Genomic DNA, 57,671 nt, shown 5'->3' on the forward strand with positions numbered 1-57,671 from the left:
GCCAATAATCGCAACACGTTCAAAACTGGTTTTAATCTTGCTGCCAACCCATTCGAACCCTTGAATCCTTGTGTCGAACTCATTTTTAATGTTGCCGATTGCTCGTTTCTTTTCCAATACAACCATGCTCCCGCCATTGGAATCAAAAGAAACAACCAAAAAAACTCTGGGTTTAAAAAAGATAATTTTCCCATTATTGTTGTGCGTTTTGAAGTTCAACGGAGCTTAATATTTTATCTGAAATTTCGTTGGCATATTTATCGCCTTCTTCGTGAACGATGATAATTTGCTGTAATCCACCATCTTGACTAAAAATCAATGTTTCATAGTAAAATTTGGCACTGCTTTGACTCTCGCCATCAATTTTCGAAAACGTTCCATATCCTTTGATTCCTTTAACCCCTCCTTCATTAGTCTCGAAATCTTCTTGCTTGACAATCATGTTTTGCGCACCTTGGGCTTCGAGCGATTGCAAAGCGCCATCCAATGATTTTGCCAAATCAATTTTTGTTTCTTTTGCCTGTCCGTCAGCGCTCGGTTCTTGCTTGTATTGCAAGGTTGAAACCATAATGTAGAAATTATCGTTAAAACTTCCATAAGCAAAAGATTGCATGTCCTTGATCAATGCCGTTCCGTTTTTGGGAAGTATCTTCTTTAAATCGGTTCTTACCAGAACTTTCGGCGTATTGATTCTTACAATAGGACTTCCGTATTCGCTTGTTATCCATTCGCCTTCCAACAATTCTTTGGATGAATTCCCAAAGACATTATCAACAACATAATCAAAACCCTTGGTGACAACAAAAAATGCGGTTACCGTGAAAACCAACAGCAATACCGAAACCACCGCAGTGACAATACGTTTTTTTCTTTGTTTTTCTAATTCTCTTTTCAGTCGTTCCTGGCGTTGCATTTCGTTGAGCAACATTTCGTCTTGTGTTTCAACAATTACCGGAATGGCTTTATCCAAAGTGACTATGGCTCTTTCTATTTTCTTGCGGTCTTCGGTAATTTCAAAATCCATTGGTTTTGATTTGGCAAATTTTACTAAATCGGCTTGTTTCAAAACACTCAACAAATTATCAAAAGTGTCCTTTGAAAGCTTCATTTTCTTTTTGAGAGAAGCACCTTTAAGCCCTTCAATCAATTCTGTAGTCGTGCTTTCCATTGCAGGAATTTCAATGGCTTCCTCGATGTAATTTCGAACAATATCCGTCAATTCACTGTAATATTCTTTGACTTCACCATGTTGCCAAAGTTCTTTCTTTTCGAGATTATTCAGCAAATTGGTCGCTTTCTCTATCGGTGTTTTATAAACTTCTTCTTCTATTTTAACGCTTTGACGTTTTTTGTAATACCAATATGCCAATGCTCCAATACAGGCAAGCAACACTAAAGCCAAAAGATATTTCCACCAATCGCCGATAGTATCTTCAACGGCAACAATATTCTTGATGTCGTACATCTTTTGCTTCAAAGTATCCACTGGCACATCGGCAACCTCAACTTTTATTGAATCCGACAAATAGGCTTTTTTATCAATCAAAATCTTTACGCTCGGAATGGTGTATCTCCCGGAATCGAATTGGGTCAGACCGTATTTTTTTATTAATTCGTAACGGTCATTTTTTCGAATGGTGTCTATGGGATACGACTGGATTACTTCAAGGGCACCAAAGTTTTTCAGATTCGGGAAAACCACTTTAGCAGAAGTGTCCACCGAAGTTTTAAACGTTAGTTTGAACTCGGCTCCAATCTTGTTTTTAGTAGTATCAATACTGGTTAACACTTGTTTTTGTTGAGCAAAAACAGTGGCGGTAAACAAAAAGTATAGTATTAATTTTCTCATTCTTTAATTTGGGGAACAATTGATTTGTGATTCAATCTAAAATCTTTATCTCGATTTAAAATAGCCTAATAATTTGGTTACATAACTTTCGTCAACTCTAGTATTTACAACACCTGCACCCGATTTGCTAAAAGTTTCCTTGAAATATTTCAGCTTCTCTTGATAGTATCTCTCGTAATTGATTCGTACCGATTTTGAACCCGTGTTTATCAATTGTGTTTCGCCAGTTTCGGCATCCAGCATGGAAACCATTCCTAGATTCGGCATTTTTTCTTCGCGAATGTCATACACTCGAATGCCCGTAATATCGTGTTTTTTGGAGGCTATTTTCAAAGTATGTTCGTAATCTTCGGAAATAAAATCAGAAATCACGAACACGATGGCTTTCTTTTTTTGAGTGCTTGACAAGAATTTCAAGGCCTGGGCGATATCCGTTTTATGGCTTTTAGGTTGAAATTCTATCAATTCGCGAATAATTCTTAAAACGTGTGAACGTCCTTTTTTCGGTGGAATGTACAATTCGATTTGGTCAGAAAACAAAATCAAGCCAATCTTGTCATTGTTGTTTGTGGCCGAAAATGCCATAGTTGCCGCAATTTCGGTAACGATGTCTTTCTTGAATTGATTTTTGGAACCAAAACTTTCCGAACCCGAAATATCCACCATCAGCATCATCGTCAATTCGCGTTCTTCCTCGAAAACCTTTACGTGTGCTTCATTATAACGAGCCGTCACGTTCCAATCAATAGCACGAATATCATCGCCATATTGGTACGGACGCACCTCGCTAAAAGTCATTCCACGACCTTTGAACGATGTATGGTATTCTCCCGAAAAGATATGATCACTCAGTCTTCGGGTTTTGATTTCTATTTTTCGTACTTTTTTTAAGAGGTCTTTTGTTTCCATTGCTTCAGATTGCAGATTTTAGATTTCAGATTTCAGATTATTGCAATTTACTGCCTACTGAAATCTGCCAACTGTTAACTGATTTAAGGTACTTCAATCTCGTTTACGATTTTGTTGATGATGTCAACAGAAGTGATGTTTTCCGCTTCGGCTTCATAAGTAATTCCAATTCTGTGACGCAACACATCGTGAACCACGGCGCGAACGTCTTCTGGAATTACATATCCACGACGTTTGATAAAAGCATAACATTTGGCCGCATTCGCCAAATTGATGCTTCCACGTGGAGAAGATCCAAAACTGATTAATGGTTTCAAATCAGCCAATTTGTATTTCTCGGGATAACGAGTGGCGAAGATGATGTCAAGAATATATTTTTCGATTTTTTCATCCATATAAACTTCGCGAACGGCTTCCTGCGCACGCAAAATTTGTTCGATGGAAACTACTGCATTTACTTTTTCGTAATTTCCTTTCAGGTTTTGACGAACAACCAATCTCTCGTCTTCCATTTTTGGATAATCGATAACCGTTTTCAACATAAAACGATCGACTTGTGCTTCCGGCAAAGGATAAGTTCCTTCCTGCTCAATTGGATTTTGGGTAGCCAAAACCAAGAATGGTTTGTCAAGTTTGAAAGTGGTGTCACCAATGGTAACTTGTTTTTCCTGCATCGCTTCCAACAATGCCGATTGCACTTTGGCCGGTGCACGGTTAATCTCGTCGGCAAGAACGAAATTGGCGAAAATAGGTCCTTTTTTTATGGAAAATTCATTGGCTTTAATATTGTAAATCATCGTTCCCACAACATCCGCAGGCAATAAATCGGGAGTAAACTGGATTCGGCTAAACGACCCTTGAACAGCTTGTGACAAAGTATTAATGGCCAATGTTTTTGCCAATCCGGGAACTCCTTCCAGCAATATGTGTCCTTGTCCCAAAAGTCCGATTAACAATCGCTCGATCATGTGTTTTTGACCCACGATTACTTTATTCATCTCCATGGTAAGCAAATCGATAAAAGCACTTTCTCTTTCTATTTTTTCATTGATTGCCCTAATGTCCAAAGTCGTTGTATTTTCTTCCATTTCCTTATTTTGATTACTGTAAATTGTGTAACTTGTTTTTGATGGTGCAAATTGAATTTTTTTTTAGAAGTAGGATGTTAAAAAATGGTTAAAACTTCTCACAACTCCCCAATTTTAAGGATGTTTTGTGATTGTATTTCCATAAATTTAAAGTTTCAAAAAAATAAGGGTCGAAATGGAAGATTCTTGAAAATTAATTAATGGAAACACCCTTGTAAACAAAACCGATTTACCTAAATTTATTACTGGTCCAATGAATTTGGATTTGGAACAAAAATCTAGATAAATTAAGTGCACTTTAACCTTTTTTCAAATAAAAAACAACCCATGAATAAAACAGCTTTGGTGACTGGAGCCACCAGCGGAATTGGTAGGGCAACGGCTCGAATATTGGCAAAAAACAACTACAAAATTATTCTCTGCGGCAGACGGGAAGATCGATTGGCATCGCTCGAAAAAGAACTTTCAGAATATACTGAAATCCATACTTTGGCTTTTGACGTAAGGGATAAAAAGGCGGTTTTTGAAAAAATAAATGCTTTGCCTGCCTCCTTTTCGAACATTGATCTTTTGATAAACAATGCCGGAAATGCCCATGGTCTAGACCCAATCCAAAATGGAAATATCGACGATTGGGACGCCATGATTGACATCAACGTAAAAGGTCTTTTGTATGTTTCGAAAGCCGTCATTCCGCAAATGATGGAACGAAAATCGGGTCACATCATCAACATTGGTTCCACTGCCGGAAAAGAAGTGTATCCGAACGGCAATGTGTATTGCGCGACAAAACATGCCGTGGATGCCTTGAACAAAAGCATGAAAATGGACTTAAATCCATACGGAATAAGGGTTGGCGCCATCCATCCCGGATTGGTACAAACCGAGTTTAGCGAAGTTCGTTTCAAAGGCGACAAAGACAAAGCGGCCAATGTTTACAAAGGCTTCAAACCCTTGCAACCGGAAGACATTGCCGACATCATCCATTTTGTGGTTTCCAGACCCTATCATGTAAACATTTCCGATTTGGTCGTAATGGCCTCCGCACAGGCTTCTGCCACTATTGTCAATCGTTCTTCCGATATTTAATTTTCATGCTCTCCAAAAAGAGGAAGCCGTCACAAATTATGTTTTGAGACGGCTTTTTTTTGATAATTTAGTTCTTTTTTCTACATAGAAATACTGCCCGTATCGGTAACTTCCCCGTTGACGACAACTACACCCGTAATCATTTTTATCAACAATCCAGATGTAGGATCTGGACTTAAAGTTACGGTATAAGTTCCTGGTGGAACACCATTTAACTGGAATACGCCGGCATCATTTGTGTAGGTTGAAACAGTTTCGGTTCCCACCTCAACTGTTGCCAATACTTTTTTTGCATCCATTATATTGGTTATAGTTCCCCTAATCGCTCCTGAATTTGCAACTGTTGTAACCCGAAGTACTGGATGCAAGTTATAGTTGCCCGAATTTCCGGCTTTAACAACAGACTGATCCACATCAAAATCCAACAAGAAATCATACGATATTCCTCCAAGCAAGGTTTGATCAACTTTTACTTTTAAACCTGATTGCTGTGCACTTGGTGTATTCAAAGGAATAGTTGTAGACTCATCATCATTAAGAACTATCGTATTGTTGTCACCAAGAATTAATCTCACTTGTCCCAAATAAATTGAAGGAATTATTGTGTCTGCCAACATAACCGTAACTCCACCTGTTAAATCCAACAAATTATATACCATGCCTCCTGCGGGTGTGTTACCAATGCTTATCCATCCTTCATCGCCAGAATCAGTATTTCCCTTTATCATGATGTCCCTTACATCTATGTTTACTTCTTTATAATCCCCTGGGGCATCGGAGAGTCTTATTTTAATTGCTGAAGTTTCTGAAGGAACACTATCTGGCGGAGAATAATCATTGTTAATGTCGCATCTTGCAAAAAACAAACCTACAAATGTTGATGCAAGAAAACTTAACGCGTAAAATTTAATATTTTTCATGGCTTGAATAATTTTAAATTAATACTTTAACAGCATAAAGTTAATAAATTAACATATTGACAATCTGTACTTTAATACATTTTTAACACCTATTTATAGTGTTAAATAAAAAAACCTCGGGGCAAAGCCACCGAGGTTTTTTGGGAACTATTTTCTGTTTTCGAAGCAGTGCTTCGGGGAGTTATACACCAAGTGATTAAAACCCTTTCTTACTACAAAGAAACACTGGCTAAAGTCGTAATTTCTCCATTTACAACAACTACGCCCGGAATCGTTTTTACCAACAATCCTGAAGTAGGGTCTGGAGTTAATGTAACCGTATAAGTTCCTGCAGGAACTCCATTTAACTCAAATACACCTTCTGCATTTGCAAATGCCGAAATCGTTTCGGTTCCTATTACAACTGATGCCTCTACTTGTTTTGCTACGGTTATATTGGTAACGGAACCTTTTATGATACCGGATGTTACCTTCGTTGACACTTTGACAACCGGATGTAAATTATAATTTCCGGAACTTCCCGCTTGCACGACAATAGAACGTGCCACATTAAAATCAAGCATAAAATCATAAGTGACACCTGCCATCAATGTTTGATTAACGTTTAATTTCAAACCTGACTGTTGGGCACTTGGAGTTTTCAAAGGGAGCAATGTCCCGTCTTTAAGGACTACCGTATTTTTGTCGCCAAGCAGCAATCTAATTTGTCCTAAATATCCTGAAGGAACCACTTCGTCTGCCAATAAAGCACTGACTCCTCCTGTCAATGTCAGCAAATCATAAATTTTGCCTTCGGGTGGAAGATTGCCAATACTTACCCATCCTTGATCATCTGGAGTTGAGTTGTCTTTGATCAAAATGTCTCTCACGTCTATATTTACTTCTTTATAGTCGCCGGGAGCATCCGTCAATCTAACGGTCATTGCTGAAGTTTGTGGAGAATCACTACCTTCATTGTTACAGGCTGTAAAAAACAGACTTACGAATGTAATTACAAAAAAACTTAACACATAAACTTTAATAATTTTCATAGTTTTGGGGGAATTAAAAATTAATACTATAAAGAAAACGTGTAAAAAAATAAAATAGTATCTTGTCCAAACATCTACATTGCTATTTAACAAATGATCAATAAACGCCTTTTAATCAAAAACCTTTTGGCTCACAATGACGAGAGCAGTTTTTATGACAAAAAACGCCAGTTAAATTTGCACACTCGCGAGGGAAAAGCCAAGTTCTTGAAACACATTTGTGCACTGTCCAATTCCAATCCTGCCAATAATTCCTATATTGTCGTGGGGGTTGAAGATCATGACAACGAAATTGTGGGTGACGACTTTTTTGACGACAGTCGCATCCAAAATTTGGTGAATGCCTATCTCGAAAATCCACCAAAAATTCAATACGAAAACGTGCCTTTTCCGAATTTGCCCAAAGACAAAGTCATAGGACTCGTAACCATAAAAGCCAAGAGCAAGACCTCGCATTTCAAAAAAGGAATCCACACGATTCCTGCCAACAGCGTTTTTATTCGACGCGGCAGCAATACCGTTCCCGTGGAAGAAGAAGTCGAAAAAAATTATCAAAACACGGAAACCGTCATCGGCATTGAAAACAGTTCCCGAAACAGCATTGAATACACACTCGACGGCGTAATTGATTTCATGAATTTTCGCCACAAGGATATGGCTCCCAAATACAAGGTTTTCAAGGAATTATTTGTTATTTGCTGGGCTGGAGTTCCCAAAAAATCACGAGAAACAACCTTCCTTTCAAGAGTTGACATCGAACTCATCAACGAGCAAATCAAGCTGTTTTATTCTGCCCAGGACGTGGTGACCATTACTTTTGACGAGGATTCTTTCACCATTATGGAATATGTGCCTTTGGGTTTGAACGACAAAACGAGTTATTATCCATTGGAGAAACAAACCCTGCATTTTCACGACAATGGCTATTATAAAATTGACCGGGAATTCCTGTTCCAACCACCGGAATTCAACAAAAAAATGTTGTTCCATATTTATAATTCCAATATTTCCCTGCTCAACAAACTCCAAAAAGGGATTGCTCTAAGCGAGCGTGAACACAAGGATTTGGAAAATTTACCCTCCACTTTCATGATTTGTCACCTCAACGGATTTGATGATGCCAAGCAAAAATTGATTGATGCCAAATTGCTTTTGAAACCTTTCACTTCTGTATATTTGTCTTTCAAGGAAGCCTTGCGAATTTTGAGAAAGATGAAATATGATGTGCAGTAAAATAAAAGTTCAACCGCAAATTTGCGAATTTAACACTTTGAATTAACTAAATAATTTGCGAATTTGCGGTAAACAAACTAAGATAGTATGAGAACACTAGTTATAGGAGACATTCACGGCGGTTTGCGTGCATTGCACCAAATTATGGAAAGAGCCAACGTTACCCCAAAAGACACCTTGATTTTCCTGGGAGATTATGTGGATGGCTGGAGCCAATCGCCCCAAGTCATCGACTATTTAATCGAACTGAAAACCACGCACAATTGCATTTGCATCTTGGGCAATCATGACGAATTAGTTTTGGAATGGTTGGAAAAAAGCAAGGAAAACTTAACTTGGTACAATCATGGAGGCGAATCAACGGTTTTGGCCTATTCGAAAGTGGATAGAAAAACCATCAAAAGACACATCGAATTCCTGAAAACTTTAAAAAACTATCATCTCGACGAACAAAATAGATTGTTTATTCACGCCGGGTTTACAAACATGAACGGCGTTGATTTTGAATATTTTCCAAAACTGTTTTATTGGGATCGATCCTTGTGGGAAACCGCACTGGCATTAGACAAAACCATAAAAACAGATCACGTTTTTTATCCAAAACGTTTCACCTTGTACAAGGAAATTTATATTGGGCACACGCCTGTTTCCAGGATAAACAAAACCGTTCCGGTGCAAATGGCCAATGTTTGGAACGTGGACACCGGAGCCGCCTTCAAGGGGCCATTGACCATGATGGATGTGGACACCAAAGAGTTTTGGCAAAGCGAGCCCTTGCCAAGATTATACCCAAATGAAAAAGGAAGAAATTAAATACTATATTTGCAAAAAAATTAAATAAAATGAAGAGAATTTTTACAATTGTATTATTAGGCGCATTTTGTATGGTAAATGCACAAGCTTTTAAAGGAAAAGGAGACACTAAATTAAACATCGGGATGACCGTTCAAAATGGTGGAACAGGAGTTTTGGCGTCTACCGACTTTGGTTTGGGGGAAAATTTCTCCATTGGAATCCTTGGCTCTTATTTGTTGGGAGGAAGCCACATTGAAAATGTTTCTAGTGATTATCGCTTTGATGCCAAAGCAAGATTCAATGCCAATTTGGGAAGCGTGTTAAACATTTCTCCAAAATTTGACGTGTATCCTGGGTTGAATTTGGGGTTGAAAAACTTTGGAGGTCATCTTGGCGCTCGTTATTTCTTCACTGAAGGATTTGGCGTTTTTTCTGAAGTTTCTGCTCCTTTTGCCAAATACGACAAAGATGCCATTTCAAAATACAACAATGGAACTTCGTTTAATGTTGGGGTTTCTTTCAATTTGAACTAGTCCATTTCAAACAAACAAAAAGCGGCAAGATGAAAATTAAGCCGCTTTTTTTGTGGAAATATTTTTTACAAACCTAAGTTCAATTAATGCATAGTGGATATTAGTTGGCTGTGAATGGGACGCAGATAACACGGATTAAACTGATTATCGCTGTTTTTCAATGAACACTCCATAATCTAAAGTTACACGGCTTAATCCGTGTCATCCGTGTGGCAATTTAGCATTAATCGAGGAGGTTACAAATCAAATTTTATTCCTTGTGCCAAGGGCAAACTCGTGGTATAATTAATAGTGTTGGTTTGACGACGCATATAGATTTTCCAGGCATCGGAACCGGATTCTCGCCCGCCGCCCGTTTCTTTTTCACCTCCAAAAGCACCTCCAATTTCGGCTCCTGAAGTTCCAATGTTGACATTGGCAATACCACAATCAGAACCCGTAACCGACAAGAACAATTCGGCTTCGCGCAAATTATTGGTCATAATCGCAGATGAAAGTCCTTGAACCACGCCGTTTTGTATCTCGATGGCATTTTCTACCGAACCCGAATATTTCAACAAGTATAAAACTGGTGCAAAGGTTTCGTGCTGTACAATTTCGAAAGAATTCTCCGCTTCGACAATCGCCGGTTTTACATAACAACCACTTTCGTAACCTTCGCCAGAAAGTACTCCCCCTTTCACGACAATATTTCCTCCTTCTGCAACTACTTTTTCCAACGCTTTTGCATACATTTCAACAGCTTGTGTATCAATCAATGGGCCAACGTGATTTTTTTCGTCCAATGGATTTCCGATTTTTAATTGGCCGTAAGCCGAAACCAAAGCATCTTTTACTTTGTCATAAATACTTTCGTGAATAATCAAACGACGTGTCGAAGTACAACGTTGTCCTGCCGTACCCACAGCGCCAAAAACGGCTCCAATTATGGTCATTTTGATATCGGCATCCGGCGTCACGATTATCGAATTGTTTCCTCCCAATTCCAACAATGATTTTCCCAAACGCGCGGCAACAGCTTGCGCCACTATTTTCCCCATTCGAGTGGAACCTGTTGCGGAAATCAATGGAATTCGTTTGTCGTTTGCCATTAATTGCCCCACTTTATAATCCCCATTGATTAGACAGGAAATACCTTCCGGGAGATTGTTTTCCCTGATTACTTCGGCAATGATGTTTTGACAGGCAATGCCGCAAAGTGGCGTTTTTTCGGAAGGTTTCCAAACACAAACATCGCCGCATATCCAGGCCAAAGCCGTGTTCCAAGACCAAACCGCCACGGGAAAATTAAAGGCCGAAATGATGCCGACAATTCCCAAAGGATGGTATTGTTCATACATTCGGTGTCCTGGACGTTCCGAATGCATGGTGAGTCCGTGCAATTGGCGGGAAAGTCCCACGGCAAAATCGCAGATGTCTATCATTTCCTGGACTTCGCCATACCCTTCCTGCAATGATTTTCCCATTTCATAGGAAACGAGTTTACCCAAAGCTTCTTTATTTTTGCGTAATTTGTCTCCAAACTGCCGCACGATTTCGCCTCGTTGTGGTGCCGGAATTAATCTGAATATTTTGAAAGCTTCGGAAGCAGTTTGCATTACTTTTTCGTAATCGGCTTCTGAAGTTGTTTTTACTGATGCAATTAATTGTCCGTCAACCGGCGAATAACTTTCCAAAATTTCTCCGTTTGAAAAACTGTTAATTCCTGTTGAAGTTCCTTCGTTTATAGTTTTTATGCCAAGCTGGGCCAGAGCTTCTTTCATTCCGAATTGTTCTGCTATTGTTGTCATTGTAACTTTTTTTAGTACTAGTTATGGATTGATAAAGATATTACTTAAACACGAAACAGGATACAAATGGGTGAAATTTTAAATGACCTTGGAAAGGTCAAATGTTTATAGAAAAAGATGACGAGTCATGGTATTCGACCCCTACAAAGTCGCAGAAATTTCGACAATACATTCATTTCTATAAACATTAAAATCCTTTAGTCTAATGTCATTAAATTAAGACTTAGCCGTCACTTCGAGTGGTTTTTAATAGTAATGCGACAGCTTTACTATTAAAAAATGTATCGAGAAGCATGTTAATAGTAGCGTTCTCGATACATTTTATTAAAAAAAGCTATCGCATTTTTTAATAAAACACTCGAACAGACGAAGACGATTCCTTAACTTAAAGACATTGGATTAAATTCAACGGCAATTGAATCAGAACATATTCTTTTTCTTGAACAAAAACACTCCAAATATTGAGACTACTAAAGAAATTAATAGCACTATCCAAAATCCAAAATGATTGTCTTGCAAGTTGTTGGGCACGTTCATACCGTATAAACTGGCGATCAATGTGGGAATCATCAAAATGATGGAAATGGAAGTCAGCCTTTTCATGATGACGTTCAAATTGTTTGAAATTACCGAGGCATAAGCGTCCATCATTCCCGTCAAAATGTTGCTGTAGATGTTCGTGGTTTCTTCTGCCTGGCGCAATTCGATTTCCACATCTTCCAGCAATTCCGGGTCAAAAGTGTCTTTGTAATTTTTTAGATTCTTGATTCTGCGAAACAAAACATCATTGCCTTTTAAAGAAGTGATGAAAAACACCATACATTTTTCTATTTGAAGCAAGGCTTGCAGTTCTTCGTTTTTGATTGATTTTTCCAGGTTGTCTTCGGCCAGTTTGATTCGCTGGTTGATTTGTTTTAGGTGTTTCAGGAACCAAACGCTGGAGGACAAAAGCAATTTCAGGACTAAATCGAAATGGTCGTTTACGGTGATTTTTTTGCGTCTTGTATAAGCCACAAAGTCGGGAAGAATGTCGGTTTGGTGAAAACACAGCGAGACAAAGGTGTCGTCTTTGAACATCAAGCCCAATGGTGCCGTGTTGAAAGGCAGTTTGGCATCATTGCTCCTGAAAGGGATTCGGATGATAATCAGCGTCCAACCGTTTTCAATTTCGATACGTGGACGTTCGTCAATATCTTCGATGTCATTATAGAAATCTTCGGGAATTTGTAATTCTTTGAAAAGGAATTTGGTTTCTTCTTTTGTGGGACAAACTACGTTAATCCAGTCGTTTTCCTCAATTTTTTCGGTTTGAACAAACCCTTTGTTGTTTTTGTAATAAGTAATCATAATGTAAAGCGTTTTTTTAGAGAATAACGTTTACATTATGCAACGACTATTCCTGATTTTCTTTATTTTCCTTCGAATAATAATCGTCCATGGTGGATTTTTAATTTTTTGGCAAAAGTATGGTTTTAAATAGTAAAGAAATCTTAATTCTTTCTTAATTAAAAATTCAAAAGCACCATTTGTGATTATTTCGCATTTATAGGCGTTCCGAATTCTTTTAAATTACGGAGTTCCTTGTTTGAGAAATCAAGGTATCAGGATTTTTTTATGGTAATGCTTATGGGATTGTATATTTGCGGGATTTGTTTCGGGTCGTTTTTATAGGTGGTGATTTTCCCTTTTATATAAATTTCTTTATCCTTTAAATCTTCGATTTTTATGTTCAGTTTTTCGAGATAAAAGTTCGAAATCACGACGGTAAAAACACTTTCTGGATACGGTTTGTCTATGTTGATGTAATTGGTGTTTTTGCCTTCGGAGGCCAGTTTGAAGGAAACCACTTTTCCAAGAACACAGACTTCTTTGTCCATATATTCCTTGACCTTGGCAGTGGTGATGGTGTCTTGTGCCAAACAATTTAAAGAAAACGCCAGAACAAATACCAGTATTAAATTTTTCATTTTTTGTTGGAATTAGAAATTATTTGACCTCCTTGATTAAATAAATATAAACCGGAAAGTGGTCGCTGTAGCCTATTTCATTTTCGGAATGGCGCAAGGGATAACCGGCATAACGTCCAAATTTTTCTATCAGGAACGGCTTGTTGTAAATTCCGGCTTTCCAATATTGAAAAGTGGAAAAGTCGCTCTTGATCAAGGTTTCAGAAACCAGGATTTGGTCGAAAATATCTCCGGAATCCCTGTAAAACAAGGTTGCGTTTCCATCTTTGGCCATTTGTTCGAAAGGATTGTAAATACCAAATGGTTTGACTTCCGATTTTTTCAGTTTGGCTCCCAAGCCTTCTTTTACGCTTTTGTTGTAGGTTCCATCATTCAAATCGCCCATCAAAATAATTTTGGCATTTGGATTTACTTTATAAACAGAATCCATCACTTTTCGGGCCAATCTTCCTGCCGCTTCCCGAAACGGACTGCTTTTTTTCTCACCACCAGAACGGGACGGCCAGTGATTGACCATTATATTCACTTCTTCCCCGTCCAGAAATCCTGTTACCAATAGAATATCCCTTGTATAAACTCTGTTGTCCTTGCTAACTTCGATTTTGTCTTTGTCGGATTTGTCTTCTTCGGTTTCTTTTTCTTTTTCGTCATTGTTTCCTCTATAAATTATCAAGGGAATGTTGATGAAACTGGTCGGTTTAAAATATTTTTTTTGGTACAACAATCCCACATCAATGCCTCTTTTGTCGGGAGAATCAAAATGCACGATTCCATAATCGCTTTTAACAATATTGGGCTGTTTTACCAAGTCTTCGAGAACGCCACGGTTTTCGATTTCGGAGCATCCAATAAAAGTTGGCCCTTCTTTTTGTTGGTCGTTTGTCCCTATTTGCATCAAGACTCTGGAAAGGTTTTCCAGTTTTTGCTTGTATTTTTCAGAAGTCCAACGCTGCAATCCTTTTGGCAACCATTCTTCGTCAAAATTTGGATTGTTGATGGTGTCAAACAAGTTTTCGAAATTATAGAAGGCAACCGTATGCACGATGTATTTTTTCTGTTGTGCATTGACCGTAATTAATGAAGAAAAAACAAAGAAAACGACAATTAGACATTTTATTCTCATAGTTACATGTTATTTAAGTGTAAAGTTTAACAAAAACTTCAGAACAAATGTAGATAATAATAATTATAAATGTAAATTTGTCTTAGTCAAGAAATCATTATTTTTTGGCAAAATCTAAATCCCTTCTTATTTATGAAAAAAATTTTACTCAGTACATTATTTGTAATGCAAGTAGTCTTTGCTTTTGCGCAATCAGAAACGGGTGTCTCCGGAAAAGTGGTCGATTCTAAAACACAAAAACCAATGCAAAGCGTCATTGTTTCTGTACAAAACACCAATTTAATGCAGCTTACGGATGCAAGCGGAAAATTCTCTTTAGACAAAGTAGAACTTGGAAATCAATTGTTGCGTCTAAGAACCAATGGCTACAAAGACCAATTACTCCAGATTGAAATTATTGAAGGCAAAATATTGGATATGGGAACCATAGCTTTGGAAGAAGACTTGACCCAAGAAAAACAAATGACCTTGATTGCCATTACCGACAATGATTTGAGCGATGACAACAGTGGTTCAGAAAGTACTGCAGGATTGCTTCAGGCCTCAAAAGACGTTTTCCAACAAGCGGCGGCCTACAATTTTGGACAAGCCAGATTTAGTGTTCGTGGAATTGACAATGAATATTCGAATATTTTAATAAACGGGGTTTCGATGAATCGTGTCTCCGACGGAAGACCCCAATACAGCAACTGGGGCGGGCTGAATGATGCCACCAGAAATCAAGAGTTTACGGATGGTTCCAAACCTTCCGACTATTCTTTTGGAGGAATAGCGGGAACACAATATATCACGACAAGAGCTTCGGTTTACAGACCGGGAGCACGAATTTCGTTTTTGGGGACCAATACCAATTACAGCTACAGAGCTATGGCAACATATGCTTCGGGCATGGACAAAAACGGTTGGGCTTTTGTTATTTCTGGAGGAAGAAGGTGGGCTCAAGAAGGCTTTTTTGACGGAACCGATTATGCTGCCAATTCTTTGTTTGCCAGTATCGAAAAGAAAATCAACGACAATCACAGCATTAACTTCACCTCTATTTATGCACAAAACAGACGAGGAAAGAATTCGCCAAATACTCAAGAAGTTACCGATTTAACCAACTTTAAATACAATTCGTATTGGGGATATCAAGAAGGCGAGAAAAGAAATTCCAGAGTGAAAGATGTGGAAGAACCTATATTTACTTTAAGCCACTATTGGAAATTCAATTCTAAAACAAGGCTTCACACCAACCTTTCGTATCAATTTGGAGAAATTGGAAACAGCCGTATCGATTTTCAAAAAGCAGATAATCCAGATCCAAACTATTACAAAAAAATGCCAAGTTATTACACCACATTGTTTTCTTACGACGGTAATGGAAATGCCACCTACACACCAGATTATACCGCTGCCGAAACTGCAAAAACAAATTTCCTTGCCAATCCGCAAATGGATTGGACTGCAATGTATCGCATCAACAACGAAAATATTGCAAACGGAAGCCGCTATGTTTTGTATGAAGACAGGACAGACGACAAAACACTAATCGCCAACACGATACTTTCTTCCCAGTTGGCAGACAACATCGTCATGAATGCCGGAGGAAGTTTTACAAAATCAAAATCGGCAAACTTTCAAAATCTTTTAGATCTTTTGGGAGGAACCCATTTTAATGACATTGACACTTTTGGGACTGACCAAGACCAGCAACAACCCGATTTGAACAATCCAAATAGAATAGTTGGAGTAGGCGATAAATATGGTTATAACTACAATGTAAATGCCACCAAAATTGATGCCTTTACCCAATTTAAATTCACTTATGACAAAGTAGATTTTTACCTTGGACAATCTTTCACCAGAAGCTCTTATCAAAGAGAAGGATTATACAAAAACGGTTATTACCCAGACAATTCATTAGGGAAAAGCGAAAAGTTGAACTTTGACAATTTCGGATTCAAGGGAGGAGTTACTTATAAATTGACAGGACAACATTATTTTGATTTCAACGGAGTTTATATGTCAAAAGCACCCAACACGAAAGACGTTTTTCCTAATGCTCGTTTAAACAACGACACCACGGACAACATCACGAACGAAATCATAAAAAGTGCCGATGCCAGTTATATCATCAGAATGCCAAGTCTAAAAGCAAGATTCACGGCTTACTTCAATGAAACCGAAAACACGACGGATATTTCTTTTTATTATGCCGATGCAGTTAGTTTAGGAAATGGCGAATTTGTTTCTGAAGTGGTTACAGGCCAAAACAAAAGAAACAAAGGAGTTGAAGTTGGATTGGAATATCAAATTACCTCCACTATCAAAGCAACAGCAGTGGCTGCTTACGGAGAATATACGTACACCAACAATCCCAATTTGGTAATCCACGCAGATGGAGTAACTGAAGACATTTTCAACGGGAAAACCTATATGGAAGGTTATAAACAAGCCGGAATGCCGCAACAAGCTTATTCTGCCGGGTTGGAATATCGTGATCCAAAATTTTGGTGGATAGGAGCAAATGCTAATTATTTGTCCAATAATTATTTGGATGTTGCGCCATTAATAAGAACGTCACAGTATATTACGGAATCAGACCAAGCCAACTTTCCTTATGATGCGGCCCTATCGGCAAGTTATTTAGCCCAAGAAAAATTTGATGCCTTTACACTTGTCAACCTTGTGGGGGGAAAAACTTGGAGAATAAAAGAAAAAACATTGGGATTGTTTGCCAACGTCAACAATCTATTTGACATTCAATACAAAACCGGTGGATTCGAACAAGCAAGAAACGCTTCGTATAGCGAATTATACAAAGACCATCAAGGGCCAACTCGCGCTTTTGGTCCAAAATATTTTTACGGTTACGGAAGAACTTTTATGGTCAACATCTATTTAAACTTTTAAGAATTAAGCGTTATGAAAAATAAAATAAAAAATAGCTGCATCATCGCAATGTCAATTGGCTTGTTTTCAGGCTGTGTGAATGATACTTACGATACCCCGAAATTTGACACTTGCGTAGATCCCGGTTTAACCAAAACAAAGGAAGTTTCACAAATATATGCCGTGGCAATAAACCCTGTGGCTACTCCGCCAAGTGTAGTTCCGAACACACCAACCTACACCGCAGACGACATAATTGAAGCTTACGTAATTTCTAGCGACGAAGGTGGAAATTTCTATAAAAGCATGTACTTCCAGCCTACGGATGGTTCCAAGGGATTTAATCTTTCTGTGGACGAAGTGAATCTTTATACCAAGAACTTCCAACCCGGCAAAAAAGTGTTTCTAAAAATGAAAGGACTGGCTTATGGAAACCCTACCGACTTTGGTGTTGGGTTGATTTTTGGAGCAAAACCAACAGAGCAATATGACGTGGACAGACTGCCAACCCAGGAGTATCCGAAACACCTGATCGCTTCTTGTAATTCAGTAAGCGAAGATGCCATTGTTCATAAAATCACAATCGCTCAAGCAGTTAGCGGTGCTGCATTCTTGAATACTTTGGTAGAAATCGACAATGTACAATTTACCGATGAAGCCGCCGGCGGAACCTATGACTCCAACAGGGACGATGATTTCGATTCCAGTATTTTTGTTACAAACGGGACAACCAATCTAACCGTGAGAACCAGTAGATTTGCCAATTTTGCAGGTTATAAAGTTCCAACGGGTAAAGGAAAAATAAGAGGTGTATTGACCAAATACAATTCTACTTATCAAATTATCTTGAGAACGGAACGCGACGTGAACATGCCAAATCCTAGAGTTGATTATACTCCAGCACTTGTAGGCGTCAATTCTACTGTTTTCCCGGCAACCGTAAACGAAACTTTCGAAAGTTATACTTCAACTCCACAACAAAGTAATTTCCCAAATTATATCAATGATGCCGCAGTGGGTTCAAGATATTGGGCCGTAACGACATTTGGCGGCAACAAATACATCCAAATGACTTCGTTTGGTTCTGGCGGTGCAAACAATGCTTATTTATTTGTTCCGGTAAACATGACTACGGCAAGCAATTTTTCATTCAGATCCTGTATGGGATTCTGGGTTGGCGCCGTCTTGAAAGTATATTATGTCTTGGCTACTGATTATACTCCTGGAGGAAAAATAGATGTTGCCAAAATGACGAATATCACCTCCAACTTCACCATTCCAACAACGCCTACTTCAGGTTATGGAGCTACTTTTACGGCAAGTGGTAATTATGCCATTCCAGCAACCCTAACCGGAAATGGATATTTTGTGTTTGAATATGCAGGAAATGCAAACGCTTCCCCTGCCTTAACCACGACATTACAATTGGACAACATTTTAATAAATTAATTGTTGCAAAAAACAAATCCAAAAGGCTTCCATATCACGGGAAGCCTTTTTTATGCCTAAATTACATTTATTTTATATTAAGCCATATGGTATCTGTACAAGTCTTCATCAACGAATTGAAATTTATAGCTGCCAAAATCAATTCTGGAGATCAATCAATTGTTAAAAAATTCTTGTTGGAATAAGCTTCTTCACTTTAAAAAAAATATATTTGTATTGGATTCGGTTTATACTCAAGAGTAAATTAATTTGCATTTTTGAACTATGCGTACTATTCAATTTTTATACATAAATGGTAACGCTGTTTTTTATAAATTGCTAATCCTTGTTTTTATTTTTCAATCTGCCAATATTCAAGCTCAAACTACTATGATAACACCACCTTATTTACAAAAAGGAGACACCATCGCTATTGTGGCAACTGCCCGAAAAAATGTTGATGACAACCTGAAACCTACCATAGACTTATTGCATTCTTGGGGTTTGGAAGTCGTTATTGGGAGTACCATCGGATTGGACTTGAATCAATTGGCAGGAACCGATGAACAACGCGCAACCGATTTTCAACAGCAACTTGACAACCCAAATATCAAGGCTATTTGGTGTGCCCGTGGTGGATACGGTACCGTTCGAATGATTGACTTATTGGACTTTACCCAATTCAAACAACATCCAAAATGGATTGTTGGTTTTAGCGATGTAACCGTTTTGCACAACCACCTGAATACCATGGGCTACAAATCCATTCATGGCACCATGCCTATTAGTGTAGAAAAAACAGCTCCCGAATCTATAGCAACTTTAAAAATAGCCTTGTTTGGCGAAAAATTATCGTATCAAATCGATCCCTTCCCGATGAATCGTTACGGGAAAGCAACTGGCGAATTGGTGGGCGGAAACCTTTCTATTTTGTATAGTTTGTTTGGATCAAAATCGGCTATTGACTGTACCGATAAAATTTTGTTCATAGAAGATTTGGACGAATATCTTTATCACATTGACCGAATGATGATGAACCTGAAACGCAATGGTTGTCTGGAAAGCATCAAAGGAATTATTGTGGGAGGAATGACCAAAATGAAAGACAACGACATTCCTTGGGGGAAAAACGCCAATGAAATTGTGCAAGACATAACCCAAAAATACAATATTCCCATACTCTATAATTTCCCGGCAGGACACGTTCACGACAACAGGGCCTTGATTATGGGAAATACTGTGACTATGGATGTGAACGAGAATTGCAATACCTTGATTTTTGAATAATCTTTTTGCCACGAAGCCACAAAGGCGCAAATTTTATTTACAAACACAAAATCTGACCCGGGCGATAGCGAACTGGCGAAGCAAATCAAAATTCGTTAATCTTCAATCTAAAATCTAAATGGCCGAACACAACGAATTAGGAAAACTGGGCGAAGAATTGGCTGTTGAATTTCTTCAGAAAGAAGGCTATGAAATTCTGGAAACCAATTGGACGTTTCAAAAAGCCGAAATCGACATCATTGCCCAAAAAGAAAATACCCTTGCCATCGTTGAAGTAAAGACCCGTTCATCCCTGGAATTTGGTTTGCCGCAGGATTTTGTAAAACCCAAAAAAATCCAACTTTTGGTAAAAGCCGTAAACGAATACGTAGTTTCTGAAAATATAGATGTTGACGTCCGTTTTGACATTATTGCCATTCATAAAGAGGGCAAATCTTTTGTAATTGAACACCTTATAAATGCTTTTTATCATTTTTAACAAAAAAATTTAATGTTATATTTGTAACAAATTGTTTTTTATGTATCTTTGCCTAGATTTTTAAACCAAAAACTAAGTACAAACTACGTAAAAACACCTATTTTGCTATGAAAACAGTTTCCTCCATTGTAGAAAATTATATTAAAACCAAGCCTTTTCTACTGAACGCCCTGTCGTTAGGAATAATCAATTTGACCTCTTTGTCCAGAAACATCATGGTCGAATTAGAAAGTGAATTTGGCAAAGAAGTGAAACAAGGCGCTGTTGTCATGGCTTTAAAAAGACTGACCGAAGAATTGGACTTTAGACTCAATCACAAAATCAATAAAGTAATCAAGAATATTGGCGAAATTACCGTTCGTTCCGCATTGACGGATTATACCTTTGCGGCTTCGGATACCGTTTTGAACAAACAAGCCGATTTGATCACCGACATCGATACCTTTTCGGATATATTTTATACGTCATCAAGAGGCGTGAACGAAACCAATATTGTGGTTAGCAACACCGTCAATCATTTGGTTGACAAACATTTTGCCAACGAAAAACTGATTCAAAAACTGGAAAACCTGGCTTCTATTACGGTAAAATTGCCTAAAGAGAACATTGTTGTTCCCGGGATTTATTATTTCATTTTCCAACGTTTGGCTTGGGAAGGAATCATCATCAATGAGGTAATTTCGACTTCCAACGAATTCACAATTTTGGTAAGCGAAAATGAAGTAGATGTTGCTTTCAAGGTAATCAAGGATTTAAAAAATTAAGATTTACTTTTTATATTTCAAAGGCGAAGCTCACAAAGTTTCGCCTTTTTTATTGCTATTTATCCGAATAAAATATTAAAAATGAGTTTGTTATGTTATTTTTTTTATTAATTTTAATAGACTAATTTTTTTATTAAAATTTATTACTATGGATTACTTAGCTATTTTCCTCGCCTTGACTCCAGTTTTTCTTTTAATAATTCTTCTAGGATTTCTCAAAGTTCCCGGTGACAAAAGCGCTTTATACACTTTAATAGTCACGATTCTTCTGGCGGCATTAGGGTTTAATTTCTCAACATCTTCAATAGGACTTTCAATAGTTTTTGGTACGCTAAAAGCTATTTTTCCCATCATTTTAATCATTATAATGGCTATTTACAGCTATAATGTACTGGTTTTTACAAAAAAAATGGAAGTCTTAAAATTTCAATTCTCCAATATTTCTACCGACAAGACCATTCAGGTTTTATTATTGACTTGGGGTTTTGGCGGATTGCTGGAAGGAATGGCTGGTTTTGGCACTGCCGTGGCGATTCCTGCTGCTATTCTAATTGGTCTTGGATACAAACCGCTATTTTCGGCATTGGTCAGTTTATTGTCCAATAGTGTTCCCACCGCTTTTGGAGCTGTTGGAATACCCGTAAAAGCAATCGCTATTGAAATTGGCCACTCCGATTTGCAAAGTTTGGGAAGCGAAGTTGTTTTCCAATTAATCCCCTTAATGGTTATTATTCCTTTTATCATTGTATTCCTGACGGATTCCAGTTTAAAATCACTACCCAAAAATATTGCCTTAAGTTTGGTTGTGGGTATTGTTTCCATTGCTGTGCAATATTATTCGGTTATCTATATCGGTATAGAAACACCTGCTGTTTTGGGAAGTATTGCCTCAATCATTGTAATTGTCATTTGGGCAAAAATAGCCACTAAAAAAGACGACAACGCAGCCTTGGAACGCAAAAGCACCAAAGAGATTATCAACGCTTGGGCTGTTTATGGCTTAATTCTGTTTTTCATTATTGGTACTAGTCCGTTATTGGGCAGTTTTAGAGGTTTTCTGCAATCTATCGCTGCAACCCCTATACACCTTACCATTGAAGGAGTCGAAAAAACCGTCAAGATTTTTTGGCTGACGGATGGTGGCGTTTTATTGTTTCTGGGTTCAGTAATAGGTGGATTGTTGCAAGGAGCAAAGTTCAAGGAATTGATGGAAGTGCTTTGGAAATCAATCCTTCAATTAAAGAAAACATATATAACCGTAACCAGCCTTATTGTTCTGTCCACCATAATGGATTTATCCGGCATGATCGTGGTATTGGGAACCGCCATCGCCACGGCAACAGGTGCTTTTTATCCCTTATTTGCGCCGGCAATTGGTTGTTTAGGTGCATTTCTAACAGGAAGCGACACCTCTTCCAATATATTATTTGGTAAACTTCAAGCCCATGTTGCCAATCAAATTGGAGGTGAACCAAGTTGGTTTGCGGCCGCCAATACCGTTGGAGCCACTGGCGGAAAAATCATCTCTCCCCAGAGTATTGCCATTGCAACTTCGGCATGTAATCAACAAGGAAAAGAAGGAGAAATTATGAAAAAAGCACTACCTTATGCCATATTATATATAATTGTCGCCGGTTTAATGGTGTATTTCTTTGGAAAATAAACTTTTAAAATACAAATGCTATGTTATCGCCTTCTTATCAAAAGTTAAACGACGTTTTATCGGTATCGATTGATCCCAAACGTATTTTGACCAATCCTTTGCAAACCCTTGCTTATGGAACCGATGCCAGTTTTTACAGACTTATTCCAAAAATCGTAATTCTGGCCCACAACGAAGCCGAGGTCATCGAAATTATAAAACAAGCCAAAGCACTGGATATTGCTTTGACATTCCGTGCTGCAGGAACCAGTTTGTCCGGTCAGGCCATTACGGATTCGGTTTTGGTTGTTGCCACCCACGGCTGGAAAAACCAGGAAATTTTCGACAACAATCAAAAAGTAAAACTCGAACCCGGTATTATAGGAGCCAAAGCCAATATTTTTCTGGCGCCTTATGGTTTGAAGATTGGACCCGATCCCGCCTCAATAGGTGCTTGCATGATTGGCGGAATAGTGGCCAACAACGCCAGCGGAATGTGTTGCGGAACAGCACAAAACTCTTATCAAACCATAGCCGATATTCGGATTGTTTTGCACGATGGAACCGTTCTTGACACCGCCGACGCGAAAAGCGTTGACGCTTTCAAAAAAAACCAACCTGCCTTAATTCAGGAAATTGAAAGTTTGAGAGATACCATTAAAAGCGATGAAACGCTTTACCATCAAATCAAAAATAAATTCAAGATAAAAAACACGACGGGCTACAGCATCAATGCCTTGGTTGATTATCAAGATCCCATCGACATCATCAAACATTTGATGGTGGGTTCTGAAGGAACTTTGGCATTTATCTCCTCTGTAACTTTCAAAACGGTCATTGACGAAAAACACAAATCCTGTTCATTGATTTTTTTCAACACGATTCAGGATGCCTGCAATGCCACTATTTTATTGAAATCTGCTCCCGTGTCGGCCGTTGAACTTTTGGACAGAGAATCTATTCGTTCTGTAGAAAATGACACTGACTCACCAGAATATTTCAAAACATTGCCCGAATCAGCTTGTGCCCTATTGGTAGAATGCCGTGACAATGATTCGGCTACTTTAAAAGAAAAACAAGCTGCCATCAGACTGCAGATTCAGTCCATTCCCACTTATACGGATTATGAATTTACGAGCGATCCAAAACAATACAATTTTAACTGGAAAGCCCGAAAAGGACTTTTGCCAACGGTTGGCGGACTTCGAAAAAACGGAACCACGGTTATCATAGAAGACGTTGCCTTCCCTTTGCCACAACTGGCCGATGCTTGTTTGGAATTGAAGGATTTGTTCAAAAAATTCGAATACCATGATGCTGTTTTGTTTGGCCACGCCTTGGAAGGAAACCTGCATTTTGTTTTCTCGCAAGACTTTTCGAACCAAGCCGAAGTGGACCGTTACGAAAAACTGATGTCTGAATTGGCTATTTTGGTTGTGGATCGTTTTAACGGCTCCCTAAAAGCCGAACACGGAACAGGTCGCAACATGACGCCTTTTGTGGAAAAAGAATGGGGAGCTACTGCCTATGACATCATGAAACGCATCAAAAACATTTTTGACCCCAATAATAAAATAAACCCAGACGTAATAATCAATACCGATCCCAAAGCACATCTCAAAAATTTAAAACCGCTGCCGGAATGCAATGATATTGTCGACAAATGTATGGAATGTGGTTTTTGTGAACCGCATTGCGTATCCGAAGGATTGACTTTGTCTCCACGCCAACGTATCGTGATTGCACGAGAAATTAGCCGTTTAGAAGAAACAAATGACGACCCGCAACGATTGGCCGACATCCGAAAAGACGTAACCTATCAGCTGGACGAAACCTGTGCCACCGATGGACTTTGTGCCTTGGCTTGCCCGGTACATATCGATACAGGAAAATTTGTGAAAACTTGGCGTGCCAAAGAACTGGATTCGGGCGATAAAAAAATGGCCGCTTATATTGGTTCCCACATGGCAGGAACCACGTCAATGGTAAGAACCGGATTGAAAATCGTTTCCTTTTTTCACTCCATTTTCGGAAACACCATCATGACGGCATTGTCCAATGTCTCCCATTTTATCACCTTTGGAAAAGTTCCGAAATGGATTCCCGAAATGCCAAAAGGAGCCCATAAAATAAACACGAATCAAAAGCATTAAAAATGAATACAACCGCTGATTTAAAAGTCGTTTACTTCCCGTCCTGCATCAACAGAAGTATGGGCAAAAATAGTTTTCAAGACTCGGATGATCTTCAATTGACTGAACTAACGCATCAATTATTGGTTCGTGCCGGATTTACGATAATTTATCCCGAATCCGTGGACACGCATTGTTGTGGCATGCCTTTTTCGAGCAAAGGTTTTGCCGAAGCCAATCACGAACAATCCAGCGCCTTGGAAACAACCCTTTTGAAAGCTTCTGAAAACGGCAAATATCCCGTTTTGTATGATATGAGTCCTTGTTTTTACCACTCAAAAGAAGAATTTTCGAAAACCTTGAAAATTGTGGATCCGATCGAATTCATGCTGGATTACGTGATGCCGCAATTGGTTGTAAAAAACAAAAAAGATACCGTGGCGGTTTTCCCGGTTTGTTCGGTTAAAAAAATTGGAAAGACAGAACAATTGGTGGCTTTGTCCAAACTATGCGCCGATAAAGTTACCCTTATTGACAGCAATTGTTGTGGATTTGCCGGAGACAGAGGTTTTCTGATTCCTGAATTGAACGAACACGGTTTGCGCGAATTAAAAGCGCAAATTCCTGCCAATTGCAAAGAAGGTTATTCCACCAGCAGAACCTGCGAAATTGGTTTTGAAAAAATGAGCGGCATTGATTTTAAATCTATTTTTTATTTGGTAGATGAAGTGACGAGGTAGAGGGAAAACTAATTACAAACTCAGCAATCAGTTCGAAAAACTTTACTTTACAAATCTAAAATACCAAAAGTTTCATTATGAGGAATATGTAAATCAATAAAAACAAACTTGGGTTTAGTTTCTTCTTTCAGAAGATTATATATTTTCAAACTTTCCGAATCCGACGAAAGATAATATTCAACCGTTTTTTCACAATCTGCTTGAGAAAATAATTTAGTGTCGTTTGGAATTATATTTCTTTCGTTTAGTTTAAGTTTTCCTTTATTTTGAAATACAATTCTAGCAAATTCTCCAGTTCTTTTTGAGTGATCTAAATTAAAAGGAACAATCTGTAAATTTTTTAAAGGTAGTTCATAGATATCTCCACCAACACAATACTCTGCAATCGAAATAGTTGAAATCATCATTGTTATTTCCTCCTTTAAGAAATAACGAAAATATCCATCAGCATTTTTAAATAAAGAATCCTCATCGTTTAGAAATCTTATAAAAAAGCTGGTATCAAGTAAAACAGATTTATGCATCATATCCTCCTCTAATTTCTTTTAACCAATCGTCTGGATTAATTTCATTTAACCAAGATTTTTTTGCTTTTTCACGAAGTCCTTTGAGATATAAATCATCATATTTTGGCTGATAATCAACTAATTCAATGAATTTTAATGTTGTAGTGTCTATTTCACCTGTTGAAGAATGTTGTTTTCCTAAAGCTCTAATTCCAAGTGATTTATAAAGCAAATTTTCTTCATAATCTTCCAAAAAACTTATTGGAGTTTGAACTCGAATTGTCCCAAGTTCTGATGTAAGAATATGGATATTAGCTTTATCCTTACCTCCAGCATTAGTTATTTTACCATAAAAATAAAATTCTGCATCAGCCCAGATTGCTTCTGTTCTAATATACCTAGTAGTTCTATCAACTTTCACTTCATTAGTGTTTTCCAATGAAGTTTTTATGCTAAAAATATAATCTTTCTTTATCGCAATGTTTTGTAGATTTTCAAATGCTTTTGCTGTTGACAAATCAAGAAAATCAATATCTTGAACATTATTAACTTGTCCAATTATAGCGTTAAATCCTATAATGAATTGTATCGAAGTTTTAAGTATATGCTTTACAGAACCTTGCTCTATATTGTAACTAATTATTGGCCTTTCTTTTTTATCGCCAGGATAAAGTAAGTTTTCAGCATTTTCAAGAATAGAAATTATCTCCCTAATGTCATAATTATCAGGGGATAGTTCTATATTTCCTTTTGAACCAGTAATTCTAATCTCTATGTGTCCTATTTTTTCCACGTAGCAAATTAACAAATTAAATTCTTAAAACTGTGAGACTTGTGTTAAAAGTTTATTTTTAATCATTTTAAAATTGAATTCTAATGACGTTCGACTTCGTTAAAAAATCCTAAAAAAACTTTGAATTTATTATTTATCCCCACCCAACATCTCCATCAACTCCAAAGCTCTTCTTGTAGTTTTCACATTATCAAAAGTCAATAAAAGACGTAATCCTGCTGGCGTTTGCTTTTCTTTCATTACACAAATATTGCTGTTTTTTTGAACAAACTGAATCACTTTATGAAAGCGGTTTGAAGTATAATAATCCGATTGTTGGTCGGACACAAAATAGCCAATCATCTTGCCTTTTTTCATCACCAGTTTTTCTATTCCCACTTTGGTGGCAACCCATTTGATGCGAATGCTGTTCATTAAAGCCAATGCTCGCGGTGGCATTGGACCAAAACGGTCAATCAGTTTATTTTGGAAGACGATTAATTCCTCTTCGTTGGTCACGTTGCCCAATTCGTTATATAAACTCAAACGTTCCGTAACATTATTGATGTATTCGTCTGAAAACAACAACTCAAAATCGGTGTCGATTTGCAGATCTTTCACGTATTCTTTCTCTACTCCGCTATCCTCGTTTTCATACAAATCCTTGAATTCGTTTTCCTTCAATTCATCGATAGCCTCATTCATAATTTTTTGGTAGGTGTCAAAACCAATTTCGTTGATAAAACCGCTTTGTTCGCCTCCCAATAAATCTCCCGCACCACGAATTTCCAAATCTTTCATCGCAATATTGAAACCGCTTCCCAATTCCGAGAATTGTTCCAATGCCTGAATACGTTTTCGGGCATCATCCGTCATCGCCGAATAGGGCGGACAAATAAAATAACAAAACGCTTTCTTGTTGCTACGCCCTACCCGACCTCGCATTTGATGCAAATCAGAAAGTCCAAAATTATTGGCATTGTTGATGAAAATGGTATTCGCATTTGGAACGTCCAATCCACTTTCGATGATAGTTGTCGCAACCAAAACATCAAATTCACCGTTCATAAAAGCCAGCATCAATTCCTCCAATTTACTGCCTTCCATTTGGCCGTGACCAATTCCCACTCGGGCATCAGGAACCAAACGCTGAATCATTCCTGCCACTTCCTTGATGTTTTCGATTCGATTATTGATAAAGAAAACCTGTCCGTTCCGCTGTATTTCATACGAAATCGCATCCCGAATCAGCTCTTCGCTAAAACCAACAACGTTCGTCTCTATTGGATAACGATTGGGCGGAGGCGTTGTAATTACGGACAAATCGCGTGCCGCCATCAACGAAAACTGCAAAGTTCTAGGAATTGGCGTTGCTGTTAATGTCAAGGTATCGACATTGGCAGCGATGGTTTTTAGTTTGTCTTTTACGTTTACGCCGAATTTCTGTTCTTCGTCCACAATCAGCAATCCGAGGTTTTTGAAAACCACATTTTTGTTGACCAATTGATGTGTTCCTATAACAATATCGAGTTTTCCTTCGGCCAATTGTTTGAGGGTTTCTGCTTTTTGTTTGGCTGTTCTGAAACGATTCAAATAACCGACAGAAACAGGCATGTCTTTCAACCTTTCGGTAAAAGTTCTATAATGTTGGTACGCCAAAATTGTGGTAGGAACCAGAACCGCCACTTGCTTGGAATTGTCCACCGCTTTGAAAGCGGCACGAATCGCCACTTCGGTTTTCCCAAAACCTACGTCTCCACAAACCAAGCGATCCATCGGCCGGTCGCTTTCCATATCGGCTTTGACTTCCGCTGTTGATTTGTTTTGGTCGGGAGTATCTTCGTAGATGAAAGAACTTTCCAATTCGTTTTGCAAATAACTGTCGGGTGCAAACTGGAATCCTTTTTCCAATCGGCGTTTGGCATACAATTGAATCAAATTGAACGCAATATGTTTGACACGAGCCTTGGTTTTCTGCTTTAGAATTTTCCATGCATTCGAACCTAATTTATAAATTTTAGGTGGTGTCCCGTCTTTTCCATTGTATTTCGAAATTTTGTACAGCGAATGAATACTCACATATACAATATCATTATCGGCATAAACGAGCTTGATGGCTTCCTGGGTTTTGCCTTCCACCTGAATTTTTTGCAAACCACCAAATCGTCCAATTCCGTGATCGATGTGCGTTACATAATCGCCAACCGTCAAAGTTGTAAGCTCTTTTAAAGTGATATTTTGCTTCTTCGAAACATTACTTTTGATGCTGAATTTATGATACCGTTCAAAAATCTGGTGATCGGTATAACAAACAATCTGATTTTCTTCATCAATGAAACCTTGGTACAAAGGCAAAACAATCGTGTTGTATTGCTTGCGAATATTCTCTGAGTTTTCCTCGTCCAAGGATTCAAAAATATCGTGAAACCTTTTGGCTTGGGCATCATTCGAAGAAAATAAATAATTTTGGTAACCATTGAAATGATTGTCGTTCAAATTGTTCAACAACAAATCAAATTGTTTGTTGAACGACGGTTGCGGCTTGATGTGAAAATCGAATGCCGTTTTGGTTCTGTAAATCGCTTTTGAACTTAATTCAACAACCGTAAAATCCAAACTTTTCTTGATGAATTCTGTCTGATTCAGAAACAATTGGTTTGGTGCCACGTGATTTACCGTTGCATTCAGATTTTCGAAAATTTCATTGGCTTTTCCAAATAATTTATCCAAAACTGAAAAAAGCAAATCAGTATTCTGGATAAAAATAACCGTTTGATTATTGATGTATTCCAAAAAACTTTCACGATTTTCCTGAAAGAATTTATTCTCCACATTGGGAATAATGGTGATTTTCTTTTGCTTTTCGATAGACAATTGTGTTTCCACGTCAAAGCTTCGAATGCTGTCGACTTCGTTGCCAAAAAACTCAATTCGGTACGGATTATCATTCGAAAAAGAAAACACGTCGACAATTCCTCCACGAACCGAAAACTCGCCTGGTTCCGTAATAAAATCGACTCTTTTGAATTCGTATTCAAACAAAACTTCATTGATAAAATCAATCGAAATTTGGTCACCAACAGCCACTTTCAAAGTGTTTTTATCCAACTCCTTTCGGGTAACCACTTTTTCGAAAAGTGCTTCAGGATAAGTAACAATAATTGCAGGTTTCTTGCGGGAATTGATGCGGTTCAATACTTCTGCACGAAGCAGGACATTCGCATTGTCGGTATCTTCAATTTGGTACGGACGACGATAGGAACCCGGATAAAAAAGCACATCCTCATCACCAATCATCTGCTCCAAATCATTCAGATAATAAGCAGCTTCTTCCTTGTCATTCAGGATAAGCAAGAATGGTTTCTCCGTTTTTTTGAAAAGCGATTGCACCACAAACGAAAGCGATGAACCTATCAATCCATTCAACTGGATTTTTTGTTCGGCTTGTTGCAAACTATCGACAATTTGCCTGATTTTTGGCGAATTATCGTAGATCGAATATAGAATTTTTTTACTCAATGCGGGCTGTGTTTGGGTCTGGTTGTAATTGTGGCGTATTTGGAATCGCTCTTGTAGTGTCCAGCATTCTCAATAATTCTGACTCTCCTTCTTCAAGTGGAATTTTGCTTTTTTGAACAATTTTGTCCATTTGATTTTGCAAAGACACCAATTCGGTGTTGATTTCAGGAATCAAGGCAACCACTTTCTGGTCTGGAATGTCTTTCAAATGAATATATAAATCCATCATTCGCACCTTGGTAATCAAGATGGCAATTCTGGCCTTGAATTGAGGTTTGTCAAAATTTACTGGAACATTAGTGTTCAGCGCCATCACTTTCTTGGAAATTTCGGCTGATTTATCCTGGAAGGCACGAATGGTTTTCTTGGGTTTTTGCTCTAATTCGGACAGGAACATACGCCACTCGCTCCAACCTGAAGCCGTGGAACGTGAGGTTTCATTAACAGGATTGGCATTAAAAACCCAGGCTTTATTGATATTCGAAAAAATGACTTCCTTCTTTTGTGCATCTTTCTTGTTTTCGGCAAGGCGCTTTTGGTTTTCGTTTTTACAGGAATTTAAAACAAAAAGCAGGGAAAGAAGATATAAATATTTAAATTTCATTTCGATTTCATTAGGGCGCAAAGTTACAAATAAAGCGTACACAATAAAAAAACTATGCACGGAAGTACATAGTTTTCACATAATTTTATCAGTACCCGTTTTTAGTTAAAAAAGCTGTAATTAACTCCTACACCAAATACTTCCTTGGTTTGGAAACCTGCAAAAGCATCATCATCATATATCGCTTGAAAATTCAAATTGGCCGACAACACTTTATTGATTTTCATTACTATGTTTAAGGTGTAATTAATGTCAATGTTTTGTGGTTTTTCCAAGTAATTAGAATATAAATTCAAAAGGTTTTCTGCCGAAACATTTTCCATTATATTGAATTTATAATAAGCCGTGGCATTGAATCCCAGTTGGTACAACACACTTTTATTGGCATCAACCCCAAAATAACTGTTGTTTAAATAGCCCGGAATTGAAGTGTAGAAACTGTCCACAAAAGTGAACTTGGATGTTAGTGGCGCAAAATTGAGCTTCAAATTCTCGTTCTTTTTCCAATACATACCAGGGCCAAAGAGCAGATAACCCGGCGACATAAAATTGGTGTTTTCTTGTCTTATTTCAGCACCATTCACGTCTTTTGAATAAACATAGCCTTTCGTGAATTGGGTTCTAAAATTGGCCAAAAACGAATAATACCAATAACCATTGGTTCTTTGGGCTACTATGGAATTGATTTCGATTTGGTCGTCGGTTTTCTTTTCAAAACTGGCGTTTTGCGTTTGAAGCACTCCATAGGAAGCCAAAATCCTGTTTTCCCAACTAAATTTGTCTTTTTTATAATCGATTTTATAATCCAAGCCCAAATTTCCGGAAAAACTATTTTCTCCTCCGGCAACCCAATTATTGAAGTTGGCTTGGTTAAAAAGGAAGGTAACTTTACCTTGGTATTTCCAACCACCCTTGATAGTGTCGTCTATAATTTTGGCCGCCTCTTCGGTTTTTTTGATTAACTCTTTCTCTGCCGCAGTTTGGGCGTAAATTTTAGTTGAAAGTCCCAACAAAAGTCCTAATAGAATTATCTTTTTCATTGTAAGAGTATTAGTTATAATACAAATATAATAAAAAGAGTAAAACTCTACTGGTTTAAAAACAGCCTACTTTTTGGGTGATTTATATAATGGAACTGCCGAACAAGCCTCGCCATACATAATGCTTCGGGCGAAAGCCTGCAAATGATGCGCTGCCAAAATATAGGCTCGCGTTGGCACGGGTTTTTTCGAACAACCTTTTATAATGACAGGTTTGTTTTCGTAAGCCGAATAATCAATTTTGGAAAGGATTTCTTCATACAAGGCAGAATCCAAATCTTCGATGGTACCATTCACTATTTTCTTGGCAAAAGGCGCCAATTGAATCGCAACCAAAATAGAAGCCCAAGCCGGAACAATGGCGTCAGTACTGCAATTGATGGCAACATACTGGTCTTGGTATTGCGACCAATCGTGATTCTTGAGATGCTCCCTAAAATCTTTTTCCTTCAGCAAGAAACCTTCCAGAAGCCATTGTGAAATATCAATTTGCGCACGAAATCCCTTTGGATAATAATCTTCCAAGTCGAAAACTTCCAAAACGCTATTGGCAACTTTATTTTCTATTTCTTCCATTTTTTTAGTTTTCAGTCCCAGTCGCAGTAATCAGTCTCAACTGTGACTGATTACTGCGACTGAAAACTACAACATCCCTAATTCTAACTTGGCTTCTTCGCTCATTAAATCTTTGCTCCAGGGCGGGTCGAAAGTGATTTCCACTTCAGCACCTTTGATGTGCTCAATTGATTTTACTTTTTCTTCAACTTCTCTTGGCAAACTTTCCGCTACCGGACAGTTGGGAGATGTTAACGTCATCAAGATTTTTACTTCAAAATCAGTGCTGACCATTACGTCATAAATCAATCCTAATTCGTAAATATCAACAGGAATCTCCGGATCATAGATGGTTTTAAGTTTTGCCACGATTTCAGTTCCCAGTAAATTGGTGTCTATTGATTGTTCCATAGTTTTTTTATTTTTTTGCATCGAATGCCAATGCGTACATTTTAATATTTTTTATCATCGAAACCAATCCATTGGCTCGTGTGGGCGACAAATGTTCTTTGAGTCCGATTTCGTCAATGAAATCCATATCGGCGTCAAGGATTTCGGCAGAAGTCTGGTTCGAAAAAACCCGAATCAAAATCGCTATGATTCCCTTGGTTAAAATGGCGTCACTATCGGCAGTGAAAACAATTTTATCGTCATTTTTTTCGCCTTTCAGCCAAACTTTCGATTGGCAACCTTTGATAAGATTGTCGTCGGTCTTGAATTCTTCCTGAATTAAAGGCAAATTTTTACCCAAATCAATAATGTATTCATAACGTTGCATCCAATCATCAAACATTGAAAATTCGTCTATTATTTCTTCTTGTTTTTCTTTAATGTTCATTATTCTTTTTTAGCAAATGAATTTATTTTAACAACCAGTTTTTTGATGGCTTCCGGTGGATAACCGTGATCAAAAGAGGTCGTTTTATATGTTTTATCTTTATAAGTGACTTTTAAATCGGCAATGGCGGCACCATCGTGAAAACGTTTTTCGGTTGGTGCTTTTAAAGTTTCTAAACCATCCAAATTGATGGTTTCAAAATAACCAACCAATTCCTTCCAATCCTTTTCGGAAATTTTCGTGGCAACCGGCTTGTCCGTTCCACTTCGATCTTTAGAAACAGAAACCGTCTGGTCTTGAATAGTAATCTTTTGATAGAAACCCCTGGTATTGGCAGTATACTCCAAAACAGCCGTTTTCAAGTCATTTTTGGTCTGACTTTCACAACTTTTGCTCAAGAAAACGCTCAATAAAACCAAGGCATATACTTTCATGTCATTTTGTTTTTAAGCCAACATTAATTGTGCTTTTTTCACGGCTTCGACCATAACGTCGATTTCTTCTTTGGTATTGTAAAAAGAAAACGAAGCACGAATCGTTCCCGGAATATTGAAAAAATTCATGATCGGTTGGGCGCAATGATGTCCTGTTCTTACCGCAATTCCTAACTTGTCAATGATTGTTCCCACATCATAAGGGTGAATCCCTTCGATATTAAACGAAATTACCGAAGTTTTCTCCTTGGCCGTTCCATAAATTCTAAGACCTTCGATTTCCAATAATCGTTTGGTGGCATATTCCAACAATTCCAATTCTTGTTTTTGAATGTTCTCAAAACCTATGGAATTCAAATAATCAACCGCTGTTCCCAAAACAATTCCACCAGCAATATCAGGTGTTCCTGCTTCAAATTTGTGTGGCAAATCGGCATAAGTAGTTTTCTCGAAAGTTACTTCTTTAATCATTTCGCCACCACCTTGATACGGCGGTAATTTATTGAGCCAAGCTTCTTTTCCGTATAAAATCCCTGTTCCTGTTGGCCCACACATTTTATGTCCTGAAAAAGCATAAAAATCACAATCCAAAGCCTGCACATCGGGTTTCAAATGCGGCACGGCTTGCGCTCCGTCAATCAAAATTGCGGCACCAAATTCGTGGGCTTTGTCAATCATGTATTTAACGGGATTCACGGTTCCCAATGCATTCGAAATATGATTCACGGTCACGATTTTGGTCTTGTTCGAAAGTAATTTATCGAATTCAGCCATAACCAATTCTCCGTTTTCATTCATTGGAATTACTTTCAAAGTAGCTCCCGTTTTCTCGCACAACATTTGCCAAGGCACAATATTGCTGTGGTGTTCCAATGCGGAAACCAAGACTTCATCGCCCGGTTTTAATATCGACGCAAATCCATTGGTAACCAAATTGATTCCGTGTGTCGTTCCCGAAGTAAAAATCACTTCGTGGGCGAATTTTGCGTTAATGTGATTTTGGATTTTTCCACGCGCAATTTCGTAGGCATCTGTTGCCAATTGACTCAAAGTATGCACGCCACGATGGATATTGGCATTAATTTCGTGATAATATTTTGAAATCGCGTCAATCACGATTTGTGGTTTTTGCGAAGTGGCTCCGTTGTCGAAATAAACCAATGGTTTTCCGTTTACAGTTCTGGAAAGAATTGGAAAATCGGCTCTAACTTTATTTATGTCTAACATTTTATTACTTTTTGTGTCGTGTATTATAGGCAAATGAACAGCCTGTAATCAACTATTTTTAAGACAATCCGATTCAGGATTGGCATATCTTTATTTAGAAAAATTCTAAATACAAAAGTAGTGAATCTAGAATTGTTATATAACACAGATTTCACAATTTTTAACAGATTTAAATTTTTTGTCAATCTATGAAATTGGGTTTCCTTTTTTGCTAAATTGCTTTAAAATTAGCTTCAAATGAGAAAAACATCCAAAATTATAGGACTTAGTTTACCACTATTCCTTGTTTATTTTGGATACACCACTTATCCCAAACTGGATTTGATTTCAGGATTTTCGGCCAAAAGCGTGGCTTCGGGACATTTTATTGGTCATCGTTCGCTTGAAATAATTGAAAAAGGCGACAACGACATCGAAATGATCACTTTGGCAAACAACCAAATTGATGAAAAAGGAAAATTTGCCATCGCTTCCGTTTATGGATTGAAGGAACGGAAAGCCATTTACCGCGAAGGTCTGGGAGCGACATTAATCGACGATGATTTTGATGTTACAAAACCATACAAAGTTCCCAAAAGAACTAAAATCAGCAACAATTTACCTTTCCCTTATGGCGACAATGAACAGAAAGACACTGTTTTTTCCAATATTGATTATGCCAAATTAGAAAAGGCCGTCGCCAATGCTTTTGACAAAAAAGGAGCAAAAAACAAAAGAACCCGCTCGGTTTTGGTGATTTACAAAGACAAAATCATCGCCGAGAAATACGACAAAGGCTTCAACAAAAATTCGAAAATTTTGGGCTGGTCATTGACCAAAAGTGTTACTGCCACTCTATTTGGAATTTTGCAAAAACAAGGAAAAATTGACATCAATAAACCGGCTCCAATTCCCGAATGGGCAAACGATGAACGAGCAAAAATTACCATTGCCAATTTGCTCAACATGAACTCTGGATTAGAATGGGAAGAGAATTACACCAAAATCTGCGATGCCACCAAAATGCTTTTTCAGGAAGAAGACATGAGCCGATCACAATTGATAAAACCGGCACTATTCAAGCCGAACACCCATTGGAATTATTCTTCGGGAACAACCAACTTGCTTTCGGGAATTTTGAGAAAACAATTCAAAACACACCAGGAATATTTGGATTTTTGGTATTCAGCCTTGATAGACAAAATCGGAATGCACTCGATGGTGGTGGAAACCGATATGGCGGGAAATTATGTGGGTTCTTCATACAGCTGGGCAACGACAAGGGATTGGGCAAAATTTGGATTGTTGTATTTGCACAAAGGCAATTGGAACGGCGAACAACTATTTGATGAAAGTTGGGCCAAATATGTAGCCACGCCAACCAAGGATTCCAAAGGAGATTATGGCGCCCATTTTTGGCTCAATGCAGGCGGAAATTATCCTGACGCACCTCGGGATTTGTATTCTGCCAATGGATTTCAAGGGCAAAAAATATTCATCATCCCATCGAAAGATTTGGTCATTGTACGAATGGGATTGAGCGAAGATTTTGATTTTAATGAGTTTTTGAAAGGGATTGTGGAGAGTTTTAAAAAATAATTTCAACCACAAAATCACAAAGGGCACAAAGTTCAATAATAAACTTTGTGCCCTTTGCGTAAACCTTAGTGACTTTGTGCTTAAAAACTACAAATCAAATCCCAATTTCACGCCTAATTTATTGGCAATGATTTTGGTAATTCTTTGTTTCAATTCCGGAATTTTAATGCCTTCGATTACGGCATTTGAAAAGGCGTACATCAATAAAGCTTTGGCTTCTTTCTTTGGAATTCCACGGGATTGCATATAGAACATGGCTGTTTCATCCAATTGTCCAACGGTACAACCGTGAGAACATTTTACGTCATCTGCAAAAATCTCCAATTGTGGTTTCGCATTTATGGTAGCTTTGTCGCTCAACAAAATGTTGTTGCTTTTCTGGAAAGCATTGGTTTTCTGGGCTTCTTTTTCCACATAAACTTTTCCGTTGAAAACTCCTGTTGAATTATCTGAGAAAATTCCTTTATAATCTTGGAAGCTTTCGCAGTTTGGCGCAGCGTGATTGACCAAAGTATAGTGATCTACGTGTTGCTTTTCGCCAATAATCGTGATTCCGTTTAATGTACTGGTCAATCTTTCACCAAAATGAAAGAAATTCAGGTTGTTTCTGGTCAAATTTCCTCCAAAAGAGAATGTGTGAACATAAACGTGACTTTCTTGTTTTTGAGAAACGTAAGTATTGTCGATTAGATTGGCTGCCTGATCGTCATTCTGGATTTTATAATAATCCACAATAGCACGTTTTTGTGCATAAATCTCGGTAACCGAATTGGTCAACACAGGATTTTCGTTTAGACTTTGGTGTCTTTCAATAATTTGAACGTGTGAATTTTCACCAACAATAATCAAATTTCTTGGCTGAACCAAAAGTGCCGCTTCATTGCCTGTCGAGAAATACATAATCTCGATTGGTTTGTGCACAACTTTCTTATGAGGAATGTTGATATAAGCTCCTTCATTGGCAAAAGCCGTATTCAAAGAAGTCAAACTTTCGTCTTTACTGGCAATTTTATTGAAATAATTATCAATAATCATTTTGTACTTAGGCTTGTTCAATGCCGATGACATCAGGCAAACATCCAATCCTTCATGCGTGGTAGACGACAAATGGGAACTAAAAACACCGTCAACAAAAACCACTTTGTAAGTGTCAATTTCGTGGATGAAATATTTTTTCACATCCTTGAATTCGATAGTTGATTCATTTTTTGGAAATACCGTAAAGTCATTTTTCAGGATGGCGTTTAACGAAGTATATTTCCAGGATTCTTCTTTTTTGGTCGGGAAACCTTTATCTTCAAAGTTTTTTATAGCCGAAGTTCTCACATCGTGAAGTTCTGAATGAACATCAACCTGCTCTTCGAAAGCCATAAAAGACGATAGTAATTTTTCTTTCAATTCCATTTTAGGTAGTTATAAGTTATGAGTTATAAGTTATGAGTTTTGCAAACTGCAAACTGTAACTGCAAACTAATTACGCTTCTTGTTCTTGTTTAATCCAGTCGTATCCTTTATCCTCAAGCTCGTGAGCCAATGATGCGTCACCAGATTTTACAATTCGACCGTTGTATAATACGTGAACAAAATCAGGAACGATATAATCCAATAATCTTTGGTAGTGTGTGATAACGATGATGGCGTTTTTGTCGCTTTTCAATTTGTTAACTCCATTGGCAACAATTCTCAAGGCATCAATATCCAATCCAGAATCGGTTTCATCAAGGATAGCCAATTTTGGTTCCAACATTGCCATTTGGAAAATTTCGTTACGTTTTTTCTCTCCTCCCGAAAATCCTTCGTTTAAAGAACGAGACAAAAATTTACGGTCAATTTCCAATAATTCTGATTTCTCACGAATTACTTTCAGCATTTCATTGGCAGGCATTTCTTCCAATTTGTTTGCTTTGCGAGTTTCGTTGATAGCCGTTCTCATAAAGTTGGTTACCGAAACTCCAGGAATTTCAACAGGATATTGAAAAGATAAAAACACTCCTTTGTGTGCTCTTTCTTCCGGAGCCAATTCTGAAATATCTTCGTTGTCTAAAAAGATTTCTCCTTCTGTTACTTCGTAATTTTCATTTCCGGCAATAATCGCCGAAAGTGTACTTTTTCCGGCACCATTTGGTCCCATTATAGCGTGAATTTCTCCCGCTTTCACTTCAAGGTTAATTCCTTTTAATATTTCTTTGTCTCCGATAGAGGCGTGCAAATTTTTTATTGATAACATTTTTCGAATGTGTTTTTATACTTATTTTATTATTATCCTACTGAACCTTCAAGTGAAATTTCCAATAATTTCTGTGCTTCCACGGCAAATTCCATTGGTAACTTATTCAATACATCTTTACTGAAACCGTTTACAATCAAAGCGATTGCTTTTTCAGTTGGAATTCCACGTTGGTTGCAATAGAAAACCTGATCTTCTCCAATTTTACTTGTAGTAGCTTCGTGTTCAATTTTGGCTGATGGATTTTTGCTTTCGATATATGGAAAGGTATGTGCACCGCAATTGTTTCCCATTAACAAAGAATCACATTGTGAAAAGTTCCTTGCATTCTCTGCGTTTGGACCAATTTTCACTAATCCTCGGTAACTGTTTTGTGATTTTCCGGCAGAAATTCCTTTGGAAATAATGGTTGATTTGGTATTTTTTCCAAGGTGAATCATCTTGGTTCCTGTATCGGCTTGTTGAAAATTATTGGTTACGGCAATTGAATAAAATTCACCTACCGAATTATCCCCTTTCAACACACAAGATGGATATTTCCAGGTTACAGCAGAACCGGTTTCTACCTGTGTCCAGGAAATTTTTGCATTTTTCTCACACCATCCTCTTTTGGTCACAAAGTTGAAAACTCCACCTTTACCCTCTTTATTCCCCGGATACCAGTTTTGAACAGTCGAATATTTAATTTCGGCATCGTCCAAAGCAATTAGTTCCACCACAGCGGCGTGCAATTGATTTTCATCACGGCTTGGGGCTGTACATCCTTCAAGGTACGAAACATAACTGCCTTCATCGGCAATTACCAAAGTTCTTTCGAATTGGCCTGTTCCAGCTTGATTGATACGGAAATAAGTAGATAATTCCATCGGACATTTTACCCCTTTTGGAATGTAACAGAAACTTCCATCAGAGAAAACAGCTGAATTTAATGCTGCATAAAAGTTGTCTTTTTGCGGCACTACAGTTCCTAAATGTTTTCTAACCAGTTCCGGATGCTCTTTAATGGCTTCAGAAATACTCATGAAAATGATTCCCTTTTCTCCTAAAGTTTTCTTGAAAGTTGTAGCAACAGAAACTGAATCGACCACAATGTCCATGGCTACATTATTCATCATTTTTTGTTCATCGACAGAGATTCCCAACTTTTTGTACATTTCCAAAAGTTCAGGATCTACATCGTCCAATGATTTATTAGGATCTATGGCCTTTGGTGCAGAATAATAAGAAATAGCCTGAAAATCAGGTTTGGCATATTTTACATTTGCCCATTCTGGCTCAATCATTTGTTCCCAAGCACGGAAAGCCTCAAGACGCCAATCGGTCATCCATTGAGGTTCTTCTTTTCGCAAAGAAATAGCACGAACGATATCTTCGTTTAAACCAATAGGAAACGTATCCGATTCTATATTGGTATAAAATCCGTACTCGTATTCTTTGGTTTCGAGTTCAATTTTTAAGTCGTCTTCGGTATATTTTGACATAATTTTTGTTTAAATGTTTTACAAAGAGAAACTCTCTCCGCAACCACAAGTTCTACTCGCATTTGGATTATTGAAAACAAACCCTTTCCCGTTTAATCCGCCCGAGAATTCTAATATTGTTCCAGCTAAATATAGGAACGATTTTTTCTCGACTGCAATTGTTATATCGTTGTCCACGAAAATCTTGTCGTCATCGCCCTTGTTTTTGTCAAATTTCAAATCATAAGACAAACCCGAGCATCCGCCGCTTTTCACGCCTACTCTCACATAATCGACTGCAGCATCAAAACCATCGTCTTTCATCAAATCGATGATTTTCTTTTTGGCTGTATCAGAAACTTTTATCATACTTATTTTGATTTTGTCTAAATAAAAGGCAAAGATATTACAATTTGGGCTTCAAGTCAAACAAGATAACACTTTTATAACTATAACTGGATAGAAAAAGTCTATTTTGCCTTCCTTAAACAAATGTATTACTTAAATTTGTTTCCTCTAAAAATAATTACCCAATGAAATTATATCCCATAGAAACCGGCAATTTCAAATTGGATGGTGGAGCCATGTTTGGCGTGGTACCCAAAACCATTTGGAACAAAACCAATCCTGCCGACGAAAACAACCTCATCGATATTGCTGCACGTTGCTTGCTCATCGAAGACGGTAATCGACTGATTCTGATTGACAACGGAATGGGAAACAAACAATCCGAGAAATTTTTTGGGTATTATTCGCTTTGGGGAACACATTCCTTGGACAATTCCTTGGCAAAATACGGCTTTCATCGCGACGACATAACGGATGTGTTTTTGACGCATTTGCATTTTGATCATTGTGGCGGAAGCGTGCAATGGAACAAGGCTAAAACGGGGTATGAAACCGCTTTCAAAAATGCCAAATATTGGACCAATGAAAACCATTGGGAGTGGGCAACAAAACCCAATTTGAGAGAAAAAGCATCGTTTCTTCCAGAAAATATTTTGCCTATACAGGAAAGTGGACAACTTAATTTCATAAAAAGACCCGAAAGCGATTTGTTGGATAAATCAGAACTGGGCTTCGGGATTTTCTTTGCCGATGGCCACACCGAAAAACAAATGATGCCGATTATTCAGTATCAAGACAAAACCATCTGTTTTATGGCGGATTTGTTGCCAACGGTTGGGCATATTCCTTTGCCCTACGTGATGGGCTATGACACCAGACCGCTATTGACAATGCCCGAAAAATCAAAATTCCTGAATGCCGCCGCCGAAAACAACTACTATTTGTTCCTGGAACACGATGCTCACAACGAAATCATATCCGTGGAAAAAACCGAAAAAGGAGTTCGGTTAGCGGCCGTTTTCACTTGCGATGAAATATTAAAATAAGGTTAATTACCGTGTTTTTATAACAAAATGGATTATTTTTGTCGGATTTTAAATTATCTGGCAAGATAATCGAATGCCCCATTTTTTATAATCTCATGAAAAAAATCCTTTTACTTTCCTTCTTTTCTTTAAGTTTTGGTAATCTATTGGCACAAAGTTCAACGTATTGGCAGCAACACGCCAACTACAAAATGGACGTTGTCATGGACGTGAAAAATTACCAGTACAAAGGCAAACAAGAATTGGTTTACACCAATAATTCGGCTGATACTTTAAAGCGTGTTTTTTATCATTTGTTCAACAATGCTTTTCAACCCGGAAGCGAAATGGACGCCCGACTTCAAAACATCAAAGATCCGGATAAAAGAATGGTTGACACCCTTAAAGTTGACGAAAAAAAAATTGTCGAAAGCAGAATCAAAAAATTGAAGCCCAATGAAATTGGTTATTTGAATATTTCAAATTTCAAACAAGACGGCATAGTCGTCAATACAAAAGTGGCCGGAACCATTCTTGAAGTAACATTGGCCAAGCCTATTTTACCCCATTCGAAAACCACTTTCACGCTCGATTTTGATGGTCAAGTTCCAGTGCAAATTAGGCGTACCGGTAGAAATAATTCCGAAGGAGTCGAATTATCAATGGCGCAATGGTATCCAAAAATAGCCGAATTTGATTTCGAAGGTTGGCATACCCATCCTTATATTGCCAGGGAATTTCACGGTGTTTGGGGCGATTTCGACGTAAAAATTACCATTGACAAAAAATATGTTTTGGGTGGTTCGGGTTATTTACAGAACAAGAACGAAATAGGTCACGGCTATCAAGACAAAGGCATCAAAGTGATTTTTCCAAAAAACACCAAAACCCTGACTTGGCATTTTGTTGCGCCAATGGTACATGATTTTACTTGGGCTGCCGACAAAGAATACATACACGACATAGTGAAAGGTCCCAACAATGTTGATTTACATTTTCTGTATAAAAACAATCCAAAAATAAACACCAACTGGAAAGAAATTCAACCCAAAATGGTTCGCATTATGGAATTGTACAACAAGGCCGTTGGTGATTATCCTTATAAACAATATTCTTTTATTCAAGGTGGCGATGGCGGAATGGAATATGCTATGTGCACCTTGATGATGGGAGAGAAAAAAGCAGAAGACATGTTGAAAACTGCGGCTCATGAATTGGCACATTCTTGGTTTCAACAAATCTTGGCATCCAACGAATCGAAACATTCATGGATGGACGAAGGTTTTGCCACCTATATTGAGTATTTGGCACTCAACGAAATAGCTGTCAAAAAAGAGAAAAATCCTTTTAAAAAAGTCTATTTGGACTATGTAAAACTGGTGAATTCAGGAAAAGAACAGCCACAAACCACCCAAGTGGATCGTTATGACGAAAACAAATCCTATTCCACTTCTTCTTATTACAAAGGCAGTATTTTCTTGTCGCAATTGGAATATCTGATTGGAAAAGACAATGTGACAAAAACCTTGAGGAAATATTTTCAAGAATTCAAGTTCAAACACCCCACACCCAACGATATCAAGAGAACTGCTGAACGTGTTTCGGGAGCCAACTTGGATTGGTATTTGACTGATTGGACACAAACCACAAACACCATCGATTACGGAATTGCAGCCGTGAAAGAAGATGGAAACAAAACAATCGTGTCACTGGAAAGAATAGGAAGAATGCCAATGCCCATTGATGTTTTGGTCGAATATACCGACGGCACGAAAGAGAGTTTTTACATTCCGTTGCGAATGATGAATTTCGAGAAGGAAAACCCAAATCCGGAAATTAAAAGAACGGTTTTAAGCGATTGGACTTGGGCGAATCCGAAATATGAATTCAGCATTCCCAAAAACAAAACCTCAATCATAAAAATCTCCATTGACCCAAGCGAATTAATGGCTGACGTGAAAAACGAAAATAATTGTCATGATGTAAAATAAAACCAACCACACCCGTCTGTTCGAGTGTTTTATTAAAAAAAGCTGTCGCATTACTATTAAAAAACACTCGAAGAGACGGTGGTGCTTTTCTCAGTAAAACAAAAAAGGTCTAGTTCTGAAATTTCAGAATTAGACCTTTTTTAATAAACAACAACTGTTGCCGCTGTTTATAGAATTTTACTCCAAATTGTTTTGTCTTTCAACAATACTTCACGCATCGTTTGGATTGGCATCATTCCGTTGTCCAGCATCGCATCGTTGAATTTTTGCAAACTATAGTTGTCCCCTTCTTGTTTTTTGAAATCTTCACGAAGTTTCAGGATTTGCAATTTACCCAAAGTATAGAACAAATAACCCGGATCATAAGTCCCTCGCAAGGCTTCTTGACGCGATGGTTTGTCGCCTTGATACCAATTGCTCATAAAGAATTTGGTCGCATCATCCACATTCATTCCGTAGCAATGGGTCTTGATGGACACGCACAAACGACAAATGCGCAACAAGGCATCCCCAGATTGTGCCAAACGGAATTTTGCCGCTTTCACTGGATCTCCAGAGTTGCCATAACCCGCTTCGAGCATCATTATTTCGGTATAATGTGCCCAACCTTCGATGTAGGCATAACTTCCAAAAACCTTTTGAACTTTAGTGGCATCCGAAGCATTCAAATGCAAAAACTGGGTGTAATGTCCCGGATAAGCTTCGTGAATGGAAACGACATCCGTGGTGTAAAAATTAAAGGATGCCAACCAATCTTCTTGCTGCTTTGGCGTCCATTTTGGGTCAACCGGCGTGATATAGTAATAAGCTTCAGTGGCTTTGGTCTCGAATGGACCGGGCGTATCCATCGAGGCAGTACTCGTGGCTCTGGCGAAGGCAGGTGTTTCTTCCAATTTTACCCGAACTTCAGATGGCATGGTCACAATTTTATGGTCAATCAAGAATTGACGAATCGCTTCCAGATTCTTTTTGGCATCCGGAATCAAACTTTGGGCCGTTGGATGTTCTTTTTGTATGTCGTTGTAAACATCGATCGGCTTTTTGTTGGGATTGATGATTTTGGCGGCAGCATTGAAAGCGGCTTGTTCTTTTTGCAATTCTTTCATCCCAATCGCCAAAATTTCATCGGCAGACATCGTGATTCCTTCGCCGTACAGCAGCATTTTTTGGTAATTTTCTTTGCCAATGGCGTACTTGTTGTTGGCTTTGCCTAATTTTTCTTTTTCCAGAAAATCGGCATATCCATTTATGGCAGCGATGGCTTTTGTATTGGCACTGTTGAAAGCCTTCATCAAAGAATCGTTTTTGACGTCTTTCAATGCCACCAAAAGATCTTTACCCAAGAAAGAAGCGGAACCCCTGGCAATTTCTATCGCCAACTGAATGTGCGGCAATGCCAATGAATCCTGCAAATTGGCCTTGGCATTTGCATAGAATTTTGGTGCTTCATTCTCGATGGCGATGATGGACTTGATTTGCTGTTCGATTGGAGCAAAATTTCTTTTGACATAAATATTCACGTCGATGGCGCTGGCATAAGTCATCGGGTTTTTGGTAAAAACTTTTAAATCTTCAAAAGAGAACAATTCGTTTTTGATGTTGGAACGCAACAATTTCCAATCGTAGTATTGTTTGGTACTCAAGGAAGCGGAATCCATTTCGGAAAACTTCTTGTCAAAATCTTTTAATCTTGCTATTTCTGCATCCATGGACTTTTTGCTGTAATCGGCAATTTTTCCGTCGTATTCGTGCAGCCCAAGAGAAACGCCTGATTGTGGACGCCAATCCAAATAACCTTTCAAATAATCTTCGGACAGTTTTTCGAAAGCCTCATTTTCATCATTTTTATTGCAGCCAAAAAAGGCCAAAACCAGAACTAGTAAAATGTGTTTTTTCATCTATATTAATGTTTAGATTGTAAATTAGAACAGTATTATTTTTTTATCCCCAACGATTCCAAAAAGGCATCCGAGTTTGGTTTTCGACCTAAAAAGTTTTCCACCATTTCAGTTTCTGGAACAGATCCACCTTTTTCCAAAATTTCTTTTCTGTATTTAATTCCGGTCGCCGTATCCATGACTCCATTTTTTTGAAACAATGAAAACATGTCTTCAGCGTATACTTTAGACCATAAATAACCATAATAATTGGCTGCATAACCGTTCAAATGGCCAAAACTGCAAATCATGTGATTGTTGTCGTCAAACGGCATTTGGTTTAACAAGGCCAACTCTTTATATACTTGTAAAACTCCTTTTCGTTTTGTCTCCTCATATTTGTCTTCATAGGTAAAATCGGTAAGCCCCAAGGAAATTTGTCTAATGTAAAAACTTCCAATATTCACCAACTGGGTTTTTTTCATTTTGTCGAACAAGGATTTTGGCAGCACTTCGCCTGTTTTGTAATGCTTGGCAAAAAGTTTTAAAGCATCATATTCCCAACACCAATTCTCCAAGAATTGGGAAGGAGCTTCAATGAAATCTCTTTTTACTGCTGATGAACTTTGCGATGCTATTTCAGGATGGCACAATAAACGGTGTACCAAATGTCCAAATTCGTGAAACATCGTGGTTACATCACTGTGTGGCAACAATGAAGGTTCATTGGCAGTTCCTTCCGGAAAATTACAAATAAGTGCCGCCACCGGCAATGTTTCTGAATCACCTTTTTTCTGATACGGGCTAATCCCGAAACAGGCAAAATGCGTGTATTTGTTGGCTCTTGGAAATAAATCCAAATAGAAACTTCCCGCTTTTTTTCCTTCGCACCAAATCTCGTACGTTTTTACTTTTGCATCCCAAACCGGCATATTGGTCACCGGCTTTATTTGAATACCCAACAAAGATTCGTACACTTTGAACATTCCTGCCAAAGTGTTGTTCATTTCGAAATATTCTTTTACCTCGTCTTTATTTAATTGGTACTTGGTATTCAGCATTTTCTTGCTGTAATAGGCAAAATCAGATCCGTATAAAGTGTCTGATTCTGTTGGGCTTGTTTCTTTTTTAAATGCTTTTAGGGTTTTAACTTCATCGGTAACCAAAGGCGTCAATTTTTTTATCAAATCATTTTCAAATGCCCAAACATTTTCAGGTTTTGCCGCCATTCTGGTAACCAAAGCGTAGGAAGCATAGGAACGAAACCCTAATTTATTGGCATAAAGATTTCTGTAATACAATAAACTATCCAAAACCGCCATGTTTTGTGGATATGCCCTGTTATTGTAACGCAAGCCAAACGTTTTTCTAGTCTTTGAATTATCCGCATTTTCACCAATTTTTATGTTATTGGGGCCATTTACATACACCACGTATTTACCGTTTGGACGTTTCCAAGAGTTAAGCGATTCCGCATCAATCCCTTTTAAATCGAGTTCCGTGAACAGCAAACTATCTTTGCTTTCCGCGATGTTTTTATCGAATGCACTTCCAAATTCAATCAGTTTTTTATTCAAGGCTTCCAATGGTTTTCTATCGGCAGCACTTAATTTCATCCCGTTTTTTTCAAACGAAATAATCTCGTCGGACAAAAACTTTTTTTGAGTTTTGGACAAAGTGGAACTTTTGGCCACATAAAACTTTTTTAAAGCTTTATACAAAGGTTCATTCAATCCCAAAGAACTCCCATAAACGGATAATTTTTCGTCTTGTTCATACGCCGCTTTTCGAATAACATCATCCGAATAAGTGGATTGGATTAAACCAATTTTCATCCCCAACCCCGTAAGTTCATAATCTAAATCATCGTAAGCAACCAGTATATTTGAAATCGTTTGTGGATTTGCGGCAACAATTTTTTTGATTTTTTCATCGGATGATTTGATTATAATTTCGACGGCTTCCTGAAGCGTGGCTGCGGTTACTTTTGTAAAATCAATGGGTTTGTTGTCGTGTCGCAAAAGAATGTTTGTCGTGCCGTTTTGTGCTTGAACAAATCCACTTAAAGTGAGTAAGGCGAGAATATAAAGTTTTTTCATTTATTTAATGTTTGGTTAAATTGTATTGGTTTTAGTATTTACAACAATGACAAATGGAATTATTTCTGTTAATGATCATTATTTTTTAATCCCCAACGATTCCAAAAAAGCATCCGAGTTTGGTTTTCTGCCCAAAAACTTTTCCACCATTTCAATTTCTGGCGTGGTTGATCCTTTTTCCAGGATTTCTTTTCTATACCTGATTCCTGTTGCCGTGTCCATAACACCTTTCTTTTTGAAAACGGAAAACATGTCTTGTGCATAGACTTTGGACCATAAATAACCGTAATAATTGGCTCCGTAACCATTTAGATGACCAAAACTGCAAATCTTGTGATCGTTGTCATCAAATGGCATCTGGTTTAACAGCGCCAGTTCTTTATAAACTTGCAAAACCCCTTTTCGTTTAGTCTCCTCATATTTGTCCTCATAGGTAAAATCGGTAAGACCCAAGTAAATTTGTCTGATGTAAAAACTTCCAATATTGACCAACTGCGTTTTTTTCATCTTGTCGAACAACTCTTTCGGAAGCACTTGACCTGTTTTATAATGTTTGGCAAAAAGCTTCAAGGCATCGTATTCCCAACACCAATTTTCCAAAAACTGGGAAGGAGCTTCGGTAAAATCACCCTTAACGGCAAAGGAATGTTGTGACGCAATCGCTGAATGCCCCAATAACCAATGCACTAAATGTCCAAATTCATGAAACATCGTGATTACGTCGCTATGTGGCAACAATGATGGTTCGTTAGCCGTTCCTTCCGGGAAATTACAGATAAGCGATGCTTGTGGCAGGATTTCAACATTGCCTTTTTTCGAGTATTGACTCATCGGGAAACAAGCAAAATGTGTGTATTTGTTGGCTCTTGGAAACAAATCCAAATAAAAGCTTCCCATTTTTTTTCCTTCGCTCCAGATTTCATAGGTTTTTACTTTGCTGTCCCAAACCGGCATGTTGGTGGCGGGTTTTATTTGAATGCCCAATAAAGACTCATAAACCTTGAACATTCCTGCCAAAGTATTGTTCATTTCGAAGTATTCTTTTACCTCGTCTTTGTTCAATTGGTATTTGGCATTCAACAATTTTTTGCTGTAATAGGCAAAATCCCAAGATTCGAAAGTGGCTGGTTCCGTTGGACTCACTTCTTTTTTGAATGCTTTTAGCGTTTTTATCTCGTCCGTAACCAATGGAGTCAATTTTTGGATCAAATCCTTTTCAAATGCCCAAACATTTTCAGGTTTTGCCGCCATTTTATCAACCAAGGAATAAGCAGCATAGGAAGAAAAACCCAGTTTTTTGGCATACACGTTTCTGTAATACAACAAACTGTCCAAAACCGCTATGTTTTGTGGATAAGCCCTGTTGTTGTAATGCAAACCAAAAACTTTTCTGGTATTGGCATTTTCTGCATCGTCGCTAATTTTTATGGCGTTGGGACCATTCACGTACACCACGTATTGCCCGTTGGGTCGTTTCCAGGATTGAAGTGATTCGAGGTCAATCCCTTTCAATTCCTGCTCGCTGAAGGTCAAGCTGTCTTTGCTTTCGGCGATGTTTTTGTCGAATGCATTCCCTAACTTGATGAGTTGGTTATTGATTTCTTCCAATGGTTTCCTGTCGGCGACACTCAACTTCATTCCACTTTTTTCAAATGAAATAATCACTTCCTCCAAAAACTTTTTCTGTTTCGCCGTCAAGACAAGACCTTTTTGGGTCGAAAACTTTTTCAAGGCTTTGTACAATGGCTCGTTCAAGCCAATGTTGCTGCCATAAACCGATAGTTTTTCGCTTTCTTCATAAGCCGCATTTCGAATGCCTTCATTTGAAAATGTCGAAGAAATCAAACCAATCTTCATGGACAAATCAGACAATTCATATCCTAAATCATCGTAAGCAACCAATATATTTGAAATTGTTTGTGGATTTGCGGCAATAATTTTTTTGATTTTTTCATCCGAAGATTTAATAACCACTGCAACGGCATCTCTTATGGTAGCATCATTTACTTTTGTGAAATCAATGGGCTTGTTGTCGTGTCGCAAAAGAATGTTTGTCGTGCCGTTTTGTGCTTGAACAAGTCCGCCAATCGCCAATATGGCGAGGATAAATAGTTTTCTCATTGGTTATCAATTTTGTTGGTTTTGATTTTATACATAGTAATTTTTGGATTCCATCTAACGCAGATTTTTCAGCATGTCTACCGTCATGCTTTCGAGATTAAACTCGTGGTGCCAATTCCAGTCTTCCCTGGCGCGGCTGTCATCGATGCTGGCAGGCCAACTGTCGGCAATTGTTTGACGGAAATCTGGTTGGTACGAAATGGTAAATTCTGGAATGTGTTTTTGGATTTCGGCTGCAATTTCTGTTGGGGTGAAACTCATTGCCGCCAGATTATAGGAAGACCGAATCTTGATTTGTTCCGACGGTGCTTGCATGATTCGAATGGTGGCATCAATTGCGTCGTCCATATACATCATAGGCATTTTGGTTTCAGATGATAGAAAACATTCGTATTTCTGGTCGCTCAAAGCTTTGTGATAAATGTCCACCGCATAATCCGTGGTTCCTCCGCCCGGAGGCGTTGACCAACTAATCAGTCCGGGATACCGAACACTTCGCACATCGACACCAAAATGGGAATTGTAATATTCACACCATCTTTCGCCAGCCAGTTTGCTGATTCCGTAAACCGTTGAAGGTTCCATAATCGTGTATTGGGGTGTGTTTTCTCTTGGAGTGGTTGGGCCAAAAACGGCAATGCTCGATGGCCAAAAAACTTTTTTTATTTGCTTGGCTTTGGCCAAATTCAAAACGTGAAATAAGGAATTCATGTTCAAATCCCAAGCAAAAGCAGGATTCTTTTCGGCTGTGGCCGAAAGCAATGCCGCCATCAAATACACGTCGGTAATTTGGTACACTTCCACAAGATGCTGGATCTGGTTGAAATCCAAGGCGTTTACTACTTCAAAAATCCCCGAATTCACGATATCGTTGTTCAACTTTCGAATATCGGCGGCAACCACGTTTTCGATGCCGTACAGCTTTCGAAGTTTATGGGTTAACTCTGTTCCAATTTGCCCGCAAGCACCTATAATCAGTATTTTGGGATTCATGTTGATGATTTAGAAATGTAAAGTTAACTTTTCGTAAACAGTAAAAGTTTGTAAAAATATAACAAATTTGTATAAAACACACAAAAATGAAACTAATTTCTTGATTTGGATTTTGTACTTGTTGGATTGGTGTTTCTATGTCAAATGCAATAAAAAAAGACCTTTAGCGAGATTGCTAAAGGTCTTTTGGATTTTTATAATGTTGTCATTTGTAGCTGTTGCTAAATTTCGATTTGGATTTTTACTTTTCCTCCAAGACCTTTTTCAACGATGTCATATAAAGTTTTGAGCGTTAAATTACCTCCGTTATTTTCAATTCTGGAAATATATTCTCTCTTTTTTTCAACTAAATCACCCAATTCTGATTGTGTCAAATGTTTTTCTTCACGAGCTTTTTTCAAAAGTAAACCAATTTTAAAACCTTGAAATTCTCTTTCAAGCTCATCACGTCTTTCGGTTCCTTTTTCTCCGTAAACCTCGTTTTTAATCGTTGCCCAACTTTTAGTTTCCATAATTATTTAGATTTTTCGTTGTAATATTTTGTCATTAAACGCAATGCTTTTTCAATTTCATTTTTTGGTGTTTTTTGCGTTTTCTTTTGAAAGCCATTAAGTAGAATCACCAATTTTCCATTGTCAAAAAAACAAAACACTCTCCAATAACGGCAAGTAATCGATTCCGTTCAATACGGGTTTCATTGTTCGTGCTGCGAATGCAACAAAATTCTAACTGTTATCGGAATACCTTTTAGTTTTTCAAATACGTTTTGTTAAATTAAAATTCATTCGACATCAATTCCAATTAGCCAAACAGGCACCGAAATTACTTTTGAAAACTCTTCCATAATTTTTTTAGTCTTGTCAAAAGTTACAATTCCATCACTTAACATTTTTTCTAAATTTCCAGTTGGAACAATATAAATTAAGCAGTCAACAGAATTTTGAACATCGGCTTTAAGAACTTTGAAAAAATCCCTATAAGCTAATGCCCAATTTCCAAATTGTATTTCCCCAACAATAAGTGGAGTTGGAGATTCTTCATTTTCTTTTGCTATGTTTTTTCCATTCCCTTCAAGCTGAAATAAGTAATCAGCTATTTCTTTTAGATCGGGATTCTTTTTTAAAAATTTACTCCATCTAATTTCCCCATCTGCATATTGTAAATTTCCAAAACACAAATTCCGTAATGATAGAATATTATTATAATGATTTAAGATAGCAAAATCAAAACCACCGATAGAGCTTTTTTCAGAACTAAAATAGAAAACTCCATTTTCTTCATAAACCTCAAATTTTATTTCAACATCTTTTATTTTTTGAAGTTCCTCTCTTATTACAATATTCAGTCCTTTTGCTTCAATTGCTCGACTTTCAATTCCTTGAGTTTTTTTAACTCTTGGTGAAATTCTAATTTCATTTGATAAAGAAGCTATAAATTTATCTTTAAGATCCTTATGGGTGTTTATTATTTCAAAAGAATGATGATGATAGTATTCTTTTGAAACATATAAATTTACGTTAGTAGTTTTAAACCAACTCTCTTTTTCTTGATCTGTCATAAAAATTTATTTTATTTTTTAATGCAATTCCAACTTTTTCTATAACTCCAACAACTAAAGCATTGCCCATAAAGAAAGCACGTTTCGTATCTGTTACTCCTTCAAATTTTGTGTGATTATCAGGAAACATATTTAATCTTTCTAATTCAACAGGCGATAGTCTCCTGTAACCTTTGACGGTTTTTATAACGTGTTTAAATCTGGATGCAGATTTTCCGCCTTCGCCTGTTATTATAGTTCTTGATGGTTTATCTAATGAATCTGGAAAAATCATTCCACCTTCACTATAATTGTACTCAAAACCTTGAGAATTTTTTCTCATTTCTTTTTTTGCACCTTTCAGATAAAACCATTTATCCAAATCTTCCTCATTTATGTAGAATTCTTCGGTTACTTCTCCGTTTTGAATGATGTCTTTTAGAATTGTGAATTTGTCTTCATAACTTGGTTTTGTTTTGATTGTTGTTACATTTCCATCAATCATTATTCCCGTATTTTCAAACATTCCTGTTTTTCCATTCTTGTTGAAATTTTCTGAAATTTCAACTATATCGCCATTAAGTTTGAATTCATTTGGAAACAAAATGTTATCAGATTGAACAGGAAAAGCATTTGCCAAAGTTCCATCTTTAAGTAACCAATCGGTTGAATTAGTTTCTTTTATTTCGTTGTAAATTGTTGAATTTTGAGAATATGCTAAAATAAAAATTCTTCTTCTTCTTTGTGGCATTCCATATTCTGCGGCGTTTACAACTCGCCATTCAACGGCATAACCCAAGTCGTTTAGACTTTTTAGAATTATTGCAAAATCTCTTCCACGTTGTCCAGATGGAGAAATTAGAAGGCGATCTACATTTTCTAAAAACAAATATTTTGGTTTATTCTCTTTTTCGCTTAATATTTTATGAATAGACCACCATAAAACTCCTTTTTTCCCAATTAAACCTTTTGAGTTTTTCAAAGTTGTTGCTACAGAATAATCTTGGCAAGGAAAACCACCAACTAATAAATCGTGATCAGGAATTTCAGAAACTTCAACACTTGAAATATCATTGTTTGAATGTATGGAGTTTTTCCAACGGTTTTCATAAACCATTGATGCGTGTTGTACTTTTGTTGATGGTTCCCATTGATTGCTCCAAACTACTTCGTATGGACTTTCAAATTCTTCTTTGTAATTTGACGACGCTGACTTGTTATTCCATCCTTCTAAACCAAGTCTAAAACCTCCAACACCCGCAAACAACTCTACTACTTTTATTTTATTTTCCATTGTGAATCGTTTTTAGGTATAATGCTTTTTCTTCTGCTACTTTTAGAACTTCTCCAATGTTTTCTTCATAGAGAATGGTATGGGCTATTTGGTCACTTAACCAACTTGTGATTAATTTATTTTTGTCTAAATTATAAAATTCTGCGAATTTTTCAACTTGCTCTTTTGTTGGTTTTCGTTCTCCACGCTCAAATTTACTTATAATTGCTTGGTCAATTTCAAGTGCAGATGCAACTTGTCTTAATAAAAGACTCCTGCTTTCTCTTTCGGTTTTTATAATATCTCCAAATGTTTCCATAAGACAAAATTTGTTTTGACAAAAATAGTCAAATTAATTTCAGAAACAATTTTTGGAACATATATTTTTAGGGGAAAGTGATTTTCTGCGCAATTTTGGAGATATCACCCCAAAAAAATCCCTCTTGAAAAACTCAAAAGGGATGATTGTACTTTATAACTTGGAAAAATTATTCTTTCTCTTCTTTTTCGATTGCATCCTTGTAATCGGGATACAAAAACTTGTTGTAGGGAAAGCGCGTGATGTGAATTTGTCTCACGGCTTCGTAAACGCGTTCCCGGAAATCCTCAAAATTTTCTTTGTAGGCCGCCGAAATAAACAAGGCATTTTCTTCGCCCACACGGTGCATCCAAGTGGTTTTCCATTCCTCAAGCGTGAAATGTCTTGGCGTCTTTTCGGTCATTAAATCATCCTCGTCAATGGTCAAATGCTTGTAGGCATCAATTTTGTTGAAAACCATCAGAACAGGCTTGTCTTTTGCCTTGATGTCCGACAAAGTTTGATTTACCGACTCGATATGGTCTTCAAAATCAGGATGCGAAATATCGACAACGTGCAACAGCAAATCGGCTTCACGAACCTCGTCGAGCGTACTTTTAAAGGAATCCACCAATTGTGTCGGCAATTTTCGAATAAAACCCACCGTGTCCGAAAGCAGGAAAGGCAAGTTTTTGATCACCACTTTGCGAACCGTGGTGTCCAAAGTCGCAAAAAGTTTGTTCTCCACGAAAACATCGCTTTTGCCAATAGCGTTCATCAGGGTCGATTTTCCAACATTGGTATAACCCACCAAAGCCACACGAACCATGGCACCACGATTGCCTCTTTGGGTTCCCATTTGCTTGTCGATGGCTTTTATTTTTTCTTTCAACAACGAAATTCGGTCACGAACAATACGCCTGTCGGTCTCAATCTCCGTTTCTCCCGGTCCACGCATCCCGATTCCCCCTTTTTGGCGTTCCAAGTGCGTCCAAAGTCCTGATAATCTTGGCAACAAATAGATGCATTGTGCCAATTCCACTTGGGTTCTGGCATAGGACGTTTCGGCTCTTTGTGCAAAAATATCCAGGATAAGATTCGTCCTGTCCAAGATTTTGCAATCAATGATTTTGGAAATATTTTTCTGTTGCGAAGGCGTTAATTCATCATCAAATATCAAGGTCGAAATATCATTTTCCTTTACATAAAGATTGATTTCGTCTATTTTTCCGGTACCCAAAAATGTCTTGGGATTGGGTTTGTCCATTTTTTGCCAAAACCGTTTCACCACTTCACCGCCAGCGGTAAAGGTCAAAAAATCCAATTCGTCCAGATATTCGTTGAGTTTATCCTCGCTTTGGTTTTGGGTAACGATACCAACAATGGCCGTTTTTTCAAAATTTATTATTTCTTTTTCTAACATAACTTTTAATAAGCCACAAATTTAATGATTTGCAGTGGACTTATGGACATTGCCATCGAAATCTACTCAATTGCCTTGATTCTGGACACCATCAGGGCTATCGCAAATCCAAAAATACCGATAAAAGCGAATGAAAATCGCAAACTCGATAATTCGGCGATGTAGCCAATAACGGGTGGCCCCATCAAAAACCCGAGGAAACTCACGCTGGAAACGGCCGTCAATGCTTCGCCGGTTGGAATCGTTGGATGTTTTCCCGCAATGCTGTACAAAGTGGGAACCACGGTAGAAACGCCCAATCCTATCAGCATAAAAGCAAGGGTTGACGGAATTAAATAAGGAAAGATTACCGCCGTGAAGAAACCCGTTGAAATCATGATGCCGCTAATTTGCATCACTCTTTTTCGTCCAAATTTATGAATCAAACGATCACCAATAAATCGGCCGCTGGCCATCATGATCATGAAAGAAGTATAGCCTAAAACCACCAATGCGCCCGGAACTTTGACAATGTCTTTAAAAAACACGCCGCTCCAGTCAAACATGATGCCTTCGCTGGCCATGCTGCAAAACCCAATTACGCCAAGCAAAACCAAGGTCTTGTCCGGTTTTTGGAATCCTTTTTTCTTCTCGGCTCGGATGGTTTCTTTGGCTTTTATCAAAAACTTGAAATTAAACGCAATCAACAAAAAGGCGATCAAGGCAACAATCAGAAAATGAGAATACGTGCCAAGGTCCAACGCCAACATTCCCAAACCTACCAAAGCTCCCGTAAATCCGGCCAAACTCCACATCCCGTGAAACGAAGACATAATGGTTCTTTTGAAAAGGCCTTCGGTATAAACGCCTTGGGTATTTACGGATATGTTCGTCAGGTTTCCAAAGATTCCAAAGGCATATAATCCGAGAGCCAGTTGCCAAGCATTGGTGGCCAATCCCAAATTCGTTAAACTAAAAGCATACATCAAGATGGAAAAAGGCAGAATGCGGTGGCTGCCAAAACGAGTCACCAGTTTTCCCGAAAAATACATCATCGTCAACTGACCCACCGGCAACGCAAAAAGAATAGTTCCCAATTGACCATCGCTTAAGCCCAATGCAGCTTTAATATGCGGAATCCGGCTTGCCCAAGTGGCAAAACACAAACCCATGGCAAAATAAAAAAGCGATACTGCCCAACGAATCCTTACCAAATAAGAGGCTTTTGCATCTCTGTAGTTTTTTTTGTATTTCCCTTTGGTCTTGAATCGGGTCAAAAAGTTTAAATCTATCAAAAGAATGGGTTTTTAAAATTGAATCTGCAAAAATACAAAATCAATCTGTTTCTATTGGGCGTTTCCTTTTTAAACAGAATAATACAACGTTATTGTTTATAAATTGATTGCTTTCCTTTGCTCGTTGCTTTGAATGGCCGCATCAATAATTCGCATCACGTTTACACCGTCTTGGGCAGTTACCGGTTCGGATTTTCCATTGACAATTGACTGATAAACACCATCAAAATAATCATAATAATTCCCTTGAAGCGTCGGCACTTTTTCCCTGATGATTTTACCGTCGATTTCCGTGTGCAACAATCCTTCTTGACCTTCTTGTTCGGTTCCCCAAGTGGTTAAATTGGGTTTTTTGCCCACTTTCAACTCGTCTTCCTGCACATCGCCACGGGATTTCAAAAAAGAGCCTTTCTTGCCGTGAACCACGTAGGAAGGATTGGGTTCTCTCACAAAAAATCCGGCTTTCAATCGCACTCTTGCATCCGAATAAAACAACAAAATATCCAAATAATCATCCACCAAAGAATGTGCTCTCGTGATGCGGATATCGGCAAAAACGGCATTGGGCACACCAAACAAATACAAGGCCTGGTCAATGATGTGCGGTCCCAAATCCTTCAAAATTCCCGATCCGGAATTGATGGTTTCCTTGTGTACTTTTGGACTCAAAACAGGATTGTAACGGTCAAAATGAAACTCGGCTTCGACAATTTCGCCCAACAACTTCTCGTCAAGGATTTTTTTCACGGTTTTGAGTTCGCTGTCCCATCTCCTGTTTTGAAAAACGGACAATTTCAATCCTTTTTCTTTGGCCAAGACTGCCAATTCCTGTGCTTCGGCAACATTTGAGGTAAATGCTTTTTCGACAATGGCGTGTTTTCCGGCGAGCAACACTTTTTTGGCATACTCGAAATGGGTGTCAATTGGCGTGTTGACGACAACCAAATCGATGGATTTGTCTTCCAAAATCGATTCGAAAC

At 37.9% G+C, this 57,671-nt stretch carries 50 protein-coding genes and 1 pseudogene (2 of these 51 only partly in view); 15 read left to right on the top strand and 36 right to left on the bottom strand.

Annotation, left to right across the window (positions count from 1 at the left end; all coding sequences use genetic code 11):
- The 4 genes from BUC16_RS01950 to BUC16_RS01965 form a co-directional block, all read right to left on the bottom strand.
- Positions 1-194, bottom strand: partial view of a vWA domain-containing protein gene (locus BUC16_RS01950; RefSeq protein ID WP_073367520.1) — the beginning only. Its footprint begins 808 nt before the window's first position; only the first 194 of its 1,002 coding nucleotides appear in the window; its start codon is at positions 192-194; the stop codon falls past the left edge of the window.
- On the bottom strand, positions 194-1,849 hold the full coding sequence (locus BUC16_RS01955; RefSeq protein WP_073367522.1) for a BatD family protein: 1,656 nt from the start codon (positions 1,847-1,849) through the stop codon (positions 194-196). The genes BUC16_RS01950 and BUC16_RS01955 overlap by 1 nt, the downstream gene beginning before the upstream one ends.
- A gap of 45 nt (positions 1,850-1,894) precedes the next feature.
- The gene (locus BUC16_RS01960; RefSeq protein ID WP_073367523.1) at positions 1,895-2,758 is read right to left on the bottom strand and encodes a DUF58 domain-containing protein; all 864 of its coding nucleotides are present in this window, start codon (positions 2,756-2,758) and stop codon (positions 1,895-1,897) included.
- A gap of 83 nt (positions 2,759-2,841) precedes the next feature.
- On the bottom strand, positions 2,842-3,846 hold the full coding sequence (locus BUC16_RS01965) for an AAA family ATPase (protein WP_073367525.1): 1,005 nt from the start codon (positions 3,844-3,846) through the stop codon (positions 2,842-2,844).
- 327 nt (positions 3,847-4,173) lie between these two features.
- Between BUC16_RS01965 and BUC16_RS01970 the strand changes: the two genes are divergently transcribed.
- Positions 4,174-4,935, top strand: a complete 762-nt coding sequence (locus tag BUC16_RS01970; RefSeq protein WP_073367526.1) for an SDR family NAD(P)-dependent oxidoreductase — start codon at positions 4,174-4,176, stop codon at positions 4,933-4,935.
- 80 nt (positions 4,936-5,015) lie between these two features.
- On the opposite strand, the gene BUC16_RS01975 is transcribed toward BUC16_RS01970, so the two are convergent.
- Entirely contained in the window at positions 5,016-5,855 is an 840-nt protein-coding gene (locus BUC16_RS01975; RefSeq protein ID WP_073367528.1) for a DUF4382 domain-containing protein, read from the bottom strand.
- Between the two features lie 212 nt (positions 5,856-6,067).
- On the bottom strand, positions 6,068-6,886 hold the full coding sequence (locus tag BUC16_RS01980; protein WP_073367529.1) for a DUF4382 domain-containing protein: 819 nt from the start codon (positions 6,884-6,886) through the stop codon (positions 6,068-6,070).
- A 93-nt stretch (positions 6,887-6,979) separates the two neighbouring features.
- On the opposite strand from BUC16_RS01980, the gene BUC16_RS01985 reads away from it, so the two are divergent.
- The 3 genes from BUC16_RS01985 to BUC16_RS01995 all read left to right on the top strand — a co-directional run bounded on the left by BUC16_RS01985 (position 6,980) and on the right by BUC16_RS01995 (position 9,447).
- A complete protein-coding gene (locus BUC16_RS01985) occupies positions 6,980-8,119 on the top strand; it encodes an ATP-binding protein (RefSeq protein ID WP_073367531.1) in 1,140 nt (379 codons plus the stop codon).
- Positions 8,120-8,206: 87 nt separating this feature from the next.
- Positions 8,207-8,932 carry a metallophosphoesterase family protein gene (locus BUC16_RS01990; RefSeq protein WP_073367532.1) on the top strand — a complete coding sequence of 242 codons (726 nt, stop codon included), beginning with the start codon at positions 8,207-8,209 and terminating at the stop codon, positions 8,930-8,932.
- A gap of 29 nt (positions 8,933-8,961) precedes the next feature.
- Positions 8,962-9,447: a DUF6646 family protein gene (locus BUC16_RS01995; protein WP_073367534.1), complete on the top strand. Its 486-nt coding sequence runs from the start codon at positions 8,962-8,964 to the stop codon at positions 9,445-9,447.
- 236 nt (positions 9,448-9,683) lie between these two features.
- Here BUC16_RS01995 and amaB read toward each other — a convergent pair whose 3' ends face one another.
- From amaB to BUC16_RS02015, 4 genes are all read right to left on the bottom strand, one after another.
- The gene (amaB, locus tag BUC16_RS02000) at positions 9,684-11,237 is read right to left on the bottom strand and encodes an L-piperidine-6-carboxylate dehydrogenase (RefSeq protein WP_073367536.1); all 1,554 of its coding nucleotides are present in this window, start codon (positions 11,235-11,237) and stop codon (positions 9,684-9,686) included.
- Between the two features lie 420 nt (positions 11,238-11,657).
- Entirely contained in the window at positions 11,658-12,584 is a 927-nt protein-coding gene (locus tag BUC16_RS02005) for a magnesium transporter CorA family protein (protein ID WP_073367537.1), read from the bottom strand.
- Positions 12,585-12,838: 254 nt separating this feature from the next.
- Positions 12,839-13,204 carry a hypothetical protein gene (locus tag BUC16_RS02010; protein ID WP_073367539.1) on the bottom strand — a complete coding sequence of 122 codons (366 nt, stop codon included), beginning with the start codon at positions 13,202-13,204 and terminating at the stop codon, positions 12,839-12,841.
- 19 nt (positions 13,205-13,223) lie between these two features.
- Positions 13,224-14,327 carry an endonuclease/exonuclease/phosphatase family protein gene (locus tag BUC16_RS02015; protein WP_073367541.1) on the bottom strand — a complete coding sequence of 368 codons (1,104 nt, stop codon included), beginning with the start codon at positions 14,325-14,327 and terminating at the stop codon, positions 13,224-13,226.
- Between the two features lie 132 nt (positions 14,328-14,459).
- On the opposite strand from BUC16_RS02015, the gene BUC16_RS02020 reads away from it, so the two are divergent.
- From BUC16_RS02020 to BUC16_RS17860, 8 genes are all read left to right on the top strand, one after another.
- Positions 14,460-17,222, top strand: a complete 2,763-nt coding sequence (locus BUC16_RS02020; RefSeq protein WP_073367542.1) for a TonB-dependent receptor — start codon at positions 14,460-14,462, stop codon at positions 17,220-17,222.
- Between the two features lie 12 nt (positions 17,223-17,234).
- A complete protein-coding gene (locus tag BUC16_RS02025; protein ID WP_141226058.1) occupies positions 17,235-18,650 on the top strand; it encodes a DUF5689 domain-containing protein in 1,416 nt (471 codons plus the stop codon).
- Between the two features lie 369 nt (positions 18,651-19,019).
- Entirely contained in the window at positions 19,020-19,916 is an 897-nt protein-coding gene (locus tag BUC16_RS02030) for a S66 peptidase family protein (protein ID WP_141226059.1), read from the top strand.
- A 118-nt stretch (positions 19,917-20,034) separates the two neighbouring features.
- Positions 20,035-20,394, top strand: a complete 360-nt coding sequence (locus tag BUC16_RS02035; protein WP_073367545.1) for a YraN family protein — start codon at positions 20,035-20,037, stop codon at positions 20,392-20,394.
- Positions 20,395-20,501: 107 nt separating this feature from the next.
- The gene (locus BUC16_RS02040) at positions 20,502-21,158 is read left to right on the top strand and encodes an aspartate kinase (RefSeq protein ID WP_073367547.1); all 657 of its coding nucleotides are present in this window, start codon (positions 20,502-20,504) and stop codon (positions 21,156-21,158) included.
- Positions 21,159-21,306: 148 nt separating this feature from the next.
- A complete protein-coding gene (locus BUC16_RS02045; RefSeq protein WP_073367548.1) occupies positions 21,307-22,821 on the top strand; it encodes an L-lactate permease in 1,515 nt (504 codons plus the stop codon).
- A gap of 20 nt (positions 22,822-22,841) precedes the next feature.
- Positions 22,842-24,953 carry an FAD-binding and (Fe-S)-binding domain-containing protein gene (locus tag BUC16_RS02050; protein ID WP_244534319.1) on the top strand — a complete coding sequence of 704 codons (2,112 nt, stop codon included), beginning with the start codon at positions 22,842-22,844 and terminating at the stop codon, positions 24,951-24,953.
- A 2-nt stretch (positions 24,954-24,955) separates the two neighbouring features.
- The gene (locus BUC16_RS17860) at positions 24,956-25,672 is read left to right on the top strand and encodes a heterodisulfide reductase-related iron-sulfur binding cluster (RefSeq protein ID WP_244534320.1); all 717 of its coding nucleotides are present in this window, start codon (positions 24,956-24,958) and stop codon (positions 25,670-25,672) included.
- Between the two features lie 47 nt (positions 25,673-25,719).
- On the opposite strand, the gene BUC16_RS02055 is transcribed toward BUC16_RS17860, so the two are convergent.
- The 10 genes from BUC16_RS02055 to BUC16_RS02100 form a co-directional block, all read right to left on the bottom strand.
- Positions 25,720-26,199 (bottom strand): PIN domain-containing protein, encoded by a 480-nt coding sequence (locus BUC16_RS02055; RefSeq protein ID WP_244534321.1) that lies wholly within the window; start codon positions 26,197-26,199, stop codon positions 25,720-25,722.
- On the bottom strand, positions 26,189-26,971 hold the full coding sequence (locus BUC16_RS02060) for a hypothetical protein (RefSeq protein ID WP_073367550.1): 783 nt from the start codon (positions 26,969-26,971) through the stop codon (positions 26,189-26,191). Before BUC16_RS02060 ends, BUC16_RS02055 begins: the two co-directional genes overlap by 11 nt.
- Positions 26,972-27,100: 129 nt before the next feature.
- Positions 27,101-30,469: a transcription-repair coupling factor gene (gene mfd, locus BUC16_RS02065; protein ID WP_073367551.1), complete on the bottom strand. Its 3,369-nt coding sequence runs from the start codon at positions 30,467-30,469 to the stop codon at positions 27,101-27,103.
- On the bottom strand, positions 30,462-31,073 hold the full coding sequence (locus BUC16_RS02070) for a hypothetical protein (RefSeq protein WP_073367553.1): 612 nt from the start codon (positions 31,071-31,073) through the stop codon (positions 30,462-30,464). The genes mfd and BUC16_RS02070 overlap by 8 nt, the downstream gene beginning before the upstream one ends.
- 101 nt (positions 31,074-31,174) lie before the next feature.
- Positions 31,175-32,113: a DUF3078 domain-containing protein gene (locus BUC16_RS02075; RefSeq protein ID WP_073367555.1), complete on the bottom strand. Its 939-nt coding sequence runs from the start codon at positions 32,111-32,113 to the stop codon at positions 31,175-31,177.
- Positions 32,114-32,179: 66 nt separating this feature from the next.
- The gene (locus BUC16_RS02080) at positions 32,180-32,689 is read right to left on the bottom strand and encodes a DUF2480 family protein (RefSeq protein WP_073367556.1); all 510 of its coding nucleotides are present in this window, start codon (positions 32,687-32,689) and stop codon (positions 32,180-32,182) included.
- Between the two features lie 66 nt (positions 32,690-32,755).
- Complete coding sequence (locus BUC16_RS02085; protein WP_073368652.1) at positions 32,756-33,079, bottom strand: DUF59 domain-containing protein; 324 nt, start codon at positions 33,077-33,079, stop codon at positions 32,756-32,758.
- Between the two features lie 7 nt (positions 33,080-33,086).
- Positions 33,087-33,506, bottom strand: a complete 420-nt coding sequence (locus BUC16_RS02090; RefSeq protein WP_073367558.1) for a SufE family protein — start codon at positions 33,504-33,506, stop codon at positions 33,087-33,089.
- Entirely contained in the window at positions 33,506-33,940 is a 435-nt protein-coding gene (locus BUC16_RS02095) for a hypothetical protein (RefSeq protein WP_073367559.1), read from the bottom strand. Before BUC16_RS02095 ends, BUC16_RS02090 begins: the two co-directional genes overlap by 1 nt.
- Before the next feature lie 12 nt (positions 33,941-33,952).
- Positions 33,953-35,167 (bottom strand): aminotransferase class V-fold PLP-dependent enzyme, encoded by a 1,215-nt coding sequence (locus BUC16_RS02100; protein WP_073367561.1) that lies wholly within the window; start codon positions 35,165-35,167, stop codon positions 33,953-33,955.
- A 237-nt stretch (positions 35,168-35,404) separates the two neighbouring features.
- Here BUC16_RS02100 and BUC16_RS02105 point away from each other — a divergent pair, with 237 nt between their 5' ends.
- Positions 35,405-36,745, top strand: coding sequence for a serine hydrolase (locus BUC16_RS02105; RefSeq protein ID WP_073367563.1), 1,341 nt, complete (start codon positions 35,405-35,407; stop codon positions 36,743-36,745).
- Positions 36,746-36,832: 87 nt separating this feature from the next.
- Here BUC16_RS02105 and sufD read toward each other — a convergent pair whose 3' ends face one another.
- From sufD to BUC16_RS02125, 4 genes are all read right to left on the bottom strand, one after another.
- Positions 36,833-38,149, bottom strand: a complete 1,317-nt coding sequence (gene sufD / locus BUC16_RS02110) for a Fe-S cluster assembly protein SufD (RefSeq protein WP_073367564.1) — start codon at positions 38,147-38,149, stop codon at positions 36,833-36,835.
- Positions 38,150-38,219: 70 nt separating this feature from the next.
- Positions 38,220-38,972 (bottom strand): Fe-S cluster assembly ATPase SufC, encoded by a 753-nt coding sequence (gene sufC / locus BUC16_RS02115; RefSeq protein ID WP_073367566.1) that lies wholly within the window; start codon positions 38,970-38,972, stop codon positions 38,220-38,222.
- 32 nt (positions 38,973-39,004) lie between these two features.
- A complete protein-coding gene (gene sufB / locus BUC16_RS02120) occupies positions 39,005-40,453 on the bottom strand; it encodes a Fe-S cluster assembly protein SufB (protein WP_073367568.1) in 1,449 nt (482 codons plus the stop codon).
- Positions 40,454-40,471: 18 nt separating this feature from the next.
- Complete coding sequence (locus tag BUC16_RS02125) at positions 40,472-40,801, bottom strand: HesB/IscA family protein (RefSeq protein WP_073367569.1); 330 nt, start codon at positions 40,799-40,801, stop codon at positions 40,472-40,474.
- A 164-nt stretch (positions 40,802-40,965) separates the two neighbouring features.
- Between BUC16_RS02125 and BUC16_RS02130 the strand changes: the two genes are divergently transcribed.
- Together BUC16_RS02130 and BUC16_RS02135 are read left to right on the top strand one after the other, a co-directional pair.
- Positions 40,966-41,826, top strand: a complete 861-nt coding sequence (locus tag BUC16_RS02130) for an MBL fold metallo-hydrolase (RefSeq protein ID WP_073367571.1) — start codon at positions 40,966-40,968, stop codon at positions 41,824-41,826.
- A gap of 95 nt (positions 41,827-41,921) precedes the next feature.
- Entirely contained in the window at positions 41,922-43,796 is a 1,875-nt protein-coding gene (locus tag BUC16_RS02135) for a M1 family metallopeptidase (protein WP_073367572.1), read from the top strand.
- 167 nt (positions 43,797-43,963) lie between these two features.
- Here BUC16_RS02135 and BUC16_RS02140 read toward each other — a convergent pair whose 3' ends face one another.
- The 12 genes and pseudogenes from BUC16_RS02140 to BUC16_RS02195 all read right to left on the bottom strand — a co-directional run.
- On the bottom strand, positions 43,964-45,694 hold the full coding sequence (locus tag BUC16_RS02140; RefSeq protein WP_073367574.1) for a DUF885 domain-containing protein: 1,731 nt from the start codon (positions 45,692-45,694) through the stop codon (positions 43,964-43,966).
- Between the two features lie 35 nt (positions 45,695-45,729).
- Entirely contained in the window at positions 45,730-47,772 is a 2,043-nt protein-coding gene (locus tag BUC16_RS02145; RefSeq protein WP_073367575.1) for a M3 family metallopeptidase, read from the bottom strand.
- 78 nt (positions 47,773-47,850) lie between these two features.
- Positions 47,851-49,893 (bottom strand): M3 family metallopeptidase, encoded by a 2,043-nt coding sequence (locus BUC16_RS02150; RefSeq protein ID WP_073367577.1) that lies wholly within the window; start codon positions 49,891-49,893, stop codon positions 47,851-47,853.
- 54 nt (positions 49,894-49,947) lie between these two features.
- Complete coding sequence (locus BUC16_RS02155; protein WP_073367578.1) at positions 49,948-50,886, bottom strand: L-threonine 3-dehydrogenase; 939 nt, start codon at positions 50,884-50,886, stop codon at positions 49,948-49,950.
- A gap of 221 nt (positions 50,887-51,107) precedes the next feature.
- Positions 51,108-51,398: a helix-turn-helix transcriptional regulator gene (locus BUC16_RS02160; protein ID WP_073367580.1), complete on the bottom strand. Its 291-nt coding sequence runs from the start codon at positions 51,396-51,398 to the stop codon at positions 51,108-51,110.
- Between the two features lie 2 nt (positions 51,399-51,400).
- A pseudogene (locus tag BUC16_RS02165) lies at positions 51,401-51,544 on the bottom strand (type II toxin-antitoxin system RelE/ParE family toxin); the annotation flags it as partial.
- 123 nt (positions 51,545-51,667) lie between these two features.
- Positions 51,668-52,444, bottom strand: a complete 777-nt coding sequence (locus BUC16_RS02170; RefSeq protein ID WP_073367581.1) for a BglII/BstYI family type II restriction endonuclease — start codon at positions 52,442-52,444, stop codon at positions 51,668-51,670.
- The gene (gene dcm, locus BUC16_RS02175; protein WP_073367583.1) at positions 52,413-53,717 is read right to left on the bottom strand and encodes a DNA (cytosine-5-)-methyltransferase; all 1,305 of its coding nucleotides are present in this window, start codon (positions 53,715-53,717) and stop codon (positions 52,413-52,415) included. The genes BUC16_RS02170 and dcm overlap by 32 nt, the downstream gene beginning before the upstream one ends.
- Positions 53,707-54,015 (bottom strand): helix-turn-helix domain-containing protein, encoded by a 309-nt coding sequence (locus BUC16_RS02180; RefSeq protein ID WP_073367584.1) that lies wholly within the window; start codon positions 54,013-54,015, stop codon positions 53,707-53,709. Before BUC16_RS02180 ends, dcm begins: the two co-directional genes overlap by 11 nt.
- 169 nt (positions 54,016-54,184) lie before the next feature.
- Complete coding sequence (gene hflX / locus BUC16_RS02185; protein WP_073367586.1) at positions 54,185-55,417, bottom strand: GTPase HflX; 1,233 nt, start codon at positions 55,415-55,417, stop codon at positions 54,185-54,187.
- A 62-nt stretch (positions 55,418-55,479) separates the two neighbouring features.
- Positions 55,480-56,691 carry an MFS transporter gene (locus BUC16_RS02190; RefSeq protein ID WP_073367587.1) on the bottom strand — a complete coding sequence of 404 codons (1,212 nt, stop codon included), beginning with the start codon at positions 56,689-56,691 and terminating at the stop codon, positions 55,480-55,482.
- A gap of 96 nt (positions 56,692-56,787) precedes the next feature.
- Positions 56,788-57,671 carry the 3' portion of a Gfo/Idh/MocA family oxidoreductase gene (locus tag BUC16_RS02195; protein WP_073367589.1) on the bottom strand. It continues 160 nt past the right edge of the window, so the window shows 884 of its 1,044 coding nt (coding positions 161-1,044); the start codon falls outside the window, past its right edge; it ends in the stop codon at positions 56,788-56,790.

Source organism: Flavobacterium fluvii (assembly GCF_900129545.1).
Taxonomy (GTDB): Bacteria; Bacteroidota; Bacteroidia; order Flavobacteriales; family Flavobacteriaceae; genus Flavobacterium; species Flavobacterium fluvii.

Bases quoted from the DNA above. Each gene is read 5' to 3' on its own strand.
- BUC16_RS01955 (WP_073367522.1), bottom strand. From the start codon at position 1,849: ATGAGAAAATTAATACTATACTTTTTGTTTACCGCCACTGTTTTTGCT.
- BUC16_RS01960 (WP_073367523.1), bottom strand. From the start codon at position 2,758: ATGGAAACAAAAGACCTCTTAAAAAAAGTACGAAAAATAGAAATCAAA.
- BUC16_RS01965 (WP_073367525.1), bottom strand. From the start codon at position 3,846: ATGGAAGAAAATACAACGACTTTGGACATTAGGGCAATCAATGAAAAA.
- BUC16_RS01970 (WP_073367526.1), top strand. From the start codon at position 4,174: ATGAATAAAACAGCTTTGGTGACTGGAGCCACCAGCGGAATTGGTAGG.
- BUC16_RS01975 (WP_073367528.1), bottom strand. From the start codon at position 5,855: ATGAAAAATATTAAATTTTACGCGTTAAGTTTTCTTGCATCAACATTT.
- BUC16_RS01980 (WP_073367529.1), bottom strand. From the start codon at position 6,886: ATGAAAATTATTAAAGTTTATGTGTTAAGTTTTTTTGTAATTACATTC.
- BUC16_RS01985 (WP_073367531.1), top strand. From the start codon at position 6,980: ATGATCAATAAACGCCTTTTAATCAAAAACCTTTTGGCTCACAATGAC.
- BUC16_RS01990 (WP_073367532.1), top strand. From the start codon at position 8,207: ATGAGAACACTAGTTATAGGAGACATTCACGGCGGTTTGCGTGCATTG.
- BUC16_RS01995 (WP_073367534.1), top strand. From the start codon at position 8,962: ATGAAGAGAATTTTTACAATTGTATTATTAGGCGCATTTTGTATGGTA.
- amaB (WP_073367536.1), bottom strand. From the start codon at position 11,237: ATGACAACAATAGCAGAACAATTCGGAATGAAAGAAGCTCTGGCCCAG.
- BUC16_RS02005 (WP_073367537.1), bottom strand. From the start codon at position 12,584: ATGATTACTTATTACAAAAACAACAAAGGGTTTGTTCAAACCGAAAAA.
- BUC16_RS02010 (WP_073367539.1), bottom strand. From the start codon at position 13,204: ATGAAAAATTTAATACTGGTATTTGTTCTGGCGTTTTCTTTAAATTGT.
- BUC16_RS02015 (WP_073367541.1), bottom strand. From the start codon at position 14,327: ATGAGAATAAAATGTCTAATTGTCGTTTTCTTTGTTTTTTCTTCATTA.
- BUC16_RS02020 (WP_073367542.1), top strand. From the start codon at position 14,460: ATGAAAAAAATTTTACTCAGTACATTATTTGTAATGCAAGTAGTCTTT.
- BUC16_RS02025 (WP_141226058.1), top strand. From the start codon at position 17,235: ATGAAAAATAAAATAAAAAATAGCTGCATCATCGCAATGTCAATTGGC.
- BUC16_RS02030 (WP_141226059.1), top strand. From the start codon at position 19,020: ATGATAACACCACCTTATTTACAAAAAGGAGACACCATCGCTATTGTG.
- BUC16_RS02035 (WP_073367545.1), top strand. From the start codon at position 20,035: ATGGCCGAACACAACGAATTAGGAAAACTGGGCGAAGAATTGGCTGTT.
- BUC16_RS02040 (WP_073367547.1), top strand. From the start codon at position 20,502: ATGAAAACAGTTTCCTCCATTGTAGAAAATTATATTAAAACCAAGCCT.
- BUC16_RS02045 (WP_073367548.1), top strand. From the start codon at position 21,307: ATGGATTACTTAGCTATTTTCCTCGCCTTGACTCCAGTTTTTCTTTTA.
- BUC16_RS02050 (WP_244534319.1), top strand. From the start codon at position 22,842: ATGTTATCGCCTTCTTATCAAAAGTTAAACGACGTTTTATCGGTATCG.
- BUC16_RS17860 (WP_244534320.1), top strand. From the start codon at position 24,956: ATGAATACAACCGCTGATTTAAAAGTCGTTTACTTCCCGTCCTGCATC.
- BUC16_RS02055 (WP_244534321.1), bottom strand. From the start codon at position 26,199: ATGATGCATAAATCTGTTTTACTTGATACCAGCTTTTTTATAAGATTT.
- BUC16_RS02070 (WP_073367553.1), bottom strand. From the start codon at position 31,073: ATGAAATTTAAATATTTATATCTTCTTTCCCTGCTTTTTGTTTTAAAT.
- BUC16_RS02075 (WP_073367555.1), bottom strand. From the start codon at position 32,113: ATGAAAAAGATAATTCTATTAGGACTTTTGTTGGGACTTTCAACTAAA.
- BUC16_RS02080 (WP_073367556.1), bottom strand. From the start codon at position 32,689: ATGGAAGAAATAGAAAATAAAGTTGCCAATAGCGTTTTGGAAGTTTTC.
- BUC16_RS02085 (WP_073368652.1), bottom strand. From the start codon at position 33,079: ATGGAACAATCAATAGACACCAATTTACTGGGAACTGAAATCGTGGCA.
- BUC16_RS02090 (WP_073367558.1), bottom strand. From the start codon at position 33,506: ATGAACATTAAAGAAAAACAAGAAGAAATAATAGACGAATTTTCAATG.
- BUC16_RS02095 (WP_073367559.1), bottom strand. From the start codon at position 33,940: ATGAAAGTATATGCCTTGGTTTTATTGAGCGTTTTCTTGAGCAAAAGT.
- BUC16_RS02100 (WP_073367561.1), bottom strand. From the start codon at position 35,167: ATGTTAGACATAAATAAAGTTAGAGCCGATTTTCCAATTCTTTCCAGA.
- BUC16_RS02105 (WP_073367563.1), top strand. From the start codon at position 35,405: ATGAGAAAAACATCCAAAATTATAGGACTTAGTTTACCACTATTCCTT.
- sufD (WP_073367564.1), bottom strand. From the start codon at position 38,149: ATGGAATTGAAAGAAAAATTACTATCGTCTTTTATGGCTTTCGAAGAG.
- sufC (WP_073367566.1), bottom strand. From the start codon at position 38,972: ATGTTATCAATAAAAAATTTGCACGCCTCTATCGGAGACAAAGAAATA.
- sufB (WP_073367568.1), bottom strand. From the start codon at position 40,453: ATGTCAAAATATACCGAAGACGACTTAAAAATTGAACTCGAAACCAAA.
- BUC16_RS02125 (WP_073367569.1), bottom strand. From the start codon at position 40,801: ATGATAAAAGTTTCTGATACAGCCAAAAAGAAAATCATCGATTTGATG.
- BUC16_RS02130 (WP_073367571.1), top strand. From the start codon at position 40,966: ATGAAATTATATCCCATAGAAACCGGCAATTTCAAATTGGATGGTGGA.
- BUC16_RS02135 (WP_073367572.1), top strand. From the start codon at position 41,922: ATGAAAAAAATCCTTTTACTTTCCTTCTTTTCTTTAAGTTTTGGTAAT.
- BUC16_RS02140 (WP_073367574.1), bottom strand. From the start codon at position 45,694: ATGAAAAAACACATTTTACTAGTTCTGGTTTTGGCCTTTTTTGGCTGC.
- BUC16_RS02145 (WP_073367575.1), bottom strand. From the start codon at position 47,772: ATGAAAAAACTTTATATTCTCGCCTTACTCACTTTAAGTGGATTTGTT.
- BUC16_RS02150 (WP_073367577.1), bottom strand. From the start codon at position 49,893: ATGAGAAAACTATTTATCCTCGCCATATTGGCGATTGGCGGACTTGTT.
- BUC16_RS02155 (WP_073367578.1), bottom strand. From the start codon at position 50,886: ATGAATCCCAAAATACTGATTATAGGTGCTTGCGGGCAAATTGGAACA.
- BUC16_RS02160 (WP_073367580.1), bottom strand. From the start codon at position 51,398: ATGGAAACTAAAAGTTGGGCAACGATTAAAAACGAGGTTTACGGAGAA.
- BUC16_RS02170 (WP_073367581.1), bottom strand. From the start codon at position 52,444: ATGACAGATCAAGAAAAAGAGAGTTGGTTTAAAACTACTAACGTAAAT.
- dcm (WP_073367583.1), bottom strand. From the start codon at position 53,717: ATGGAAAATAAAATAAAAGTAGTAGAGTTGTTTGCGGGTGTTGGAGGT.
- BUC16_RS02180 (WP_073367584.1), bottom strand. From the start codon at position 54,015: ATGGAAACATTTGGAGATATTATAAAAACCGAAAGAGAAAGCAGGAGT.
- hflX (WP_073367586.1), bottom strand. From the start codon at position 55,417: ATGTTAGAAAAAGAAATAATAAATTTTGAAAAAACGGCCATTGTTGGT.